The organism is Methylobacterium sp. ap11 (genome assembly GCF_900110515.1).
Lineage (GTDB): Bacteria > Pseudomonadota > Alphaproteobacteria > Rhizobiales > Beijerinckiaceae > Methylobacterium > Methylobacterium ajmalii.
In genome coordinates this window covers 1-55,103 of sequence record NZ_FOEB01000031.1, presented here as the reverse complement: position 1 = coordinate 55,103, position 55,103 = coordinate 1, and the positions used below count along the sequence as shown (strand labels likewise).

Sequence of the window (55,103 nt, the reverse complement as noted above, 5' to 3'; positions counted from 1 at the left end):
GGTGCGTGTCCTCGTCGGGACCGGCCTCGTTCGGGTGGGCCGGTTCCCGGAATCGGTCAGATCAGGCCGAGCGCCTCCAGGATCACCTCCGGCGTCACCGGCTGGCGGGAGACCCTGGCCGTGAAGGGGCGGAGCGCGTCGTTGATGGCGTTGACGATCGCCGCCGGGGCGCCGGCGGTGCCGGCCTCGCCCGCGCCCTTGGCGCCGATCTCGGAGGAGGCCGTCGCCGAGACGACGTGGGCGACCTCGATGTCGGGCATCTCGCCAGCCATCGGCACGAGGTAGTCGGCCATCGAGCCGTTCAGGAGCTGACCTTCCGCATCGTAGAGGCAGTGCTCGAACAGCGCCCCGCCGATCCCTTGGACGATGCCGCCGCGAATCTGCTCGTCCACAAGGAGCGGGTTGAGGACCGTGCCGCAATCCTCCACGCACCAGTGCTTGAGGAGCTTCACGAAGCCCGTCTCGGTATCGACCTCGACGTAGGAGGCCTGCACCCCGTTGGTGAAGGCGAAGGGGTAGTCCTTCGGAACGTAGTGGCGGGTCGCCACGAATTCCGGCTGCACCCCCGGCGGGAGCGTGTCGGGCCGGAAGTAGACGATGCGGCCGAGCTCGGAGAGCGCCATGCGCTCGGTGCCGGCGTCCCTGTCGACCACGGCTCCGTCGCGGATGTCGAGGCTTTCCGGATCGGCCTGGAGGATGGCGCCCGCCACGGCGAGGACGTTGGCGCGCAGCGCCTTGCCCGCCTGCCACGCCGCCTCGCCTCCGATGCCGGCCCCGCGGGAGGCCCAGGTGCCGCCGCCATAGGGCGTCGCCTGGGTGTCGCCCGAGATGACGCGGACCTTCTCCATCGGCACGCCCGTGGCGGTCGCCACGATCTGGGCGATGATGCCCTCCGTGCCCTGACCCTGCTCGGTGACGCTCACCGAGGCGACGACCCCGCCCTGGGGGTCGAGGCGGATCGTGCAGCCGTCCTGCGAGGAGATGCGCGCTCCGCCGACCCCGTAGAAGGCCGCCGAGGGATTGGTGATCTCGATGAAGGCTGCGAGCCCGATGCCCCGGTGGATCCCCTTCCCGCGGAGCTTCGCCTGCTCGGCCCGCAGGCCGTCGTAGTCCATCATCGCCTTGAGCTTGGCGAGCGCCGCCTGATGCGAGAGCTTCTCCAGCTTGATCCCGGAGACGCCCGCGCACGGGTAGGCATCGTCCGGGATGACGTTGCGCTCCCGGATCGCCAGCGGATCGAGCCCGAGTTTCGCCGCGCCGAGATCGACGAGCCCCTCGGCGACCATGGTGGCGATCGGGTGGCCCACCGCCCGGTACTGGCAGGTCGGCGCCTTGTTCTGGAGCACGACGCGGGCGCGGGCGCGGTAATGCTGATGGCGGTAGGGGCCGCCCGTGAGGTTCACGACCTGGTTCGCCTCGACCGCGCTGGTGCGCGGATAGACCGAGTAGGGGCCGATCCCCGTGAGGTCGTCCATGTCGAGGGCGAGGATGTCGCCCTCGGCCGAGAAGGCCATCCGGGCCGTGACCCGGTGGTCGCGGGCATGGATGTCGCTCTGGAAGCTCTCCAGCCGGTCGGCGACGAACTTCACCGGGCGCTTCAGCATCAGCGCCAGCGCGCAGGTCGCCATCTCGTCGGGGTAGATGTGGACCTTGATCCCGAAGGAGCCGCCGACATCCTTGCAGATCACCCGCACCGCACCCTCGGGGAGCGAGAGGTGCTTGCACAGGATGTCCTGCATCATGTGCGGCGCCTGGAAGGAATGGTGGACGGTGAGCATCCCGTCCGCCGCCGCCCAGTCCGCCATGATCGCCCGGGGCTCCAGGCAGACGCCGGTGTGCCGGCCGAACCGGTAGGTCTCCTCGACCACCACGGCCGCCTCGCGGAAGGCCGCTTCGACCTCGCCCACGTCGAGGACGCGCTCGAAGGCGAGGTTGTCGCCGAGCTCGGCGTGGATCGGCGGGGTCTCGGGGTCCAGCGCCGTCTCCATGTCGACCACGGCCGGCAGGGGTTCGAACTCGACCAGGATGGCAGCCAGCGCATCCTCCGCCTCGGCCCGGCTGCGGGCGACGACCGCGCAGAAGGGCTCGCCGACCCAGGTCACCCGGTCGATCGCCAGAGCGTGCTGGGGCGCCGAGCGCAGGCCCTTGAAGTGGCCGAGCACCCCGATCCACGGCGTGCAGACCTCCGCGAGTTCGCGGCCCGACACGACCGCGATCACGCCGGGCATCGTCTTCGCGTCGCCGGTCTCCAGCGAGACGAGGCGGGCATGGGCGTGGGGGCTGCGCAGGAAGGCGACGTGGCCGATGCGAGAGGCCGCCACGTCGTCCACGTAGACGCCGCGGCCCTCCAGCAGGCGCCTCGCGTTCGGGCGGGGGACCGAGCGGCCGATATAGCTGTTCGGCCGGTCGAGGAAGGTGAGGCCGGGGGCGTCGCGGCTCATTTGGCGGTCTCCCGGCGGGCCTCGGCCGTCGCCGCGATGGCATCGACGATGGCGTGATAGCCGGTGCAGCGGCAGTAATTGCCCGAGATCGCCGCGCGGATGTCGTCCCGCGAGGAGCACGCCACCTCGTCCGCCAGCAATTCGGCGGCGGTCACCAGCATGCCGGGGGTACAATATCCGCATTGCAGGGCGTTGCGGGTGTGGAAGGCGTCCTGCAGGTCCTTGATGCGCCCGCTCTCCGTCAGCCCCTCGACGGTCTCGACGGTGGCGCCGTCGGCCTGCACCCCGAGGATCAGGCAGGAGCGCACCGCGCGCCCGTCCACCAGGATGGTGCAAGCGCCGCAGACGCCGTGCTCGCAGCCGAGATGGACCCCCGTCAGCCCGAAGGAGCCCCGCAGCAGGTCGCCGAGATGCATCCGCGACGGGACCCGGGTGCGTACCGCCTCGCCGTTCAGGGTGAACGCGACCGCGTGCTCGCGGTCCGGGCTCTCAGATGCCATGGTGGCTCTCCTCCGAGACGGAGCCGTCGCGCATCCGCGCCGTCACGCGGCCGAGGACGACGCGGGCGAGGTGAAGCCGCGTCGCGGCCTTGGTGACCGGATCGTCCGGCGGGTCGAGTTCGTCGCCGAGCGCGGCCTGTGCGCCGGCGACGTCGCCCGCCTCGATGGCGGCGGCGGCCTTCACCGCCAGGACCGGCCGGTCGGCCACGCCGAAGAAGGCGAGGCGAAGCGCCGTGAGGCCGGAATCGCCGCGCTTGGCCGTCGCAGCGAGGCCGACGAGGGCGTAGTCGCCGTGGCGGCGGGACAATTCCTCGAAGCCCCACACGGCGTCGGGGCCTGGCACTGGAAACTCGATCGCCGTGACAATCTCGCCGGGCCCCAGCGCCGTCGTGTAGAGGCCAAGGAAGAAATCGTCTGCCGCGATCCGCCGCTCGGCCTTCGGGCCCTGCACCAGGATGGTGGCCCCCGCCGCCAGGCAGCAGGCAGGCCACTCGGTGGCAGGGTCGGCGAGCGCGACGGAACCGCCGATCGTGCCGCGGTTGCGGATCGCCGGATGGGCGATGTGCGGCAGGGCGGCGGCCAGCAGCGGCAGGCGCTCCCGGACGAGGGCGGTGCCGACGTCCCGGTGGCGGGTCATGGCGCCGATCCGCACCACGCCGTCCGCTTCCGAGACGCCCGCGAGGCCGGGGATCGCGTTCAGGTCGACCAGCAGGCCCGGGGCGGCGAGCCGCATGTTGAGGGTGGTGACGAGACTCTGGCCGCCGGCGAGCGGCACGGCGTCCGTCCCGTGCTCGGCGAGCAGGGCCAGCGCAGCGTCGAGGGACGCTGGGCGCGCATAGGCGAAATCAGGCGCCTTCAAGCGCTCGCCTCCTCCCGATGGGCTTGCTCCCGACCGTCCCGTGAGACAGGCTGGATGCCCTTATTGATCGTTCGCTCAATAGAAGGCGAAAACGGGATGGCGTCAAGGCGGTCGGCGGGTGGGGACGAGTGCATGCCGACCGGCCGGCGGCTCAGCCCGGAGGCGCGGGAGCGCCAGATCGTCGAGGGGGCGGTCGCCTATTTCGCCGAGGTCGGTCTCGACGGGCACACCCGCGAACTGGCCCGCCGGCTCGGCATCACGCAGCCGCTGCTCTTCCGCTACTTCCCGACCAAGGCGGCGCTGATCGAGCGCATCTACGAGGAGGTCTATCTCAAACGCTGGGATGCCGGCTGGGAGCGAATGGTGCGCGACACCGCCCTCCCCTGCCTCGAACGCTTCCGGCTGTTCGAGATCGATTACCAGCGCCGGATCGACGACTATTCGTGGCTGCGGATCTTCGTCTCGGCGGGGCTGAAGGGGTTCGACCTGCCGAGCCGCTACCTGGGACTGGTCCGCGAGCGCATCTTCGCGCCGCTGCTCGAAGGGATGCGGGTCGAATCGGGCTTGCCGAGCCCCGAGGCGCAGCCGCTCTCGACGGACGAGTTCGAGCTCCTCTTCGGAATCCACGGCGCCCTGGTCTATGTCGGCCTGCGCTCGCGGGTCTACGGCATCGACGGCACGGCCGACCGGGACGCCGTGCGTGCCGCGATGCTCGACGCCGCCCTGCCGGGACTGCTCGCCACCCATCGCCGGGTGGTCGCGGCAGCCGCCTCCGGGACGGAGCGGCGGTGACGTCCCGGCGGCCTGCGCTCGAGCATTTCTCGACGAAGCGGATACAGGTTCGCCGCAAGAAATGCGGCAAGACCAAAGACCTAGAGCAGCGCCCGATTGCAACGCGATCGGGCGCTGCTCTAGTCTTCAGGCCAGGAGGATCGCGCCATGGCTCAGGAAACCGTACCGGCGGGGGCGTCGCTGCCGCCGCACCTCGCACAGGAATTCACCGAGGCCCGCACGAATGGCTGCGTCGGCACAAGGCTTCTCTCGGAGGATGCCCGTTGCCGGGTCTGGACCATCGTCCTGCCTCCCGGCGCCCGTATCAGCTTCCATACCCATGTCCTCGACTATTTCTGGACGGCCGTGACCGCAGGCCGGGCCCGCTCGCATTACGGGGACGGCCGGGTCGCGGAGGTCGATTACGAGGCGGGCGACATCCAGCACTTATCCTTCGCCGCGGGCGAGTCGATGACCCACGACCTCGCCAATGTCGGGAACACCGAGCTGATCTTCACGACCGTCGAGTTTCTCGACAGCGCGAATCCGCCCCTCGATCTCCCGGCCGCGACACGCGCCGAGGCGACCCCCAAGGCGGCCTGAGCAGGGCGGCCTGAAACCGTGTGCAGCGGGGCGCCTGCCGGTCCCCGTTTCGGCCGGCATCGCCTCACGCGAGGGCGACATCCGGTGGGACCGCAGTCCCGGCAACGATCTCCTCGAGACTGCGGAACCGTTCCGCCGCCAGCCGCTCCGCCGCCCCGTGCTGCTGCGCCTGGAGATAGGCGCCGAGGTCCCGCCCCCGCGCCACGATCGCCGCGCCGTAGGCGCGTCGGCGGCGATCGAAGGCCGCGAGCGCCGCCCCGACGTCGCCGGCTTCCGCGTCGAGGGCGTCCACCAGAGCGGCCGCGTCCTCCATCGCCTTGGTCACGCCCATCCCGACATGAGGACGGGCGACGAAGGCGGCATCACCGATCAGGGCGACGCCGCGGGCTGGAACCATGGTTGGGGTCTCGATGTCCAGGATGGCCTGGAGGAACGGGTGGGCGGCGTGCAACATGACCTCGGTGAACGGCGGCGCGAGGATCCGCTCCGCGTCGGCGCGCATGCCGGCCAGCACCTCGGCCTTGATCCGGCCCGGCGGGATCGAGAGTGCGTGGCGGACCCCGCCGGTATCGGTCAGCAGCGCGTTGAGCGCCGTCTCCGGGGTCGGCCTGTACCAGACTGCGTTGAAACTGCGCTTGGCCTCGATCCCTTCCTCCCGCCCCGAGACGGGATAACCGAGGATCTGCTCGCCGGGAGGCAGACAGAACGCGAAATGGCCGCAGATCGCCTCGCGGGTTGTCGGCGAGAGCGCCGCTTCGTCCACGACCGCGCGCCATGCCACGTAGCCCGCATAGGCCGGCGCCACAGTCGGCAGGAACTGGCACCGCACCATCGAGAACTGTCCGTCGGCACCGACGAGGAGATCCGCTGGGACGCGGCAGCCATTGGCGAGACATGCGACGACCTGATCCCCCTGGTGCGCGACGCTCGAAAGCGCCGTGTCGTAGGAGATACTGCCCGGCGGTAGCGCATCGAGCAGCAAGCGGTAGAGGCGCCCCCAGCCCGCGAGGATCTGCGGCAGGCTCCGCTCGGCGATCACTCGCCCGTCCCGGTCGAGGACTCTGCGGCCCTCGACGGTCACGCCGAGATCCGCCGCGCCCGCCGGGCTGCCGCAGCGCGCCAGCACCGATCGGAGACCCGGATGCGTGACGATCCCCGCGCCTCGGCCCGTAAGCGGGCCCGCCGAGCGCTCGAACACACGGACGCCATGTCCGCTCCGCGCGAGCAGGCACGCCGCGGTGAGTCCGGCGATCGAGCCGCCGATGATGGCGATGTTGAGTGGCCTCATGCACACCTCGAACCCGGACAACGGCCCGGACCGCGATCAGCATGCCTCAAGCCCCCTCCACGGCCAAGGCACATGCGAATCAGCCCTACTCTGTCCTCCAGGTCCGTTCACGAGTTCAGCGGACGGGAAGGCAGCATGCGAAGCTACGCAGCCGCCGATCGGCTCTGTCCGATCATCGACTCATTAATCTTGCACGAGTTCGCTGAATGAACGTGAAGCGCCTTACATTCTGTCTGCAGCGGCTATCCCAGCGGGCATGTGGGCCGCCATCGACAAAGATCGCAATGGTATGATCAGCATACATGCGGCTTGTTCAGCAATGCGCCAGGGACGACGCCGGTTGGGTGCTGCACCTTCTCGACCTCGCTCTCGACCATGGGCTGGTCGAGCGCGATCACGGCGCCAGAGACCCCGCTCAGACGAAAGCATCGCCCGGTCGCTTCGTGACTGCCGTGGCCCCCGACGCCTCGGCTTTCGCGAGCCCCGTCGCGAGCGGCGCGGGACTGCTTCTCGCCCGAGACGAAGAGGGCCGCAGGGCCGAGACCTGTTGCCAGCGAGGCCCAGTGGATGCCCTCCACGCATGGCGTGGGCGAAAGCCGATCGCCGAGGCGATGCCGGCATGGTGGCGTCGATCGCGGGCTCCCGGGAGGGGGCTCGGACGAGGCGTTGCCCGCCATCCGCAAGCGCGGCTTTTCCAAGCAGCCACTTGCGGCACAGCGGAAGCGGCGGACGCCGACCTCGATGACGGCCCGCATGCCGGCGACGGGCAAGTCCGCCAGGGTTCGCGTGTAGCGGCTGTGGACGCTGGAGGAGGGCTGATCGCAGCCAGGACAGCGGGCCGACGCGGCCACGGGCTGCGCGATGATGGTGACGCGGTCGGCAAGATCCAAGCGATCGACCAGGAGGCCGGGCGGGGCAATCACATCGGGGGGTAGGCTGCGAGCCAGAGCAGGATCTCCAACGGCTAAAGCCGAGATCCATCAACCCACATGCACCGAGAGTGCGTCAGACCCGAAGCGGGCCCCCACATGGCGGGGCCCTCCCGGTCAGCGGATCACGTCGACCGACAAACCCGGGATCCTCAAGCTCGCCCAGGCACGATCCGTCGTCATCACCGGCACGCCTAGCTTCATCGCCAGAGCCATGCAGGTGCGGTCGCCGAGCCCGCTGCCATGCTGGCGCGTGGCCTCGGTCAGGAAGGCGGCAGCAAAGGCTGCGTCGCGATCATGGGCGCGAAGGTCGAGGCGCAGCTCCAGCACCATGTCCTCGATCACAGGGGGCGTCAGGCCACGCAGGAGCAGCGCCTTCACCAATTCCTGGAGGTTGACGGTCGACATGGCCGCATGCCCGACCCGGTTGGCCACCACATCCGCCCCAGGCTCACCGCGCAGCAGGGCGATCACCGCCGAGGTATCGAAGACGACACTGCTCATGCCTTGCCGTCCTGGCCGGCGCAGTCATCGGCTTTCCGCTCGTCGAGGAAGGCGGCTGAATCCGCATCCTGCGTGGCATGCTCGCGATAAAGCGCTTGCAGCTTCGAGACCACATTCTTGATCGGGGAGAGTCGTACGTCGGTGCCATCAACGGTGACGATGATACGCGTCTCGCCCGTGATGCCCATGGCATCGCGTACGGCCTGTGGCAGAAGCATGCGGCCATTGGCTGCCAGCTTCACGTCGGTAACGATGGTCATGGGATGTCAGTACCGCTCCGTTGCATAGCGGGCAGCATATCAAGGAGGTTGGCTGATGTCATTTTGGTTCATGTGCCATTCGGTGGTCGCCGTCTCGCCGATGGCGGCCGACCTCGCGATCGAAGCCTTCGAGCGCTTCGGAGCAGGGAATCACCCTGCGCGGCTGACCCTCGCCGACTGCCTGGCCTACGCCGGCGCCCGCACGTATCGCGTGCCGCTGCTGTTCAAAGGTGAAGAATTTGCGTTGACGGATATCAAGGCGGTTTGAAAAATATGATTTTTACTGTCATCATTATTTAAATAATTTTCATGGCATAGCATTTTCTGGTAATAATGTAGAATTACGACAAAATATGCACCATGAAATCCGCTAGGATCGCGGATCGAGCTAACGATCGCCATAGCAATTGTTTACGTATCTCGCAATTTCATGCCGAGATCGGATATCGACGATCTGATCGCGGCCATTGATCGCGGCTTGAGGTCGATCGAGCAGAGAGCCGCGACGGCCGACCCTGCATTCCGCAAGGCGACGCCCGCCCAGATCCGCAGATCCATTACCCCGAACGGGCTCGTGTCCTTCGTCGGCGGCAAGAAATACCGGACCCTGCGGCGCCACCTTCGGAGCCACGGTCTGAGCTTCGACGAGTACCGGCTCCGGTACGGCCTGCCGCCCAACTACCCGGTTGCCTGTGAAGCTTTGTCAGCTCTTAGCAGCCGGAGAGCCAGCGACACGGACCTCGGCCGGGCCGTCGGGCGAAACGCCTACCCGAAGGCGTGGTCAGGCAATAAGCCCGTGAACACCGCCCGCGATCTGCAAAGGCAGGGTTGAGGGTCGGAGCCGGGCGCCGGGGACGGCTCTCGGCGAAGGCCGCACGTTCGAACGATCACCGGGCTCATCCAGACGCCACGTCGTGCCCGGCCGAGGTAGCGGAGGCGGCAGGCCCCGTCGGCATGGGGCCGGCCTACCGCTCACGCCCGGCATCATCGAGCGTCGATGCAACGGGTATCCCTGAAGCCGACCGCGGCGGGCGGCGTGGTGCTGGGGGCCGGACGGCCAGGACCCGTTCCGTGCGCCCGTGCCGGGCCGCAGCCCAGTGGCCTCGGTGATGAGCGGTTTTCTATCCGGGGCGACCGGGACCACCGCAACGACGGGAACCGGCTTTCTTCCCCGCCGCCAAGGCGGCTCCTCGCGCACCAAGAAACCCGCTTCCCGCCGTCCTCCGCTCCGCTGCGGCCTGCAAAGCAGGTGCCGCGCCGGTCGCCTCCGGCTCGACGACCGCCATCGAGGCCGCAAGGGCGCGGCCAAGAGCAACGGACGAGGATCACGATCATGGCGACTATCGGCACCTTCACCCAGACCGACACCGGCTTTATCGGCGACATCACCACCCTGACGATCAACGCCAAGAAGGTCTCGATCGTGACGGTGGACGACGGGACCCACGAGAACGCTCCCACCCACCGCGTCTACCTCGGCAAGGCCGAGATCGGAGCCGGATGGGCCAAGGTCTCGACGGAGAAGCGGGAATACCTCTCGGTCAAGATCGACGACCCGAGCCTGCCGGCGGCACTCTACGCCCGCCTCTTCGCCGACGAGGCCGGCAAGACCCACTTGCTGATCTGGACCCGCACCGAGGACCGTCGCCCGAACCGCTCCGAGGGCGCCCGCACCGGCCGGCGCCGCCAGGACTGAGCCCGGGCCCCTCGCCGCCCCGCCCGACCGGGCGGGGCCGGACCATGCGACATACGGAGACACGGGATCATGGCTTACGCCTTCGACACGCTCGGATACTCTAAGACCCTGCGCGAGGCCGGCATCGCTCAGGACCATGCCGAGGCTCACGCCGCAGCGGCCCGGGAGTTCATCATGGTCGACCTCGTGACCAAGGAGGATCTGCGCGCGACCAAGGACGAGCTCCGCTCCGCCATGGAGCTGGAGACGCTCCGATTGACCATTCGACTCGGCGGCCTGATCGCAGCCGGTTTCGTGGCGATGTTCGGGGCGCTCGCAGCCCTGATCAAGCTGACCTGACGGTTGGTGCGGCCTGCGCCCCGGCGCGGGCCTGTGGCTGCGGGCACGGCCCGCCCCACTGCGCAGTGGGCTCGCGAGCCGGAGCCCGCTCGAGGTCGATCTCGGATCGCTTGGCAAAGCCCTTCGGCACGTAGCCGAGTTCGTCCACCAGGTCGTTGAGATCCTGGAACCGCTCACGGTGCTCGAGGAGAATGGCGCCTCGGTCACCATCGCTCAGGTCGATCGCGAGGTGCCCGGCGGCTTCCAGCGCCTCCGGCGTTTCCAGCGCCTCGGCCCGCATCAGGGCCGCGAGATAGAGGCGGTGGGCCGCGATGGTGCGCTGCTCCAGCGACGGCTCGGCCTCGGTCGGGTGTCGCACGGGCGTGCTCCTCGAACTGCTGCCCCGCGGTGCGCGTCTTGCCAGGGACCTCGACCGGTCGCGGAATCCGGCCGCTCGGAGACGGGGGCGGTGTACGCACCTGCCGCTGCGGTACAATCATTAAGCGACGACGCTCCCCATACCAGCTACCTGAGATTGATTTTGAGGGATCCTGTCGTGAACCTTAGGTCTGATCCGTCGGCCCCCTTCGCTCGCGAGGTGGCCTTCGCCCGTGGAGTGTCACCGGCCTGCGGCAGCGCCAAGGAGAGATCGACATGGGCGAATTCGTCATGACCACCGTGACCATCGGCGGCCCCCTCGCGGACGCAGAGGCGGTCGCCGGCCTCGCTGCCGCCGTCGGCCGGTATTTCGGCGAGGCCGACCGCCTGGTGGACGAGGCCCTGGCCGAGGGCACGCGCCTGATCCTTGAGGACCTCCAGGATCACGGGATGACGCACGACCTCGACGCCTACTGCCAGGCGCACGGGCTGATCTACAAGCGGGCGTGGTGCGCCCGCAGCGGCGTGTTCGAGGCCGGCCTGCGCCACTGGCGCCCGGGGCTGGCCTACGTGGCGGACGAGGCGGCCGACGACGCCGGGGAGCCGATGATCACCCTGGCGGCCCTGCGCAACGCCCAGAAGGCCGGGAAGACCCTCTCCGACCTCCTGGCGCGGCTCGACGAGGCGGCGAGCTCCGTCGTCCCGCCGCTGCGGCTGCTCGGCGCCGGCGGCGATACCGGCACGGCCGCCTGATCCGTCCCCAAGTGCACTTCATGCGCAACGTCCTGGCCCATGCGGGTCGCTCAGGTCGGCGCGTGGTCTCGACCTTCATCGCCACCGCCTTCGCCCAGGAGGACGCCGAGACGGCCCGCCAGCAATGGCGGCGGATGGCCGATCAGCTCCGGCCCAAAGTGCCCAAGCTGGCTGCCCTCATGGACGCAGCCGAGACTGACGTCCTGGCCTACATGGGCTTCCCGGCAGCCCATGGTGCCAAGCTGCACTCGACCAACCCGCTCGAGCGCCTCAACGGCGAGATCAAGCGGCGCACCGAGGTCGTCGGCATCTTCCCCGACGAGCCTTCGATCCGCCGGCTGGTTGGGGCAATCCTGCTCGAACAGAACGACGAGTGGGCGGTGCAACGCTGCCGCACCATGACCCTGGAAAGCATCGCCCCAATCGGCGGTGATCCCCTTGTCAGCCTGCCAACCTTGACCGTCTGATCAGTCCGGCCCGGCCGGTCAGCGTGGTGGACCACACACAGCTACACCACGCTACGGGACACGATCTTCCGGCCGACTTCACCAATCGGGTTTTTGACGATCCGGCATGGCCGGCCGACGCGCCCGAGGTCATCGGTCCGCGCCACACCTACGGGACCTAACGGCAGGTATTCCAGATGGCGGATGCCTCCCCTGACCTCGCCGAGCAGGTTTCCAAGGTCTGCCGCTCCAACGAGGAGACACCGCAGTTCGTGGCCGAGCAGCGCAAGCTATTGGCCGAAGCTGCCGAGCTAGAACGGGATCGCGACCTCGCCCCCTGGAAGATCGTGACTCTCAGCGTCGCGGGGACCGTAGCGATAATCGGCGGCACCGCAGCGATGGTGAAGATTTTCGCCCCTTGACGACTGATCGCTTCGCGAATGCCCCACGCTATCTAGCAGGTCAGCGCCAGCACCTCGGCAACGGTGTCGGTGGAGTGAGGCGGCTTGCCGGGCGGACGGGTCTTGTCGCGCAAGAGGCCTTCGACGTCTTCCTCCGCGTAGCGCTGTTGCCAGCGCCAGACGGCTGGCCCCCGCCTGCTGGGCGACATCGAGGACGCAAAGGCGTCCGGCCGAGAGCAGGATACCACGTTTTCGCTCATTCTATCGATCAGACAGGGTTTGACGCGTAACCTTCGCAGCCAAGCTTCCTATGTGGTGCTGCCGGCGTCTTACTACCCGCGCGACCCTGTCGGAAAACACATGTTCTCCGTACACAGGCAGGATACGCCGAATAACCGCTGGGGGCGGTTTGCGGACCCTTATCACCGTGCCACGATCAGCATCTCAGCCAGTCTTACTCGTCACGTGCGCAACCGCCAATGCCGCCAATCCCGCTGCCCGAAACCCTGCCACCGAACGCGGGGGCGCTGCTCGGGCTGATCGCTAAGATGCTGATCCCGGATGATCTGCGCCGCGTCGCCGAGGCCGACTACGGGCAGCGGGCGGACGAGCACCTCGCGGCTCTGCGCGAGATCGTGAGCGGCGGCGCCCTCGATCTCGGGCAACAGGTGCCGGGCGAGGTCTTAGAACTCGCGCGTTGGGACCAGCCGCCGACCGAGTCCAGCCAGGAACAACGGCATTGGCGGCGGGCCTTCGCCTGCACGGCGCTCCTAAGCGCCTACGGCAGGGCGGAAAACGAGGGGCACGTCCACGGGCTTAACCAAACACTCGTCGGCCTCATCGACAGCCTGTACGCCCTCGAACGCATCTTGCCGACCCGAGAGCGGTGGCGGGTGACGGCAGGCATCGACGCCGCGGGACGGCGCTGCTGGCGTGGCTTACCCCGCGTTTGTCCTACGGGCCCTTCGCGGAAGCCGCTTTCTTCGGGCTCGGGCTTCTGTGGTTTGCCCTCGCCTGCGAGGTTGAGGATCCCGCACTGGTCGCGCTGGCCGAGTGGATCATGGCGGCCGAGGACGCCGCGGCGGCGACTCTGCGCGATGAGCTTGGCGCACCGCTGCCCGGCGACTGGCTCCTAGGCACGACCGTGTTCAACCTGAACCATGATCTCTGGTGCCTGCTCGGCGCCCGGCTGCCCGACCGGCTGTCCCCGCGGCACGGCCCTCAGGTGGTGGAGGCGGTCCGCCTGATCTCGGCGATGATCGTTCATCCCCCTGGGACTGAGATGCCGAGCATGACCGATCGGCCACTGTAGGTCGCCCGCAGACCCAAGAAGCGCTCGTCAGCGTCAGGCATCAGTTAACATACCCGGCTGGCCATCTTAGTGCACCTCACAAAACTCCCGCCGCCATGTCGCCACCATAGCAAGCCGAGGCGGTGATCGGGATTTTTGTGAGAGACACTTAGATGTCGGAAAACACCCGTTTTCTGCACGGCCGAACCAGAGATGTGGAACGACCGCATGAGGCAGGAACCAGCGACCTTTACAGTATGTGTGGGAGCGGGCTCGTCTACGGGAGAGGACAGGAAAGCCACGGCGCCAGCCACGAAGGCACGACGGGTCGGCAGGACGGTGAGGAGGGCGAGCGTCAACATTACTATCACCGGAACTCCGGGGATCAATGTTTCAGGGTTTGCGGGTTTGACGATTGCCGGGCTTCGGGATCAGTCCGGGATGTGGTAGATCGCGCCATGCCTCTCTGCTGGATCCGCCTTGTCTGATATGCGGCAATGCCGTATATAAAGAGTCATGCACGCGGTCCTGACCACCCCCACCTTTGAGGCCGACGCGGCAGATGCCGGTCTCAGTGACGACGAGGTCCAGGCTATGTCGGCTTGGCTATCGGAGAACCCGCAGGCTGGGGACGTGATGTCCGGCACAGGTGGCGCTCGTAAGGTACGGTTCGCTGGGAAGGGCAAAGGCAAGAGTGGCGGGTATCGCACGATCCACTACTATGGTGGGAACGAAGTTCCGCTCTTTCTTTTGGCTCTCATCGACAAGGGCGACCGCGCCAATCTGACCAAGGCGGAGCGGAATGCTCTCGCCACTGAACTTTCCTGCCTAGCCGATGACTATCGTGCGGGCGTAGCGGCGCGGCTGACGACACTGAAGCGGAGGATCTAATGACGAAGCTCGGCGAACGTCTTCTCAAGAGCGCCCAGGAAGCGAGGGCGATTGCGCGCGGCGAGATGGAGCCGGGCCGGGTCTTCACGCCTCCGTCTGTCGATGTGGCCGAGATCCGCAGGAAGACCGGCCTCTCTCAGGAGCGGTTTGCCCAGCGGTTCGGGTTCTCTCCGGCGGCTGTCCGCGATTGGGAGCAGAAGCGCCGTACCCCCGACGCCGCAGCCAGGACGCTCCTGATCGTCATCGACAGGGAGCCTGCTGCCGTCGAGCGGGCGCTGTCGAGCGAGGCCGCATGACCTTCGGCACGGTGAGGATGGTCACTTGACGCTGTCCCGCACCTGTCCCGGGTTCGGGGCCGCCGCCGACTGGTCGGGGTACGTTCCCCTTCACGCCATCGACGAAGAGCCGGCGGCGACCCATCCCGCCTTCCAGGCTTCGGCGAACCCGGGATCGATGACGTAGACGGAGCCAGCGGCCTCCTTCCGGTACCAGCCACCCGCCTTCGGCACGCTGCCCCCGCCGTGAACCGCTGTCGTGACGTGGCCGAGGATGGTCCCGACGAAGTCGGCCGATCCGTGCTGCTGCATCTGGGCCGACGTGACCGTCCCGTGCTCGGCGAAGAAGTTGATCAGCTCGAGGGACTGCGCCTCCGAGAACGTGCGCTTGCGTGCCCCGAGGTGGTGGCGTGCTCTGTGGGCCGCGGCTGTCCATTCCATCCTCAATCCTCCTCTGCGTCCTCAGTCCCGCGCTTGCCCACGCGCCGCTCCACGATTGGAGGTTTCTGGTACTTCAAGAGTACGTCGTTCAGCGCCTCGACCATCAGCGCCTCAAGGACGGTTTCGTTGTCCTCCGCCAACTGCTCCAGATCGACATCGACCACTTCAAGTCGATCAACGATCGCTTCGGCCACGACATCGGCGACCAGGTGATCCGCCGCGTGGCGCAGATCCTGCGCGAGATCGGCGCGGCCACGGCGACCGCCGGCCGCCTCGGAGGCGAGGAATTCGCCGTGCTGATGCCCGGCCACGGCATCGCCGGCGCCGCGGTGGCGGCCCACCGCATCCGCGGCCAGTGCGCGGCGGACACGGTCCCGGGACTGCCGGACCTGCGCTTCACCGCCAGCATCGGCCTGAGCGAGTGGGTGCCCGGCGACACCGTCGACAGCCTGCTCAAGCGCGCCGACGTCGCCCTGTACGCGGCCAAGCGCGGCGGGCGGGACCGGGTGGCGGTGGCCGGTCCCGACATGGAGCCGGCGATGGTCGGCTGAAAGCTGACGCCCGGGACGTCTCGATCTTCGCCGGCGGCATGGCCTCCATCGCCGATGCCCAACGGGGCGATCGAGGCCGCCACCCGGCACGTCCGGGACCTCTCCCGGTCCGTCGGATGAGGCCGGGCGGGCCTCGCCCGGATCGACGCCGCAGGCTGGCCGCCCGCTGGATCGCGGAACGTCGCCGGCTTAGCCTGCCTTCCGTGATCCAGGCGATCACCGTGCACGTTACCGGGGTGGGGTGGGATGAACGACAACGGCCTTGGCCCCGATCGTGCCCTCAGGACCCAGCTCGTCTGGGAGAGGTTCCAGGGGTTCGGCCGCAAGTACCGGCGCCCCTCACGGACGGAGAATGCGCTCTCGTTCGGGTTCGCACTCCTCCTGATGGGACTCCCGATCCTGCTCGGTCTGCACTGGGCCGGGCGGATCTAGGAGGCCGGATAGGCCCCCAGGAACAGGTCGCCCAACGCCCGCCGCCGCAGGTATGTTAGGCGACGCCGCCGCAGATGCTCGGGACGGTCGTGGATCAGGTGGCAGCGCTGGCACCAGGCTGCCAGATCCCGGTCGGTGTTGCGGCTGGTGTCGTGCTCGCGGTGGCAGGCCGCCAGGATCGGCACCGTCAGCCGCGCGGTGGCCAGCGCCGCGAGCCTGGGCTCGCGGCTCAGGAGCCGCCCGCGGCCGGATCGCCAGCCTCCGGCCTCGCGATCGTACCAGGTGCCCCCGTCGAGGCAGACGATCAGCTCGCCATGCGGGCGCTTGCACGCCTCGCAGCGCCCTTCGGCGCGGCCGAAGTGGATCACGGCCGAGAGCTGCGGCCAGTCGATCGGGTAGAAGTGGCGATGTTCAGGGCGGATCGGCACGATGCGGCCACGCTAGCACAGCCGGGTTAAGGGCGAATCCCCCTTTCACCAAACGCTCCGGGATGAAAATCAGCGCCCTGCGCTTGCGCTGAAGCCTGATCTACGTGCCTTGCGCGATTTGATGTCGGAGACTGATGGGGCTGTCATTGGGTAGTTGATCGGCAGCCCCCACTTGTCGGGATAAGCTTGAGGCGTAAGCCCGCGCTTCCTAAGGTGAAGACGCAGCATCTTGTGCGACTTCCCGTCCTCGAAACTGATGAGGCCGTCGTATAAAATCGATCGGTTGATTTCCGCCGCCGTCGGCATGGGCCGACGTAGATTTTTTACGGCGAGTGGCGGTGGGGGTGGCGGGATCGGTGTTAGGCCCTTGTCGATTTCACTGATCAACGTCTGCATAAGATTATGTGCAACTGTATGATTGGTCAGGTAGGCGAGCGTGACGTTAGCGACCCACCTTGCGCGATCAATGCCCTTAATCACAGTTACTCACTCGCAGAGCCGCCGAGTGTAGAGCTCGGCTTGGTGGCAAGGTCCATCGACACACTTATATGCCTTTGCAAAATTTGAGATTAGGCCCGATCGTGCCGCAAAGGTATCAAAATTGATCCGTGCCGAGTCGGCTTGCGTAAGAGGCATGCGCTGACAAATGACATCGGAGCGTGCGTGAAGAGCCAGAGAAGCGCCGGGGGATCGCGACGGGAGAAAGACTGGAGAGAGGCTCCGGCACTCGTCGCGGATGCACGCCATGACCCGCCTCCTCATTCTCGCCTGTTCCGCCACCAAGCGCCCCGACCCCGGCTACATCCCGGCGATCGACCGCTATGACGGCCCGCTCTGGCGCACGCTGCGCACGGCCGACCCGGCCGGCGCCCGGGCCAAGGTCGCGGTCCTCTCGGCCCTGCACGGATTTCGCGCCGCCTCGACGCCGATCGACCTCTACAACGTGCGGCTGACCCGCGACCTCGCCGACCGGATGATCGCCGGCGGGGTGACCACGCGCTGGCCCCGGCCGGGCTCCGCCTCCGACCCTGATACCTGCGGGATACACGCCGGCGCCGAGATCGCCGGGCTGACCCGCTACGGTGATGTGCCGGTCACCGACCTCGCCCTCGTGGGCGGCGCCCTCTACGTCGAGGTGATGCACGCGCTCGTGCGCGGCTTCGTCGAGATGGGGTGCGTGCACCGCCGCGCCCGCGTCAGCGTCATCACAACGCCCCGATCGGCCGGATGCGCCAGGAGCTGCGCTCCTGGCTCCTCGCGGCCGACGTCGCGCCCGGAGCCCGGTCGTGACCGCGCGCCTCGGGCACAATGGCGGACCGGCGCTCATCGAGCCGGCCGACGCCCGGCCGGGCCGGTGCAAGCATTGCCGGCACTGGAAGCCACCCGCCGACGGCGAGCAGCAGGCCTACGACGCCTTTCGGTACGGCTTGTCGCGGCGCCGGGTCAAACGCCCGACCGGCTCCTGTGACCGCGTCCTGCTCGGCAACAATCCGCGACCCGCCTTCTCGGCTACGGCCGCGGAGTTCGGGTGCGCGAACTACGAGGCGGCACCGCCGGCGCCGATACCTAAGGGCGGCGGCTACGTCACGATCTGGAAGGACGGCCGCATCCTCTGGGAGGGGAACGAGGAGGCGATCCCGGCCCGCTTCCTCCAGGAGGATCTCGACCTGTGAGGCGCCGCGGCCGCCACGCGGCCCGAACGGCATGGCATATCGCTATGATATCGATGTCATGTCGATGTCGGGCACGGACGGCGGCGGACGACCCCGCTCTCTCGCCGCAACCCCGTAGTCCGTCGCGTCCTTCCACGATCAACCCGCAAGGGGTCCGCTCCGCGAAGCGGGCGGCCGCGCTCGGCTGACGCCTCCCGCGGTGATCGCGGCCGCTCCCGGCCTCTTGGGGCCGCTGTCGAGCGGGGATCGCCCCCGCTCCCTCAGGAGCACGACCCCATGGCGACCGACCTCACCCACGCGAACAGCTACGCCCACAGCCTCGCGCAGTCCCTGATGGTCCCGGTCACGGTGTTCCGGTCCGAGGCCGGCTTCGGGGTCATGCCCTCCGACGAGTTCGACGGCGACCCGGCGCAGGTCGTCACCGAATTCGACCCCTTCGAGGAGGCGTGAGCCTCCCGACCCCTTCGCGCCCGGCGGGCTTGTCCCGCCTTCACGCTCGGATATCCTATGCAGGATATCCGCTATAGCACGTTTGGGATATATATGGCCCTCTCCGTCAAGGGCCCGGAGGTCGAGGCGCTCGCCAACGAGCTGGCGACGCTCAAGCGCTCGACCAAGACGGAAGCCGTCCGCCAAGCCTTACGCAACGAAATCGACCGTGAAAAGAGCCGGCTCGACCTCGTTGCTCAATCGCTCGCCTTCGCCCGCGCCCTGCGCGAGCGGGCCGGGCCGAACCCGCAGCCGGCTGGCCGCGCGTTTCGCGATGAATTGTACGGCGGTCGCTGATGTTCGTCGACGCCTCCGCCCTGATCGCGATCCTCGCCGGCGAGCCCGACGCCGCCGCCCTCGTCGCGCGCCTCCAGCAGGCCCGCCAGCGCCTCACCTCCCCGATCGCCGTCGGCGAGACCACGCTGGCGCTGGCCCGTATCCTCGACCTGCCGCTATCCGACGCCCGGCAGGCCGTGCGGGACTACCTCGCCCTCGCGGCGATCCAGGTGGTCGCCGTCTCGCCGAAGGCGGCCGATCTGGCGACCGAAGCCTTCGAGCGCTTCGGAGAAGGGAATCACCCTGCGCGACTGACCCTCGCCGACTGCCTCGCCTACGCCGGCGCCCGAACGTATCGAATGCCGCTGCTGTTCAAGGGTGAGGGATTTGCGTTGACAGATATCGACGTGACTTGAAAAATATGATTTCCATTGTCGTGATTACGCAACCGGGTGTTTATGGTATAATGGTTGCTGGAAACAGTTTGGAACGATCGCAAAATATGCATCGAATGATCGATCAAGATCGCGGATCGAGCTAATCGGCGCGATTGCAGTCGCTTACGTCTCTCACAATTTTATACCAAGATCGGATATCGATACTCTGATCGTCGCCATTGATCGCGGCTTGAGATCGATCGATGAGGATGGCGCTACGGCCGACCCTGTATTCCGCAGGGCGACGCCGGCCCAGATCCGCAATTCCATTACCCCTGACGGGCTCGTGTCCTTCGTCGACGGCAAGAAATACCGGACCCTGCGGCGCCACCTTCGGAGCCACGGTCTGAGCTTCGACGAGTACCGGCTCCGGTACGGCCTGTCGCCCAACTACCCGGTGGCCTGTGCTGATCTGTCAGCTCTGCGCAGCCAGAGAGCCACCGACAGAGACTTCGGCCGATCCTTCGGGCGTGGCGCTGACCCGGCGGCGTGATCGGGCAGCGATCCCATGACCACCGCCCGCGATCTGCAAAGGCAGGGTTGAGGGTCGGAGCCGGGCGCCGGGGACGGCTCTGGGCGAAGGCCGCACGTTCGAACGATCACCGGGCCCATCCAGACGCCACGTCGTGCCCGGCCGAGGTAGCGGAGGCGGCAGGCCCAGTCGGCATGGGGCCGGCCTACCGCTCACGCCCGGCATCATCGAGCGTCGATGCAACGGGTATCCCTGAAGCCGACCGCGGCGAGCGGCGTGGTAATGGAGGCCGGACGGCCAGGACCCGTTCGGTGCGCCCGTGCCGGGCCGCAGCCCAGTGGCCTCGGTGATGGGCGGTTTTCTATCCGGGGCGACCGGGACCACCGCAACGGCGGGCCCCGGGTTTCTTCCCCGCCGCCAAGGCGGCTCCTCGCGCACCAAGAAACCCGCTTCCCGCCGTCCTCCGCTCCGCTGCGGCCTGCAAAGCAGGTGCGGCGCCGGTCGCCTCCGGCTCGACGACCGCCATCGAGGCCGCAAGGGCGCGGCCAAGAGCAGCGGACGAGGATCACGATCATGGCGACCATCGGCACCTTCACCCAGACCGACACCGGCTTTATCGGCGACATCACCACCCTGACGATCAACGCCAAGAAGGTCTCGATCGTGACGGTGGACGACGGGACCCACGAGAACGCTCCCACCCACCGCGTCTACCTCGGCAAGGCCGAGATCGGAGCCGGATGGGCCAAGGTCTCGACGGAGAAGCGGGAATACCTCTCGGTCAAGATCGACGACCCGAGCCTGCCGGCGGCACTCTACGCCCGCCTCTTCGCCGACGAGGGCGGCAAGACCCACTCGCTGATCTGGACCCGCACCGAGGACCGTCGCCCGAACCGCTCCGAGGGCGCTCGCACCGGCCGGCGCCGCCAGGACTGAGCCCTGGCCCCTCGCCGCCCCGCCCCACCGGGCGGGGCCGGACCATGCGACATACGGAGACACGGGATCATGGCTTACGCCTTCGACACGCTCGGATACTCTAAGACCCTGCGCGAGGCCGGCATCGCTCAGGACCATGCCGAGGCTCACGCCGCAGCGGCCCGGGAGTTCATCATGGTCGACCTCGTGACCAAGGAGGATCTGCGCGCGACCAAGGACGAGCTCCGCTCCGCCATGGAGCTGGAGACGCTCCGATTGACCATTCGACTCGGCAGCATGATCGTGGGCGGCCTCGTGACGACCTTCGGCGCCCTCGCCGCACTGATCAAGCTGACCTGACGGTCGGTGCGGCCCGCGCCCCGGCGCGGGCCTGTGGCTGCGGGCACGGCCCGCCCCACTGCGCAGTGGGCTCGCGAGCCGGAGCCCGCTCGAGGTCGATCTCGGATCGCTTGGCAAAGCCCTTCGGCACGTAGCCGAGTTCGTCCACCAGGTCGTTGAGATCCTGGAACCGCTCACGGTGCTCGAGGAGAATGGCGCCTCGGTCACCATCGCTCAGGTCGATCGCGATGTGCCCGGCGGCCTCCAGCGCCTCCAGCGCTTCCAGCGCCTCGGCCCGCATCAGGGCCGCGAGATAGAGGCGGTGGGCCGCGATGGTGCGCTGCTCCAGCGACGGCTCGGCCTCGGTCGGGTGTCGCACGGGCGTGCTCCTCGAACTGCTGCCCCGCGGTGCGCGTCTTGCCAGGGACCTCGACCGGTCGCGGAATCCGGCCGCTCGGAGACGGGGGCGGTGTACGCACCTGCCGCTGCGGTACAATCATTAAGCGACGACGCTCCCCATACCAGCTACCTGAGATTGATTTTGAGGGATCCTGTCGTGAACCTTAGGTCAACCCCGATGCCCGTCTGCCATCGGACCAGAGGCAGAGAGGGGCTTTCGCCGGGATGACGGGAGATCAGGTCGGAGAGAGGCTCCGGCGCCCGTCGCGAAAGCGCCGCCATGGCCCGCCGCCCCACCTCGTCCCGGAACCCCGTTGCCGCCCGCGCCGAGGCCGCTCCAGGCCCACGCGTCGACCTCTACCAGCGCATCACCGACACGATCATCGCCCAGCTCGAGGCGGGCCGGGTGCCGTGGGTGCAGCCGTGGGGCGATCTGCCGGGCGCCGCGGCGGTCGGGATGCCGCGCAACGCGCAGACCGGCCGGGCGTATTCCGGGATCAACGTGCTGCTTCTGTGGTCGGCCGGCATGGAGGCGGGGTACCCGTCCCAGCGCTGGCTCACCTTCCGCCAGGCCCTCGAGCTCGGGGGGAACGTGCGCCGCGGCGAGAAGGGCACGCCGGTCGTCTACGCCAACCGCTTCACCCCGGACCGGGAGCGCGAGCGGGCCAGCCAGACGGGCGAGGAGGCGCGCTCGATCCCGTTCCTGAAGCAGTACACGGTCTTCAGCGTCGCGCAGTGCGACGGCCTGCCCGAGGACCTGTACGCCCCCCCGCCGCCGCCGCGCGAGGACCTGATCGAGCCGTGCTTCCGCGCGCTGATGCAGGCGAGCGGCGTGAGCATCCATCTCGGCGGCCAGCGGGCGTTCTACCGCCCGGCCGACGACGCGATCGTGCTGCCGCCGCCGCAATCCTTCCACGAGCCGATCAACTTCCACCGGACCGCGGCTCACGAACTGTCGCACGCGACGGGCGCGACCCACCGTCTCGCCCGCGACCTCACCGGCCGCTTCGGCAGCGAGGGCTACGCGCGCGAGGAGCTGGTGGCCGAGATCTCGGCCGCCTACCTCTGCGCCAGCCTCGGCATCGTGCCGACGGTGCGCCACGCCGACTACATCGCGTCGTGGCTCGAGGTGCTGCGCGGCGATCCCCGCGCCATCGTGGCGGCTGCCGGCCTGGCCAGCCGCTCGTCCGAATGGCTGCTCGCCCGCCTGCCGGCGGAATACGGCTTCGCCCCGGAGACGCCCGAGGCCGACGGGGCGGGGAACGGCGACGGTGAGGCCGCGGCGGCGGCGGCGGCGCTGCCCGAACGGGAAGCCGCGTGATGCGGTTCAAGCCCTGGCCCCGGCCGACCCCCTACGAGGACACGTCGCGCAAGCGCGCGGCGTACCGGCGAAAGCGGCAGCGCGAGCAGGAGGCCCTGCCCCTGTTCGCCGAGGCCATCGCCGAGCGACAGCTCTGCGTCGCGGAAGAGATGATCCGGCGCACGGGGGATTGGGAGCGCCGGCAGCGGGAGAGCCGCCGGCAGCGGTCCGAGGCCTGGCGGAGCGTCCGCGCCCGCCTGGCGGGCCTCGACCCCGATCGGCGGCGGGCGATCCGGGCCCTGTGGCGGGTCTGCCCGTATCCGGCCGACCCGAGCTATCTCGGCACCCTGCTGCACGAGATCGCGACCGGCCGGGTCGATCCGGAGCGGCCGCCCTGGGGCGGCCGCCACACGCTCACCCCGCGGACGACGCCGAACCCGGGCAGCTTCGCGGAGGCCTTCCGGCAGATCGGCCAGCGCACGATCGGCGGGGGGCCGAAGACCGCCGGCGCCGACGAGCGCCTGTTCTGCGGCAATCTCGGCTCGGGCCTCCTGTTCCTGACCTCGCGCGTGCGGCCGATCGAGCCAAACGAGAGCTTTTATACCTCCTCGAGCCACCGCCTGCGGGACAGCCACGTCGGCCGGAGCGGGCACTGGGTCGACCTCCAGGTGCGGGGCTCGTGCTCCCCGGACGAGCTCGCCCTGATCGCACGCCTGGCACAGGCCGCCGACACGCGCCGGGTCGCCGTCAGACTGGCCGGTCCGCCGTGAGAGTCAGAGGAGCCGCTTCGCGCCTTCGAGGGATCGACAAGTCGAGAGAGGGTCTCGGCCCCTCGATCACCAGCGAGGCACGCATGACCCAGAGCATCCACGATATGACCTTCGAATGCACGGTGCAGGACGGCGAGAGGGTCCTGGCCGCCGCCCAGGGCGAGCTCGTGCGCAAGGGCCGGTTCGACACGCCCGCCGCCGCGGCGGCGCACCTCGCCGGCGACGTCTCCAAGGCCCTGGTGGTGCTCGTCGACCTCAGCGCCCTGGCGTCGTCCGGCGCCGAGGTCCTGCACATCGCCTGCGCGCCGAGGCGGTGATCCCGGCGCGCGGGGCTTGAACCCGCCCCGCCCCTGATTTGTCGGCCCCCTTCGCTCGCGAGGGGGGCCTTCGCCCGTGGAGCGTCACCGGCCTGCGGCGGCGCCAAGGAGAGATCGACATGGGCGAATTCGTCATGACCACCGTGACCATCGGCGGCCCCCTCGTGGACGGAGAGGCGGTCGCCGGCCTCGCCGCCGCCGTCGGCCGCTATTTCGGCGAGGCCGACCGCCTGGTGGACGAGGCCCTGGTCGGGGGCACGCGCCTGATCCTCGAGGACCTCCAGGATCACGGGATGACGCCCGACCTCGACGCCTACTGCCAGGCGCACGGGCTGACCTACAAGCGGGCGTGGTGCGCCCGCAGCGGCGTGTTCGAGGCCGGCCTGCGCCACTGGCGCCCGGGGCTGGCCTACGTGGCGAACGAGGCGGCCGACGACGCCGGGGAGCCGATGATCACCCTGGCGGCCCTGCGCAACGCCCACGAGGCCGGGAAGACCCTCTCCGACCTCCTGGCGCGGCTCGACGAGGCGGCGAGCTCCGCCGTCCCGCCGCTGCGGCTGCTCGGCGCCGGCGGCGATACCGGCACGGCCGCCTGATCCGTCCCCCATCGCGTCCAGCGGCCCCCTTCTGGAGTCAGAGGGGGGCTTCGCCTGCGTGAGGGTTTCGAGGTCGACAGAGAGCCGACCGCCCGACGCTGGGATGACGAGCCATGATCAAGACCAAGCCCGCAGCCAAGATCACCGCCAAGCCTGCCGCCCGCAGCAGCACCCGCCCCGCCGGCAAGATCGTGCTGACCGAAGCGGTCGGGATTCCCTTCGACAAGCTCAGCCTGTCCCAGGCGAACGTGCGGCGGATCGCCGAGGGCATGAGCATCGAGGACCTCGCCGCCGACATCGCCCACCGTGGCCTGCTCCAGAGCTTGAGCGTGCGCCCGATCCTCGACGAGGCGGGCCAGGAGACCGGCCGCTACGAGGTCCCGGCCGGCGGGCGCCGCTTCCGGGCGCTCGAGCACCTTGTCGCGTCCGGCCGCATGGCCAAGACCGTCAAGGTCCCGTGCATCGTGCGTGCGGCCGACAGCGCGATCAGCGCGACCGAGGACTCGATCGCCGAGAACGCGATGCGCGAGGCCCTGCACCCGCTCGACCAGTACCGGGCGTTCAAGGCGCTCGCCGACGCCGGCATGGGCCACGCCGACATCGCCGCCCGCTTCTTCGTCTCGGAGAAGGTCGTGGGCCAGCGCCTGCGGCTCGCCGGGATCAGCCCGGACCTGCTCGAGGCCTACGGCGCCGGCGCGATGACGCTCGAATGCCTGATGGCCTTCTCGGTGAGCGAGGACCATGCCCGCCAGGTGCAGGTCTGGGAGGCGCTGAAGAAGCGGGGCGTGGTGAGCAACTGGAGCATCCGCCAGACCCTCACCGAGCGCACGGTGAGCGTGGGCGACCCCCGCACCCTCTTCGTCGGCGAGGAGGCCTACGAGGCCGCCGGCGGCACGGTCATGAAGGACCTGTTCACGGAGCGCGGCGAGGGCTGGTTCGAGGACGCGGCGCTGCTCGACCGGCTCGCGGAGGCCAAGCTCGCCGAGTTCGGCGAGGAGGTGGCGAAGGAAGGCTGGAAGTGGATCGAGGTGTCGCTGGCGATGATGTCGAGCCGCGTCTACGGCCTGCGCGTCCTGCCGACCCGCTCCGATCTCACCGAGGCCGAGCAGGTCGCCTACGAGGCCGCCCTCGCCGAGCGCGAGCAGCTCGACGAAGACCACGGCTACAGCACCGAGGAGTGGCCTGCCGACGTCGCGCATCGGATGGCTGAGCTCGAGCGGGACATCGCGGCGTTCGAGGTCCGCGCCAGCATCTACGACCCGGCCGACATCGCGATCGCCGGCGCCTTCGTCACCCTCGACTACACCGGCACGCCGAAGGTGCGCCGCGGCTACGTCCGGCCGGAGGACGAGCCCCGGGCGGAAGCCGAGGCCGCGGGGGAGCAGGATGTCGGCGCATCGGTGCAGCTCGCGGCGATCGGTGAGCCGGCCGCTTCGCCCGCGGGCAGCGTCGCCGCCCCGGCGCCGGCGGTGATGCGCACGGTCATCACGATCGGCGGTGGCGCAGCCCCGGTCGCGCCCGCGGCCGAGCCGGAGGAGGCCGAGCGCCCGCTCACCGAGCAGCACCGGACCGAGCTGACCACCTACCGCACGATGGCGCTGCGTGAGGCGCTGGCCGACGATCCGGGCGCCGCCTTCATCGCGGTCCTGCACGCCATGGTGATCCGGGTCATCGTCTCCGGCTACCGCGCCGCGTCCTGCCTCGAGATCTCGACCAGCTCCGCGAGACCCGACCACTCGGTCCAGGGCCTCGACACCTTCCGGCCGGCCGGCAGCCTCGATACCCGGCGCGAGGCGTGGGCCCGGCGCCTGCCCGCCGACCACCAGGCGATCTGGGACTTCCTGGTCGACCTGGCTCTCGACAGCCGCACCGAGCTGTTCGCGCTCTGCGCCGGCTTGAGCGTCAACGCGATGCACGTCCAGTACGACCGTCGCACCCCCGAGGCCTTGGCGCACGGCGACAAGCTCGCCGCCCTCGTCGGGCTCGACATGACCCGCGACTGGACGCCGACGGCGGCCAACTACTTCGGCCGGGTCACGAAGGGGAAGATCCTGGCGGCGGTGCGCGAGGCCAAGGGCGAGGACACCGCGCGGCTGCTCGAGGGCTTGAAGAAGGGCGACATGGCGCGCGAGGCCGAGCGCCTGATCGCCGCCACCGGCTGGCTGCCCGAGATCATGCGGACCACCGGGATCAGCACCGAGGTCGCCCGGGACGCCGGCGACCCCGCCGCGGCCGGCGAGCCGATGGCGGCCGAGGAGGTCGGGCTGCCGGAGTTCCTCAGCGGGCCGGCGGCGGAGGATGAGGTCGAGGCTCTTCCGGCCTTCCTCGGCGGCGAGGACGGCCCGGCCGATGGCGATTACGACATGGGCTACGCCATCGCCGCGGAATGATAGCCCCGGAACGGACACGAGCCGAAGCTTCGTGTCCGTTCCCTCTCGTTTCGGTGGCTCAGGGTGAGCATCGTGGAGATGAGCGATGAGTGACACCAGGCCGGTTCCTGCAAACAACCTTGCCCAGGCCCTGGAACACGTCGAGAAGGGCGGGCGCCTCGTCATCCGCACCTGTATGAAGGTCACCGTGATCGATCGCAGGGTGCTGCGGCGCTTCGAGCGTGCGGGCGCCTGGCTCCTGCAGGAAGAGGGTGAGGGCTACCGCCTGCGCCAGGGTCAAGGTTCGGTCTACCTGCTCCCGGGGCTGCTCGAGTACGTGATCGAGTGAAACGCCCCCGTGGATAGGTGAACCGGATGTTGGAGGCCGGGCATGGGGTCCTTGCGCCGGTTTACGTCATCGCTATCGCCGGCCCGATCATGAGCATCGGGCCCTTGCCGACACCAGTCTTGTTCCGCATATTGCGGAGACAGCCGTGGGTCATCCCCGGCTCGACCAAAGGGATTCCCTGATGGCCTCCGCTGCCTCTCCCACCGCTCTGGTAATCGAGGAGCAGGTCGCCCGCATCCGCCGCGCTCAAGTCGAAACCGAGAAGTTTGTCGCGGAACAGAAAAAGCTCATGGCCGAGGCCGCGAAGCTGGAGCGTGACCGCACCCTTGCTCCTTGGCAGATCGTAGCAACTACCGTAGCGGCAACGGCGGCGCTGATCGGCGGTACCGCAGCCGTCGTCAAGATCTTCTTCCCTTGAGCCCCGGCCGGCTGCACGAGGTGCTGGCCCTGCTGCGCTGGTCACAGCGGGGCCTCGCCAATGCCTTGGATTGCGACGACCGCATGGTCCGCTGGTGGGGCGCCGGTCACGGCGAGATCCCGGCCGATGTCGCATCGTGGCTCGAAACGCTCGCCCGCGCCCACGAGGACGCACCGCCGCCAACGACGTGGCGTCGCAGGCGACGCCCGGTACCGGCAGCGGAGTAGCAGTTGGCTGCCAAAATCGAAATAAATAACAATTTTCGTAAAAATTCTAAGAGCTATGGAGTCGGAGCCGTTGCCCTTTCAAGCTCCGTGCCAAGCCCGTTTGTAAGTGCCTCGCACCACAGGTTTCGGATCGGTGCCCGTATCGACTGTCATCGTCATTTCGAGGTGATCACCTTCTCGACGGAAGCTGATCGTGAACGGCTTCCCCGACACCCATGTCCGTCCACGATCGTCCCAGCGGCCTGTCCCGACGATACCGTGCTCGTCTGAACCCCGTAGGGATGCCGCCCAGCCATTGTTGGCGGTGACGGACAGGCCAGAGCTTCCAGCCTGGAACTCGATGTTGCATGTTTGACAGGCGCCAGCGTTCGTCGCGACCTGCTCCCAAAGGCCTAGGATTTCGATCGCTTCGGACGGCTGAGCAGGAACTGCGTGTAGGATGGTGGCCACCAGAAACCCCCACCCGACAGATCGATTAATCTGGTGTCTTAATTTTAAGGCCAAGGTAATTCTCGTTTGTTGTGGAGCGGAGCTATCGCTTCTGGGCGCGTCCCTTGGGGACCGCGTCCTACTCGCTTCGCTCACCGAACCCCGTACCGGGTTTCGGCCCTGCGGGTGACGGCCGCATCGCGCGGCCCTCGGAACCGTCGAGGGCCTGCCATGGACGTGTCGGCGTGAAACGAGGGGCAGCCCGAACCCTCAGGGGGGCGGCCGCGATCAGGAGAGCGCCTTCGGTGCTCTTTGTCGCCCCGGGGCTGCCAGCGCGCTGCGGGCTCTGCGCCTTCGGCTTGGCCGGGCCGTCGCCGGCCTGGACCTTGGACTTGATGACATAGGGCCCCCGCGGCTTCGAATTGCTGCGATCGTACTTGCCGAGCTTCCGCTCGACAGCGAGCCTGGAGCGATGGTCGCGGTCGGCGGCCGCCAGCATCGGATAGTCGTCCGGCAAGCCCCACTTCTTGCGATAGTCATCCGGCGTCAGCCCGTATAGCCGCAGATGGCGGCTCAGTATCCGATAATGCTTGCCGTCCTCGAAGCAAACCAGGTAGGTCTCCTGGATCGAGGCGGCGATCTCCGCTTGCGTGAGCGCGCGTGCCGGAGCCTGCGCCCGGAGGTAACCCGTCTCGATGACGGCCGGCTTCATCGGGTAGTCGTCCGGCAGGCCCCACTTCTTGCGATAGTCGTCCGGGGTCAGCCCGAGCCGCCGCAGATGCTGCTTCAGCCTCCGACACCGTTTGCCGTCCTCGAAGCAGACCAGGAACGTCTCCTGGATCGAGGCGGCGATCTCCGCTGGTGTGCGCCGGCGTCCCGGGTCCCAGTTCCGAAAATAGTTCAGGGCGACGAAGCCAAGGTCCGTGGCAACGGGGACGATCGGGGTCCCTGGTTCGACCGTGTCGGTATCGCGGTCGGCAGAACGTCTGAGAGCCATGGACACCGAATTGATGAGTGCGTGGAGATCAGCCGGGCGGATCTTGTTGCCGCTTATGTGCGACTCCAAGACCCGAGCCGCGCAACTGGCGGACAGGTCATTGTCTAACGTGTGCGGCCGATCGCACCGACGAATCCCTCCGCTGTGATGTAGTCATTCCATGACAGCGCAAGACTCGGCAACAGGTCAATATCATTGTCCATTCCGCACGGGAACGAAGGTGTGGAAGGGCGATCCGCCGTGTCCATCAACCTCCAGTATGAGAAAAAAAGCCTCGGGGCCAGAGAGGAAGAGGAGCCCTGTCGGGATCGAGCCGAGGCGAGGTCGAGAGAGAGACCCGCGGTTCGGCGTGATCCGACAGGAGCTTACGACTGTGAACTTCTCCATCAGCGCCCAGCACTTCCAGACCGGCACCGCCCTCGCCCCGGCCCCGTCGCCGTCGCCGGCCGCGATCCTGGAGGCCGGCACCGGCCTCGCCGAGCACCTCGCGAAGGGCCGGCCCGTCGATGCCGGCATCCTCCGGGCGGCCATGGAGGCGGCTTGCGGCGGCAGCGACGCCGAGGGCTTCTGGCTGTGGAAGGACGCCTACGAGGCCGGCGAGGTCGCCCAGGTGCTCTTCCTGCGCCGGTTCTGGCCGGCGATCCGCGCCAGGACCGCGGTCGCGCCCGAGCGGCTCGCCATGGTCGCCCGGATCGCCGGGCTGCTCCCGACCCAGACCCAGCGCTCCGAGGAGAGCGAGGCGTTCCAGCAATTCTCGACCCCCCTCCCCCTCGGCTACGTCGCCGCCTACGCCGCCATGGTGCGCCCGGGTGAGCGGGTGCTGGAGCCCTCGGCGGGGACCGGCCTCCTGGCGATCCACGCCGAGCTCGCCGGCGCGCGCCTCCACCTCAACGAACTCGCCGCGACCCGGGCCGGCCTGCTCTCGGCGCTGTATCCGGCCGGCGGCGTGACGCAGCTCGACGCCGCGCAGATCCACGATCGCCTCGACGCGGGCATCGCCGCGGACGTGGTGCTGATGAACCCGCCGTTCTCGGTCGCGGCCGCGGTCGAGGGCCGCTACCGCGATGCCACGGCCACGCACCTGCGCTCGGCGCTGTCGCGGCTCGCCCCCGGCGGGCGGCTCGTGGCGATCACCGGCGAGAGCTTCCGGCCGGACCGTCCCGGAAGTGCCGACGCCTTCAGGGCGCTGGCCGAGCGCGGCGGGCAGCTCGTGTTCTCCGCCGGCCTTGCGGGCCGGGCCTACGCCCGGCACGGGACGACGGTCGACGTGCGCGTGTCGGTCTTCGACCGGATGCCGGCCGGCGCGGCCGGGGCTTCTGCGGCACCGCTCGGGATCTGCGACGACACCACCGCGCTGCTCGAAGCCGTCATGGCCGGCGTCCCGTCCCGTCTCCCCCTGGTGATGCCCGCGCCCGTGAGCGCCGCGCGCAGCGCCATCCCGGGCGTTGCCCGGCGTGCCCCCGCTCGCCCGGCACAGGCCGCCACTGCCACTGCCGCCGCGGCGGCGGCCGCTGCGGCGCCGGCCGGGCCCCTCGCCTACGAGGTCATCGAGGAGCTGCCCGCCATCCTGCACGCGGATGCCGCGCTCTACGAGGACTATGCCCTGGAGACCCTGCGGATCGAGGGCGCCCACCCGCACCCGACCAGCCTCGTGCAGTCGACCGCCATGGCCTCGGTGCGGCTGCCCCGGCCGGCCTACGCCCCGCACCTGCCGGCGGCGGTCGTGTCCGGCGGCCTGCTCTCGGATTGCCAGCTCGAGACCGTGATCTATGCCGGCGCGGCCCATGCCCGCCACCTCCCGGGCTGGTGGACGCTCGACGAGACCGGAACCGTGCTCTCCGCCGCGGCCGAAGGCGCCGAGGGCGCCGTGCGCTTCCGCCAGGGCTTCTTCCTCGGTGACGGCACCGGGGCGGGCAAGGGCCGCCAGGTCGCCGGCATCATCCTCGATAGCTGGATGCAGGGGCGCCGGAAGGCGCTCTGGATCTCGAAGAACGAGGCGCTCCTCGAGGACGCCCAGCGGGATTGGCGCCACCTCGGCCAGGAGCCGCTCCAGATCGTGCCGCTGTCGCGCTTCGCGCCGGGCAAGCCGATCGTCCTGCCGGAGGGCATCCTGTTTGCGACCTTCGGCACCCTGCGCGGGGCCGGGCGCAACGGGTCCGGCTCGCGCCTCGACCAGATCATCGACTGGCTCGGGGCGGACTTCGACGGGCCGATCGCGATCGACGAGGCGCACTCGCTCGCCAACGCCGCCAGCGGCTTGGGCGAGCGCGGCGTGGTCGAGGCCTCGCAGCAGGGGCGCGCCGGCCTCAGCCTCCAGTACCGCCTGCCCGACGCCCGGGTGCTCTACGTCTCGGCCACCGGCGCGGTGACGGTCGAGAAGCTCGCCTACGCCCACCGGCTCGGCCTGTGGGGCGGCGGCAGCTTCCCGTTCCCGACCCGGACCGACTTCGTCACCGCCATGCAGCAGGGCGGACTGGCGGCGATGGAGGTGCTCGCCCGCGACCTCAAGGCGCTCGGCCTCTACACCGCCCGCTCGCTGTCCTATGCCGGCGTCACAGTCGAGATGCTCGAGCACGCGCTGACCCCTGAGCAGACGGCGATCTACGACGCCTACGCCGATGCCTTCCAGATCATCCACACCCACCTCGACGCCGCGCTGAAGGCGTCCGGGGTCACCGGCGAGAGCGGCACGCTGAACCGGGCGGCCAAGTCGGCGGCACGCTCGGCGTTCGAGTCGAGCAAGCAGCGCTTCTTCAACCACCTGCTCACGGCGATGAAGTGCCCCTCGCTGATCGCGTCGATCGAGGCGGGGATCGCGGCCGGCCACGCCGCGGTCGTCCAGGTCGTCTCGACCGGGGAGGCGCTGATGGAGCGCCGGCTCGCCGAGATCCCGTCCGAGGAGTGGGGCGACCTCCAGGTCGACGTCACCCCGCGCGAGTACGTGATCGACTATCTCAAGCACGCCTTCCCGACCCAGCTCTACGAGCCCTACAGCGATGCCGACGGCATCGTACAGTCCCGGCCGGCGCTCGACGCCGACGGCCAGCCGATCCAGTGCCGCGAGGCGGTCGAGGCCCGCGACGGCCTGATCGAGCACCTGTGCGGCTTGAGCCCCGTGCAGTCGGCCCTCGACCAGATCCTCCACCACTTCGGGACCGGCGCCGTCGCCGAGATCACCGGCCGCTCGCGCCGGATCGTGCGCCAGGCGGGCCCGGACGGGGTCGACCGGCTCGTGCTCCAGAACCGGCCGGCGGGGGCCAACCTGTCCGAGACCCAGGCCTTCCAGGACGACGTGAAGCGGATCCTGGTGTTCTCGGATGCCGGCGGCACCGGGCGCAGCTACCATGCCGACCGCGGCGCGAAGAACCAGCGCCTGCGCGTCCACTACCTGCTCGAGGCCGGCTGGAAGGCCGACGCGGCCGTGCAGGGCCTGGGCCGGACCAACCGCACCAACCAGGCGCAGGCCCCGCTGTTTCGCCCGGTGACGACCAACGTGAAGGGCGAGAAGCGCTTCCTCTCGACCATCGCGCGCCGCCTCGACACCCTCGGGGCCATCACGCGAGGCCAGCGCCAGACCGGCGGCCAGGGCCTGTTCCGCCCCGAGGACAACCTCGAGGGCCCCTACGCCGCGACCGCGCTGCGCCAGCTCTACTGGGCGATCGTGCGGGGCGAGATCGCGGGATGCTCGCTCCAGGAGTTCGAGGCGTCGACCGGCCTCTCGCTGACCTCCGACACCGGGGCGGTGCACGAGGAGCTGCCGCCGATCGGCCGCTTCCTCAACCGCGTGCTCGCGCTGCGCATCGCGATGCAGAACCGCCTGTTCGAGGCGTTCGAGGAACGGCTGGCCCAGGTGATCGAGGGCGCGATCTCGGCCGGGGTCTATGACGTCGGGGTCGAGGTCCTGACGGCGGAATCCTTCAAGGTCACCGCCCGCGAGGTCGCCTACACCCACCCGGCGAGCGGCGCGCATACCCGCCTCCTGACCATCACCGAGCGGCGCCGGCTCCAGCCGCTCGATCGCGCCGGCGCCCTCGACCTGATCGCGGCCGGCTTCCGGCCGGTCGTGAACGGCAAGAACGGCCGGCCGGGGCTGATGGGGAAGGCGGCGAGCGAGACGCGCGAGGACGGCTCGGTGGTGGAGCGGGTGCGGCTGGTGCGCCCGCTCAAGCGCCAGCTCTTCGACCGGGACCAGTACGCGCGGTCCTCGTTCGAGGAGGTGCCGGCCGAGGCCTTCCTGGCCGCCTGGGAGGCGGAGCTGGCGGCCCTGCCGGAATTCGACGAGCGAACCCTCTACGTTATCACCGGCCTGCTCCTGCCGATCTGGGACCGCCTGCCCGGCATCGACATGCGGGTGTTCCGCTTGGTGACCGACGACGGCGAGCGGATCGTCGGGCGCGTGGTCGACCCCCACGACCTGCACGTCATCCGCGAGAGGCTCAACCTCCGCGCCGGGCCGGCCATGGACCCGGCCGAGGCCTACGCGGCGGTGCATGGCGGGCGCACGAGCCTCCAGCTCTCCGGCGGGCTCCAGGTGAAGAGAGTGAGAGTGATGGGCGAGCACCGCATCGAGTTGATCGGGGCGAGCGAGAGTGCGCGGGCCGGCTTGAAGACGATCGGGCTGTTCTCCGAGGCGATCCAATGGCGCACCCGCCTGTTCATCCCCGTCGGGGAGCGCGGGCCCTCGATCCTGGCGGCAGTGATGGAGCGACATGCGCTCTTACGTTGCGTCGCCGCCGCCACTCACGCTTAATGATCGAATTCGTCGGAGGCCGACCATGCCGACCCATCCCACCCCCGCAGACCTCTCCCGCCAGCTCGCCGACCGCGCCGAGGCGTTCTGCCGGCGCTATCTCTCGAACGGCTACCGCTCCGGCCGGTTCTGGTGCGTCGGCGACGCCTTCAACTCCGAGGGGGCATCGATGTATGTCCGCCTCACCGGGCCGAGCACCGGCAAGGGCGCCTGCGGCAAGTGGACCGATGCCGCGACCGGCGAGCACGGCGACCTCCTCGACGTGATCGTGCTTCAGACCGGCAACCGCTGGAAGGAGGCCCTGGCGGAGGCGAGGGCGTTCCTCAGCCTGCCCGAGCCACTGGTGACCGAGCCGGCCCGCAGCGTCTCGCCTGCCTCCGATACGACCGAGTCCGCCCGGCGGCTGTGGGGCTACGGCCGCTCGCTCGCCGGCACCCCGGCGGCGGCCTACCTGCGCTCGCGAGGCCTCGAGCATGCCGTCGGCGAGCCCTCCTTGCGCTTCCACCCACGCTGCCTGTACCGGCCGTCCCAGAAGGAGCCGGGCCCCGACACCTGGCACCCGGCCCTGATCGCCGGCATCACCGACCTGTCGGGCGCCGTCATGGGCGTGAGCCGGACCTGGCTCGCTCCGGACGGGCGTGGCAAGGCCGCGCTGCGCGACCCGCGGCGGGGGCTCGGCCAGCAGCTCGGCCACGGCGTGCGCTTTCCCGGCACGGTCCCGGACCTGATGGTGGCCGGCGAGGGTGTCGAGACGGTGCTGTCGCTCAAGCTCCTCCTGCCGGCGGTGCCGCACGTCGCCGGTCTCTCTGGGGGACACCTCGGCGCCCTCATCCTCCCTCCCGGCCTGCGCCAGCTCTACATCGCCCGCGACGCCGATCCAGCCGGCGAGCGCGGTGCGGCGATCCTGCGCGCGCGCGCCGAGGCCGCGGGCGTGCTGGTGAGCTACCTCGACCCCCGCGAGGACGACCATAACCGCGACCTGTGCCACCTCGGCCCGCGTGATCTCGCCCTGCATCTCGCGCCCCAGCTCGATCCGAACCACGCGGTGTCCCATCTCCGGTTCGAGGAGGGGGACGCGGTTGCAGCCTGAGACCGGGTGTCCCGGTGGGGACCGATCCATGGGCTGGCCCGGGGCCGGGAGAGGGCCTGGCGTCCACGGCCTTCGAGAGGGCGACTGGTGCCGGCCCGGGGGACCTTGGGCGCAACTGCCCTCGTCCGACGATTTTCCGCCGCCGCCCGTAGGGCGGCTTTGCATCGCGAAACAAAATCGCCGGCCGAGAGCCGTCCTCCGCTCCGCTCCGGCCCGCGCCGCCGCATCGCCAGGATGCGATGCGGACGCCCGCGCGGGTGCGCCAGGCCCCCAGCCCGGCCTTGGGTCGCCACGAAGGCCACGATGGACGCTGGCCGACCGGACCCGAGGAGCTCAGCGATGCTCGACCACCTGTCTCACGACCTCGACGACGACATGCAGCCCGATCCGACCCTGCTCGAGGAGCTCGCGGTCACCGGCTACCGCCCGTTCGAGGAGCACGACGATCCCCGGCCGCTGCCCGGCGCTTTCCAGATGGACGGAGCCCTCAATGTCGCGATGTCCGCCCTCGAGCAAGCCTTCGGCGGCACCCGCCTGGAGGACGACCTCGAAGACGTGCTGTGGGGGCTCGTGAACGTCTTCCACCGCCGGGTCGAGACGATCGAGCGCAAGCTCGACGAAAACGAGCAGGCGCAGCGCCAGAGCCAGCGTGAGCAGGACGGCAGCGAGGTGCTCTCGGTCGAGCTGGAGCGGCTGATCGCCCTCGGGCAGACGCTCTCGGAGCGCCGCAACGCCTTCGAGTACGCCCGCGACGCCGCCGCCCACCGGTTCACCCGGATCACCAAGTCGCTCTGGCGCCCGCGATCGGGCTCCAAGGTCAACCGGGCCACCATGACCGCGGCGATGATCGACTCGCGCGACTTCATCAGCGCCCGGCGCCGGGCTGAGACCGAGATCCACCTGCCGCCGGGCACCCGGATCGCCTTCACGGGGGGCAAGCAGTACCAGGACGTCACGGTCATCTGGGATACGCTCGACCGGGTCCGGACCAAGTACCCCGACATGGTGCTGATGCACGGAGGCGGCGAGGGCGCCGAGCTGATCGCCGCGAAATGGGCCGAGAACCGGAGGGTCGCCCAGGTGGTGTTCAAGCCCGACTGGAAGCGCCACAGCAAGGCCGCGCCGTTCCGGCGCAACGATCAGATCCTGGAGCAGATGCCGATGGGGCTGGTGCACTTCCCCGGGGGCGGGATCAGCGACAACTTCGCCGACAAGGCGACGGCCAAGGGGATCCCCGTCATGCGGGGCGTGAAGGTAGCGGCGTGAGCCGCTACCCCGGGGCGACCATCCAGGCCGCCGCCCGCGTGGCGGCGGCCTTTTATCTGGAAGCTGCCTCGAGAGCGGCCAGAACGGCCGGCATGCGGGATCGTCGTCAGGGTCAAAACCCGATCAGCTTGAGCGTGCGCGCGTCAGCTTTCGACCCCACTCGGACATTCTGGTGTTGCTCGCGCAATCCACGCTGTTGACCCATACGCGACGTTCGGAAGGTCTGCTTTCGGCTCGTCGATGCCGATTGCTGCGATGTTTGCTCATTGGATTTGCCGGCGCAGTTCGGGAATGAAGCGCGACGGCCGTTATCCGAGTTCGGCTTCAAACTTCTCGAGCAGCGCGGTCGCCAGTTCGGGCCCCTCCAGATATAAACCGAGTTCGTCGAGCGGATTGTCTTCAAGCCCCGACTGCGAACCCCAGTTCAAACTGCTGACGACGACGTGATCCCGGTCCCAAGCCAGGAACTTCGCATGCAACTGCGGCTCTGCCGCACCGATGAGTTCCACCGAGCCGTGGAGCCGTTGCCGATGCTTCGTCACGTGGCTGCGCTTAACCGGGCCGGAACGGCGCGAATAGTAGATCCGGACATCGCTGATCCTGCGGCCCGCGACCTCTGCCGGATCGAACAGGGCTGGTACCATGTTCGCACCAACCTTGTTTGTGCAGCAGACGAAGCATTGCTGCGCTTCGTGAGCTGCGAGACGGAGCAGACGCTCGTGATCGGCGGCTAGCAGGATCGTCAGCGTGACGGCCGGGACCTATGCGCCGTCGGGTGTCGACAACACTTTGCGCGAGCGCCGCAGTTCGGAGGCCATGAACTGCAGAGTTTCCACGGACCGGCTGGCGCTGGAGAGGTTGGAAATGATCTGCCGTAGCAAGTCTAACCCCTCTGCGACCGCATTGGTCTCAGTGAGCTCAGCCGAGACCTCGACGGCCGAGAACGGAGAGTGGAGCCAGTTGCACGATCCCATCAACACGACAGCGCTGTCGCGACCATCGTCGGCGACCAAAAATTTCGCATGGCTGCCGACGGGATCCCTCTGTACCAGCAAGTAGCCTCGCGCATGCCGCGCCGCTGATAACCGGAGATGCAGCTCCTGCATGGCAGTGGCGTGCTTGGCGCGATCGAGCGAAGTGCCGAAGAAGAGATGGCATCTGACGCCCCGCCTGCACGCATCTTCCAGGGCTCGCACGATACGCTCCCGGCTATCTCTGCCTCGCTCGTCAGATTGTGCGGCAACAAAAGTAGACAGGATGAATACGTCCGATTTGGCAGCCTTGACGATCTGCTCGAAGCGCTGCAGGTGTTGCTCGGCACCGACAATAAGTTGATCGGCCTCGAGGCGCGTCGCAATGGATATACGGTGCTGCGGCTGCGCCAGCGCCGTCTTCGGCAGTACGCCGGTTCTGATCGTCGCGAGAAGAGCCTCGACGAGCCTGCTGCTCGCGCCCTGAGGGAACACACCGGCTCCGATCTCGTAGAGGTCGAGGACCAGAAATCGCGCCTCGAGAAAGGAGCTCGTAGCCTGAACGCCGCGCAGCCATTCACCCGGCCTGAGCATGACGATCATAAACTCGTTCACACGCTGCATCATCGAATAGTGCGTCTCAGGTGGTTCACCTTCCGGAAATCTGACGATCAGGCCCTTTGCGGGAAGTTTTGCGACCGAGATTGTATTGACGTCCTTGGTCCTGAAAACTGATTGTCCGACTTTCTCATAAACGACGCTGATGCCGATCTCGCGATCGGCGGTTCGTTCCGGGAGCGCCTGACCGGAGCGTATGAAGTCTCGGCCAATGGCGCTGGTGGTCAAGACCGGCTGTGGCGATAGTCGCACCTCGACGAGCCCAAATTGCATCAGCCGAGCCACGGTGGAGCTGACGACTTGGCGGGGGATTTCCAGCGCCTCGGATACGCTATGAATCGTTCCTGGGCTCCGATCGAGCGAGATGAGGATCATCTCCTCGATCGGGCTCCAGCCCCATGTCCGCTGGACGATGCCGGGCGCCCGGTAGTGCCATGCCGGGATGTAGATATTGTTCACCCGTGCAGCCTTCCCTGCTCATCGACAGGTATGATCGAGACAGCCTTTCCGACAGCTGGAAATTCGATCCCTGATAAGCGAATCAGTTCGTCGAGCAAGACGCGCAGAAAGCTAAGCTCGTCGTCGACTGCGTCGGGGTCAATACCATCGACTGCATTCCGGACGAATTGACGGCTGGTTGCAAGGATGAGTTTGTGTTTGGCTCGACTGAGTAGAACGTTCAAGCGCTGAGGGTTCTACATAAAGCCGAGCGCTCTCGAGCCGACGAGAACGTTATTGCGAACGAGGCTGGCTACGACGAGATCGGCCTCGCCGCCTTGGAAGCTGTCGCTGGTGTATACGAACTTCCCATCACCCCGCGGGCTGGCGAAGCCAAACAGCGTGCCCGTGGATACAGTGAGCTCAGGCTTAAGCAGCCGCTCGAGATAGTTGACCTGTGCCAGATATGGCGACAAGACCACGGGCGTCGGGACCCGCTCGCCCTCTTGGATGACTGGCCGTATCTTCTTGAGGGCGGCCAGCAACGCCCTTGCCTCGACCTCGTTGCGGATTGAGCGCTTGACCGGTTGCTCGAATGCCCGCCTCTTGACGGTGCTCAACGAGGGTAAGTCCAGAATGATTAAGGGAGAACTAGGAAACCCGTCAGCACATGAGACGGCTTGGCGGCGCGCTTTCACACGTTCTGAGGACAACAATCGTCGCTCGTAGAACGTATTGGAAACCAATTCGCATATGGCCGGATGCATGCGGCTCTGCTCGCGCAACGTGGTGGCGATCGCGCTGGTTTTGCGGGTGTCCGAGGTTCTGGTCTCCTCCCGTTCGGCGATGGATCTGAACGGCTCTTCGAGGCGGGACGCAATGGCAAGAACGTCGTTGAGCAGAAACGGGTCGGCCTTCAGCGCATCTAGGGCGATCTCCACCTCGCCCGGCAAGTCAGGGATCGCGGACAGCTTTTCCTTGGCATCGTGAAGGAGCGCGCTGGCTCTACTGGCTTCGTAAAACTTCCGGCGATCGGACGCATCGAAGGGTGACAGCTGGTTATGATCGCCGATCATCACGCGGCGATTGCCGAGGAGCAGCGCTCCGATCAGTTCCGCCCCGTTGGCCCGCGCAGCTTCCTCCATGAAAACCCAATCGAACTGCTCACCATCCGTTATCATCTCCTCTAGAATGTGTGACGAGGTTGTCGCCAGTGTCACGTCCGACGAGCGTAGCATCAGATTGTCGGTATCGCGAAGGGCACGGTCGGCGAGCGACTGCTCAGAAGTATCGACAGGCTTGAGCGCCTGTACAATCTGATGAAGCTGATTGGTCATGACCGCCGCACTCGCCGGATCTGGCTTCGCTACCGAGCGGAGTAAGGAGGTCGAGCTGCGTCTCAGCGTGCTCTCTTTCTCACTGGAACGCGATCGTTCGACACGGACGACGATGGTTGCAGCTACCGGGAGAAACTTGCGGAGCTCCTCCTCCATATGAACGAGCGTCTCATGGTTCTGAGATGATACTAGAATGCGGGCGTCGGGAGTCTCGTGCAGTATGCTCTTGATGAGGTGCGAAATCAAAAATGTCTTGCCGACACCGGGGGGCCCGACGACGACATTGATAGATCTACCGGAAACGATCGCATCCCACGCCTCAATCTTGGACCGCTCTAGGTCGGCGTCGCTCGGTGGCAGGCCCGGTGCTGCGATGTCGCGCAACGCCTCATACATGGCGACTTGGGCTGGGTCATCCAACGCCCTGAGCAGCTCGACATTTGATCGTGCGGCGACAATATTTCGAAGCCGACGGCGGACAGCCCGCTCGGTCCCAGTATCCCTGCGGGGACGAAGATAAAGGCGCTGCCCGACGGGGATCGCCTGATCGGTTCCGAAGGCGAGCGCTGCGACCCCTTCTACGAGGCCGCTGCCCTCGTAGCTGAGTTCGGGCGCGCGATCACGGTCCATCGCGAGGCTTGCCGACTGCGACAGCGTCCAGTTCGCCTTGCCGTCATCGTGACTCAGCTCTCGCCGCAGCGCGTCGGCACCCTTGCGCAGTCCCATCGTCTCGCGATGGGCTTCGCGCTCAGCGACATCTCTGGGCGCTAGCCAGACGATAGACGCATCGGCATTGGCTGACGCAAGCACATCGACGGGATAGAGGCGAAACTGCTCCCTCAGAAGGGTGAAGGCTTCCAACAAAATGAGGGAGAACCAAACTGGAATATCGATCGTGCCGTCGGCAGACCGCGCAGGCTCGAGAAGCTCGCGCCACCGCTTGGCTCCCGGCCCGAGATTCTGGACCCGCTCTTCGGCACTTGCTCGATTTCGAGAGAGGTGCAGCCGATGCACGATATCGACGGCACCGTGCATCCATTCATTCGAACGACGCTTGTGCGCCCCTTCGACCATCCCAACCGCATCACTCATGATCCGTATATTGTAGACCGCCAGGTCGGTCATGAGACGTGCCGTGTCCTGTCCGACCGGGACTAGGCGGACATCGGCCGAGAGCAGATCGTCGGCGACAAACTGCGTGATCAAGGCGCTTTCGGATGCGGATATGGTCCCCGAAGCGAGCGCCGGCAGATCGCTCTGAACGGCGCCTCGTGAAGGGTAGAGAACGAGCTCACCGTCCGAACTCGAACCCACCCGATCGAGTTCGGCAACGACGTTTTGCAGTTCGTTGAGAACAACAGTGCCATCGAAGAGCTGAAACTGCGGTGGACTGGTCAGCCTCTCGATAATTCGGCGTTCGACGGAGAGAAGTTGGGGCGGGGTGTCCCCCTCGAGGTCCAGGATCGTTCGCGCAACGGCAGCCAAATCCATCCAATCCTACCGGAATGAAATCGCGGCAGAGCCTCGAAGCAAATGCTCAGATGCCTTGAGGTTGCTGTCGGAAATGTGGACGCAAGCTTCGACGCCACCGAGTCGGTAGTCGGCGCTGCCGTCTCGATGCGAGAAGATCGAATTGATGCCGACCCCCCCGTGCACGATGCCTGCGTCATGACAAAGCGTGAGCGCTTCGGCGACGCGGAGCATGTTTCGCCAGAAGATGCCGCGGCTCGCGCTCGTTAGAAATCTGCCCTCCCTCGTCCTGCGGCGGTGCGACGCCCCAGAGACTGGACTCCCAGGCTCCACCATGAGGATGGCAAGTTCTAGGTGGTCTTCCGCGACTTCAACCACCTCCACCAAAACGTCTCGGGCGTGAAGTGACGAAAGCACTCGCCGTATCCGTCTCTGTCCGCGAGTGACGATTGCACGGAGATCATCATCGAGCGCGGTACCCGTCTTTTTGAATATGCGTAGAAGATATGGCTCACCGTCCGCGACGCCTACCGCACTGTGAAGGTGAGAGGCCCAGCCCCCTGCTAGCTGACCAGAAGAGTCTTCTGCGAACCTGAAACGCGATGCTAGCGTCGAGTTGCCCTTATCCCTAGCAGCAGCCATCTTGTTCGACACCATGGATGGATTTACGATCTTGCCGTTATACGGCCCGCTGTCCATCCGGGCTGTCGACAGGCGGGGATCAAGTTGGAATGTGGACGTCGAGTTCCGCATTGGACCATTCAGAGCCGCCACAACTGATCCACGCCGTCTGTGTAGAGTCAATACCAGATAGCTGGCTTTGCGCGGCTGAACGTCTGCTGTTGGGCGTCGAGCTAACTTCCGCTCATGGCGTATCCTGCCGTTCGGCATTTGCCGCCTGAACCGCCGCTACTCACCCACAGCAGCCCTTCGCACGGTCAAGCTGATCGAACTTTGACCCTAGTGGCTTGAGCCGCTACCCCGGGGCGTACATCCAGGCCGCCGCCCGCGTGGCGGCCGCCTTTTCCATGGAAGCCGCCTCGACCGCGGCTCGAACGGCCGGATCCGCAATGAGCGAGGCAACCATGCCGGCGATCCGATCGTAGACGGCGCGGGGCATGCGGACCTCGCGGTAGGCGGTCCGGTAGAGGACCTCGCCACCGTCGATCTGGACCACCGTGAGATGGGGCGCGACGCACGAGACGGTCTCCCCAGCCGCCAAGCTGAAGGCCTCGATCAGCTCACCCACGTCGTCGACGCCGACCGCCGTGATGACCCACTCACCCGACCCGATCAGAAACCGAAGGTCGGCCGTTCCGGCCACGTCGAGATGGACGATCGTGCCGCCGTCGTAGACAGCCTTGAGCGGCGTCCAGACCGGCGGGGCCGCGCGTTTGGCAGCCAGGGCCTCAACGAGGTCGAGCACCTGCTGGCAGTCGGCCGGGTTGGTGATCGTCGACCAATCCCGCAGAAGGGTGGCGGTCTCGCGATGGGCCTTGAGCGGGGCTTCCTGGTCGGCAAAGGCGGCCGGTGGAACGCCGAGTTGCGCGGCGATCCGGTGGAGCGCCGCACCACACGCCGGAAGCCCGATCGGTCGTGACGATACGTCGGAAGCCATGGCTGCCCTAGGGTTGTTGTACTGCCGTAACGGTAGCACAGGCGGAGCCGGATGAAGAGGCGGCGGCAACGCTGTCGCAGTGCCGCCCCTCACCGATTGCCGGACCGGCAAGCGGTGAGGGAGGATCCCGCGCCGGGCTGGAATGGCCCTGCCCACGCGAGGGAGCCCCAGGTGGCGAGGGCGGTGCCAGCGGCGGCCCGCCCGGGGCGCCATCGCGAGCGGCGGCGGTGCGTTGGAGGGCGCCCTCCCGCGCCAGTCTGGAGCCGCGGCGAGCCTGGGAAACGGCCAGCCCGCTTGCGTCCTGCCCGCGTCGTGGCCAGTCGACGCGACCAAGCGGAACCGGCGGTGAAGCGCGGCAGCGAGGTCGCCACAGCGACGGACCGTCCCAACACGATGGCGACAAGGGAACAGACGGCGTCTCCGCCCGCAACCGTCCGGCCAGGCGATTTTCCCCTGGCGCTGCGCGCCATTCCTCGCGGGACAAAATCGCCAGTCCGGCCGGTCCTCCGCTGCGCTCCGGCCCTTCGGGTGCGGGCGGAGCCACCGCCTGTTTGGGGGGTCGCATCGCGCAGGGACGGTCCCGAGCGCCTCAGGAAACCCCGACGATGCCGCGCCCCACCTCGACCCTCTCCGACACCGCCCGCTTCGCCCTCGTCACCCACATCGAGGAACTGAAGGCCGAGCTGACCTCCCTCTCCTGCCCGCACGAGCGGCGCGAGACCCAGGCCCAGCTGAAGGCCGCCCAGGCCGCGATCGGCCTGCACGCCACGGAGGTCTGAACCCCTCCTCCAGGGCCGCCTTCGGGCGGCCTTCGTTCCCGACCGGAGGGAGGTCCGACGCTGGTTCGTACCATGCGGCGTGCTCGATCGGGGAGGCTTTTAAAAGATCGTTCGTCCCCGTCGCCGCCCGCCCATTCGGGCGGACGTCGAGCCCGTCCGACAGACGGGTTTCGCCGCGCCCAGGGCCGCGGCGAGCGGCCATCAGGCCGCATGCTGCTGCTGCTGTTGGGCCCGGTTGAACTCGGCCAGGTAGTCCTCCGCTTCCTGCGCTTCGCGCAGGAAGAAACGGTTCTCACCAACGAGCTTCTTCATGTCGTCGCGCCGGAAATAGATCGCCCGCCCGCACCGGATCGGCTCGATCCCGGGCACGCACAGGATCTGCTCGTCGCGTCGCATCGTGTTGATGATCTCGTCGGGCATGATGAGGGCGCGTTTATGGAGAGCCGTTGAGACCGAAACGCTCACACCACCCGAGCCTTTGCCCGTGCGCGCCTGCTGGCTGTATGTGACGATCTCCTGCGTGAAATACCCGCAACGCTCCGACAGCATCTTGGCGGTTTCGCCGTCGGTGACGGCGGAAAAGCTCTGCCACGAGGTCGACTCGAACCACGCCGAGACGGCGTCCTTGTCGCCCCATTGCTGGCGAAGCTGGCCCAGCGCCTGGTACACCATGACGAGCACGATGCCGTATTTGCGGCCGGCGTCGCGGGCGACCTCGAGCAGGCTCATGTTGCCGAGCCGCGCCGCCTCGTCGAGGATGAAGGCGACGCGGTCCTTGACCTCGCCATTGGCGTGATAGAGGGCGTTCATCAGCCCGCCGATGATCACCCGTGCCAGGCCCGGATAGTCCTGGAGCGTCTGGAGGTCGAGCGCCACGAACACGTCGATGTCGTCATCGATGAGGTCAAGGCTAGAGAACTTTCCGCCCGACACGATCGCGGCATATTCCTTGAACGACAGCCAGTTGGTCAGGTCGGCCGCGGTGGCGTAGACGCCCGAGAACGTCTGGGGCGTCATCGACTTGAATGGCCCAAGCGCGAGGGACGCAAACGAGTCTTTTTCCTCGCACCGCAGGATATAACTCAGCCGCTCGAGGAAGTCTGGTTCGGGCTCGGATATGATCTCGCGCAGGGTGCGTAGCGTGCGTGGCCGGGTCGCGTCGAAGCCCGCGTTGAGGACGATATGGGCGAGCACTCCGCGGATGAGCTGGAGCGCCGAGTTGCGGAAGAAGTCGTTGGGATCGGCGCGCTTGACCTGGCCGGTGGCGATCCAGCCGACCACGGCCGCGATGTCCTTCTCGGCCGAGTTCTCCCCCCGCCCGATCCAGTCGAGCACGTTGAACCCGCTCTTCGGATCCTTCGGTGTGATGCAGAACACGCGACGGCGGTTGCTCGAGCCACGCATTTTGCGCCGGTAGTCCGCGAGCATCGGATACAGCTCGGTCGAGGGATCGAGCACGACGCAGTTCCATGGGCACGACAGCAGCATCGGGATCACGGCCGCCGTAGTTTTGAACCCGCCCGATCCGGAGAAGATCAGGCCGTGCCCGGAGCCGAGATCGGCGTTGAACCCCATCAGGGGTTTGCGCCCACCCGAGCCCCAGGTCTTGCGATCCTTCGGATCGAAGATCCGCGACTGGCTCTTCGGGTCGAGGTCAGGCCGGTACAGCTCGCCGAGCACGAGGGCGCCATCCTCTGGAAACAGCTCGCCGGCGACCTGCATCGTTGCCCACTCGGCATCGCCGTGGGCGGCCGATTTCGAGCGGATCGGCTTGTTGTAGCCGCGGGTCGTTTTCCGCACCCGGACCAGCGAGACGACAGGTGCGACGAAGGCAACGAAGCCTGCAAAGCACACCGCGCAGAACAGCGGAATGTCGGTCTGGCGCAGGAGCGCACGGGTGTCGCCGCCCGGGTTCAACGTGGTCAGTCGGTCGATTTCCTGGCGCACGGTCCAGACGCATAAGCCGATTAGGAACAGCGAGGAGAGCGCCGCGACCACACGGCCGCTGTCCCCGGTCCGGGCGAGCCCGCAGATGGCAAACAGTAGGAGCGCAGGAAACGCCACGCTGGCCACTCGCATGGCCTGAACCATCATCGAATGGCCAGGCTCGACGACGTAGAATGCCCCGACCAGAGGTGCGAGGACCAGCGTGAACGCGAGGTGCAAAGCGAGGCCGATCGCGACGGCGATGGCACCGTTGATCCACTTCATGTCTTGAACTCCTTGTCCCCGAGGCGAGCGAGCCGTTCGAACTCGCCAGGGTCGCGAATGCGATCACGCCCCTCGACCAGGAGCCCGAGAAGGACGCTGGTCGGGATGTCGGCGAGCCCCGCTTTCACGATCAGGCCGCCGAGCTTGATCTTCCGGTGAGCGTCTTGGCTCCGCTCCTCACTCCGCTTGGCCATCAGCTCCCGCTTGAGCCGGTCCAGCGCTTCGACGTCCTTTTGTCTTTGGCTCCGCCACCGCCGGGTATTCCGCTTGAAATCGGGCCGCCAGTTCCTCGAGCGCCCTGACCAGCACCTCCTCGGGAATGCTGATCGAAGCGAGGCCGGCCTTCAGCGCCAGATTGCCGATCCGCTCGGCCTCGGCCTTGTCGTAAGCCTTGAGCCGCTTGGTCGCTTCCTCGATCTCGAGGAGGAGGGTTGCGCGCGTTTTCACCCTGGCCATGGATGCCGATTTCCCTTTCCGTTGGAGATCGTTCATTAACATCGGTGACGAGATTGGGAAACGCTGCGTCATGATATAACATAAAAGGGATAGGTCGGATTTGCATTCCGTTGTCCCAGCGTCACACTCGAACGTCGACATTCCATCGTGTGCCGACCAGCGCTCCAGGCGCGCAACGGATGCGGTCGACAGCCGGCGGTGCCGCCCCGACCGAGCCCATCATTCACTCCTATGGCCTCGCTTCAGGCACCCCCGGATGCGGCCAAGCTCATCCTCCCGGCGGCGCCGACCCGGCCGCGGGGATCCGGCCACTTCGACCATGGCGCTCCCGTCCATGGGCCCGCCCGACCTCCCGGCCGTTGCGTCCGATTGCCCGCCGCGCTGGCCGGCCCTGCCGGATCGATCCTTCGGCCCCGAAGGGGCCTCTCCTAAGCGGAGCTACGGCCAAGCTCCTCCTCTTGGCGGCCCCGACCTGGCCGCGGGGATCCGGCCACTTCGACCATGGCGCTCCCGTCCATGGTCCCGCCCGACCTCCCGGCCGTTGCGTCCGATTGCCCGCCGCGCTGGCCGGCCCTGCCGGATCGATCCTTCGGCCCCGGTGGGGCCTCTCCTAAGCGGAGCTACGGCGCGCAGCGCCTCCGCAAAGTCGCCTGAGTTTCACGAAGGGGCGCACTTAATGGGAAACTGGCATTTCCCTGCGTCAGATTCGCTGATACAAGCCAAGCTCGGGAGCCCTCGCTTGGCCATCTACCATCTCTCCGCACAGGTGATCAGTGCGGGCGCCGGCAAGAGCGCCGTCGCCTCTGCCGCCTATCGCCGTGCGGCCACCATGTCGCGCCATGCCGACGGAAAAATCATCTCCTACGAGGGCAAGCAGCACGTCGCCCACACCGAGCTGAGCCTGCCGGCCAACGTCCCGGCCTGGTTTCGCAAGGGCATCGACGGCCGCAGCGAAAACGGCGCTTCGGCCTACCTCTGGAACGCCGTCGAGAAGAAGGAGGGCCTGAAGGGCACCGGCTTCGCGATGGAGATGAACATCGCCCTGCCGGTCGAGCTGACCCTCGACGAGAACGTTGCGCTCGCCCGCGAATGGGTCGCGGGAGCGATCACCGCCAAGGGGCTGGTCGCGGATTGGGCCCTGCACGATGTCGAGGGAAACCCGCACATCCACGTCATGGTCCCGTTGCGGGCGATGACCGAGGAGGGCTTCGCGCGGAAGTACGAGGTGGCCCGCGACCGCGACGGCAACGTCGTCTACCGGCCGGACGGCAAGCCGCGCTACGAGGCGCTGGCCGGGCCGATGAAGCACCTGGTCGAGTGGCGGCGCTCGTGGGCCGAAGTCACGAACGCCCACCTCGCCGCGGCCGGCCTCGACCTGCGCATCGACCATCGCTCCCACATCGAGGCCGGCATCCGCATCGAGCCGACCGAGCATATCGGCGTCCACGCGGTCAACATGGCGGCGCTCGGCAAGGTCTCCGATCGGGTCGAGGCCGAGAAGCAGAAGCGGCTCCGGAACGCGCAGGCGATCATCGACGATCCCTCGACCCTGCTGCCGATCCTCTCGCGCGAGAAGTCCGTGTTCGATGAACGCGACATCGCGCGCGTCGTCTTCCGCTACATCGACGATCCGGCCGCGTTCGAGGCGGTGCGGCTCAGGCTCGGCCTGTCGCCCGACCTCGTCGCCGTCGCCGAGGAGGTCTTCGACCCCGAGAGCGGGCGCGTCACGTCGCCGGCGCGCTGGACGACCCGGGCGCTGCTGCGGGCCGAGGTCGCGATGCAGGCCGACGTCGGCCGGCTCTACGCGGATATCAGCCATCGGGTGCCCGATCGCGTTCTCGACCGGGCCTTTGCCGCCCGGCCGGGGCTGTCGGAGGAACAGCGCGAAGCGGTTCGCCACGTCACCGCGCCCGAGCGGATCGCGGCGGTCGTCGGGTTCGCCGGTGCCGGCAAGTCGACCATGCTCGGTGTCGCTCGGGCCGCGTGGGTCGGAGCCGGCCATCAGGTCGTCGGCGGCGCCCTCGCCGGCAAGGCCGCGGAGGGATTGCAGCGGAGCGCTGGCATCGCCAGCCGCACGCTGGCTTCGTGGGAGCTGGCCTGGAAGAGCGAGCGCGACCTCCTGAAATCCGGCGACGTCTTCGTGCTCGACGAGGCCGGCATGGTCGCCTCCGAGCAGCTCTCGCGCATCGTCCAGGAGGTGGAGCGGCGAGGCGCCAAGCTGGTGCTGGTCGGCGACGCCATGCAGCTCCAGCCGATCGAGGCCGGCGCCGGCTTTCGCGCGATCGTCGAGACGATCGGCTACGCCGAATTGTCGGAGATCTGGCGCCAGGTCGATCCGGCGATGCGGCGCGCAAGCGTGGCCTTTGCCCGGGGCGAGGCCGCCGCCGCGCTCGGGGTCTACCGCGAGGCCGGCATGGTGCGGTTCTCGCCCGATCGCCAGGCCGCCCGGGACGCGCTGATCGCGGCATGGAAGCCGGACTTTCTCGGCCTCAAGCCCGACGGCCGGGCGAGCGAGACGCTGATCCTCGCCCAGACCAACGTCGACGTCCTGGCGCTCAACGCCATGGCCCGTTCCGCCCTCAAGGCCGACGGCAGCCTGGAGAACGAGGCTCGCTTCGTCACCGCCCGCGGCGAGCGGATGTTCGCTCGGGGGGACCGAGTGCTGTTCCTCGAAAACGATCGCCAGCTCGGCGTGAAGAACGGCATGCTCGCGACCGTCGAGGCTGCCTCGAGCGGCCGGCTGACGGTCAGGCTCGACCGGGACGGGCGCGGCGACGGCGAGCGGATCGAGGTGCATGCGGAACTCTACCACAACCTCGATCACGGCTACGCCGCGACGGTCCACAAGAGCCAGGGCGCGACCCTGGATCGGGTCCATGTCCTGGCAACGCCCGGCATGGATCGCCACCTCGCCTACGTGGCGATGACGCGCCATCGTCACGCCGTCGTCCTCCACGGTGCGCACGCGGACTTCATCCCGGAATGGCGCAAGGCCAAGCTCGGTCCCGAGCCCACGCGGGACGCGCTCGACAAGGCCGCGCTCGACGGATTGTCGCGCCGGCTGTCGCGGGACGGCTCGAAATCCTCGACCCTCGATTACGCCGACGAGGCCGCGTTTCGCGAGGCGGCGGTGGCGTTGACGCGGGCGCCCGAGGTGGTCGACCAAGCGGCCGGGTCGGCGAGCCAAAACCCGGTTCCGCTGCTCGACGCGGCGCGCGTCGCCGCGGGGCTCGGTGCCCTCGCCGGCCGGCTCGAAACGAGCGGCACGGTGTCGGGATTGGCCGAGCCCGAGCCCGGCTCGATTGCCGGTCGCCACGACTGGAATGCGCACCTCGCCCATACCTCGGCCTCGCCGGCTCTCCTCGCCCTGGAGAAGGTCCTCGACCGCCTCGAGCACGCCGAGCAGGACACCGCCGACCGCGTGCGGCCGCAGGACCTGCGGGCGCTTGCTTCGGCCTTCGCGGAGCGCCGCGGACTGAACGGCCATGCCGTTCTCATGCCGGCGCTCGTGAAGCGGGCGCGCACGATGATCGTCACCGCGCAGACGCGCTGGCGCCGCCTCCACGGGGTCGCTGCCAGGCTCGCCGCGGCCTGGCAGGCCGTGGCCGCGACTCGTCCCGTCGCCGTTGCGACCGCGGCTCCTGCGGAACCGCTCAAGCCGTTCCTCGCCGCCGTTCCCTACGACCAGGCAGCGATCGATGCGAGCCTCAGCAGTCGGGTCGATCCAGAGCGGGATCTCAAGCAAGAACTCGACATGTTGGGCTACGAGACACGCCTGGCGGTCAACGACCCCAGCACCCTCTTCAACGCGGTCTACGCCCAGCTCCGCACCCCCGGAAAGGGCTACACCTCGCGGATCAGCGCCCTGCTGGCCGATCCCGGGGCTTATGGCGGCCTGCGGGGTCGCACGGGCTGGTTCGTCCCGAAGGCGGCGAAGGAGGAACGCGAGAAAGCGGAACGCGCCTATGATGGCATCAAGAGGACTGCCATCGACCTCAAGAACCTGTTCTCGCGCGCCGCCGACGAAGCTCGACCGGGGGAGGAGCGCTACCGCCGTCGTATCGCGATCGAGGTGCCGGGCCTGTCCCCGGCCGCCGCCGCGGCGCTGCTCACCATAGCCAGGACTCCGGGCACGGATCCGCGAGCGTTCGATGCCGTGGTTGCGAAGGCGGTCGCGACCTCCGAGCAGCGGGCGGAGATCGAGGCCTTCGCCGAGGCCGTGGCGCGCCGGTTCAGCGCCAGTGGGGCGATCGGGCGAACGGTGGACAAGGGCCTTGGACCGTCGCAGTGGCTCACGAACGAAGAGCGGGAGATCCTGTCCGGCGGCGGGTTCGTCGCCTCCTATCTCAAGGAGGGGAGCCTTGATCATCTGATCGCCAAGGTCCTGCGCCGCGAGCTCGACCAGCGCCTCGACGTGAAGCCCCAGCAGGCCGCGGACGAGCGTCAGGAACTCGACCGTGGGCGCGATCCCGGGCCGACGCTGTAACGGCACCCGCCTTTGGACCATCGGGGCTGATAATCGCCTCAAGCACAATCACCGGGTGACGCTGTGACACCCAGGACACGCGGTCCGTATTGGCGCCGCGGCGACGATGGGTAAGGGTAGGAGAGAGAGGACAACCGAGAGTTTTTACCGTCTTGATGACGGATCGAGAGACGCTGCCTGCGAGCCGCCGGACCGGCCAGGCCGAACCGAGGAACGTGACCCATGAGCTATAGCGATCTGCCGCCGCTGGTGACCCGGCGCGAGGATGCCCTCACCCTGCTCAATGCTGTCGCCTCGGGCGTCGACGAGGGCGAGTTCGCGCCTTTCGTCCGCGCGCTCACTACCCCCGAGGATGAGCAGGCGGTCGCGATCATGCGCGGCTCGGCCAACGAGATGAGCCCACCAGTCATTCTCGGCGCCCTCCTCGCCGCGGCCGGCCTCGTGACCAACGACGAGGTGTTCCAGGCCCTCGACGCGCGCCGGGCCCGCGCCAAGGGAGCGGAGGCGTGAGCGGCGATCCCTACGTCTACGAGGGCACCGACACCCTCCGGAACACCGCCGGCATCCGCGACCCCGAGGCGCTGGCCGAGCGCGAGCAGATCGTCTCGTTCCAGGCCCTGCGCCAGATGCTCAAGGAGCCGGTGCTCGGGAACTTCGATCAGGCGCATTTCGCGGCGATCCACAAGCGCTTGTTCGGCGAGATCTACCCGTGGGCGGGCGAGACCCGCACGGTCGAGCTGTGGAAGCCCGAGATCGTTCTGAACGGCCGCAGCGTCGCCTACACGCCGCCGGCGCAGATCGACGACCAGGTGCGAACCGCCTTGTCGAAACTGGGGCGCGAGGAGCTGGGGAACCTCAAGGAGAACCGGCCGGCGATGCGTCTCGCCAACACCATGGCGACGCTGTTCCAGGCCCATCCTTACCGGGAGGGCAACACCCGCACCCTGCTGGCGTTCATGGAGCAGTATGCCCGCCACCATAAGCAGCCGCTCGACCAGGCGCTCATCAACCGGATCCCGAGCGAGACCCGCGACAAGCTGGTGCTCGCCACCCGCGGCCAGATCCAGCCCCTGACCCAGATGGTCCGGACCGCCCGGTACTCGGAGGAGCAGCGCGCCCATCCGGTCGTCGGCCGCCTCTCGGCCGAGGCCTTCGAGGCGGTGCGGCTGATGGGGGCGCCGCGCATCGTCCTGCCCGAGCCCGGAACCCAGATCCGCGGCCAGGTGGTCGCGACGAACTACGACCATGCCCTGGTGCGTCAGGACCGCGAGATCGCGGCAGTGCCGCTCAGCAGCTTCCGCGTGATGCCGGAGAACAACGCGCGCGTCGACGTGCGGGTGCTGCGCAACGACGAGAGCCTGGACCGGACCCAGCCCCGCGCGGAGGCCGCGCGCAGCCAGGTGGTCGGGAGCGTACTGATCCCGGCGACCTACGGGCTTCTCGCCGGACAGCGACCGGACGACGCCCTGCGCAACCGCATCGAGATCCCAGGCCCGAGCCCGGAACTCGCGGACGCGCTGAAGACCCGGTCGGCTCGTGAAATCGTGGCCGATCCCGCTTTGGTTGCCGAGGTGCGCCAGATCGACAAGACCCTGATCGAGCGCTTCGGCCGTGAGGCGTCTACAGTGCTGGTAACGGGCAGTCCCGAGCAGGCCAGAAACCTCCTGCCGAAGGGCCAGGACCTCGACGAGGTACGTGCCGTCCTCAAGCCGCTGATGCAGGCCGTCGTCGCCGACGACCGTCAGCAAACGCTCGCGCAAGCGCAGACGCTCTCTCCGAACGAACCCCAACTCGGTCCGACGCGATGACGACCCTGCATGATAAGCCGATCGAGTCCGTCTCGCCCGCCAGGATCGTCGGCCTCGGCGTCGTCGCGTTCACGACGCTGGCCGTGCTCAGCCTCCTGTGGTGGACGTTCTCGCCGATCCTCGGGCGGGCCTATGCCGCCCTGCGGCTGATCGAGACCGCTACCTTGTGGCGGTTCACGGGCTGGGGCCGGTACTTCACCGGGATGCCGGCCGGCAGGCCGTTCGCGTTCGTGTCGATCTACCAGTCGAGCGCCGGCTTCGGCCTCGTGGCGGCCCTGCTGACGGCGCTCATCGGCTATCTCGCCTGGCGCAAGCGCGGCCGCCACCACATCGACGCACTCATCACTCTGCCGGACGGTGGCTTTGCGCAACCGGCGATCGGCCGCCAGTTCATGCCGGCCGGCCGGTTGGTGCAGCTACCCGGCGAAGACGAGGGCGTGAATTCCGATCCGGCCGATTGCCCGAATCGGTTTGGGGAGATCCGCGATCTCCTCAATGTTCCGGTCGTGGAGACGGTGCTCGAGGACATTCCCTGGCACCTCGCCGCCGCCCTGTTCCTGACGATCGACGCGCTGGCACCGATCACCGATCGCAAGGCGCGCGAGACCGTCCTGAAGGCCGCCAGGACGGCCGCAGACCGGCAGATCGCCGATCCGCAAGCGGAGCTGCCCGCCACCCTGCGGCCGACCCTGTACGGCCACCTGCTCCTCGCGATCACCGAAAGCACCGGACGGGTGCCCGCCGTGCTCAAACAGGTCCACGAGGTGCTCAAGGACAAGCCGGATCTCGCCTCAGCCGTCTCGGCGCTCGCTTCCGCCGCTCTGACGGAGGACCGTCTTCACTTTCCCGATTACGCCTGGCTTCGCCACATCGATCCGAAGCTGCAATCAGCGATCACGACGTACTGACGCAAGTCGGATGCTGGCCGGCTCGGTCGCCCCGCGATGGAGCCCCGATGCGGACCGGACGTGAGCCAAGTCGAGGATCTGCGCAAGGCGGCTGAGGCGATTGCAGCGGCTGCCGCCGGCGATGAGGCTGGCGGTCTAATTCAAGAGGCTGCGCCGTCCGAACCGGGGTCAAAGCCGCAAGGGCCTTGACCCCGGCCCGATCGCCTGGCGCTGGGCTGCTGGCGGCTTCGACGCCCCGGAGGGCATCTACGCCGCCTCTCTGGATCCTGCTCGCCCTCGCATAAGGGGGGCGTATGGAACCTACTCGCATCGCTTTGCGATCAGCCGGATCAATACCGCCCCTTCCTAGTGCATTGACACCGACGAACGTATCATGCAACCACCTGCAATCACAAAACAATTTGGCGAGCGCGGTGTACCTTTTGAAGGCGTCAGTGCATTAGCTACAGCTGATACTCGTAAAAATTGCTCCTCCACGATCGTCGTTTCGCCATTGACCAGTTGATGATCCAGGTTGGTCGTTGACATACTTGACAGACCGCTGGAAGACGCCCGTAAATGTATCTGTCCAATCGATCGCAGTCGATCTTCCTTGATTAGCACAAAACGCATCAGCGATATGCTGTTGCGCTGATTTGGTGCATTGTGTGCCGGTATTTTCAGAAAATCTATTTGATTTTATGCAAGCATCAATGGTTCTATTTTGAATTTGTGGGTTATAATATTTTGCCACTCCTCCGCCCACCGAAGGCCTCGATATCGTCTGCGGTTGGAACGCCCGCACAGAATTGTAAACTTCTTCTGCCTTCTTATTAGCTTCATTTTCCAAATCAATGTAATCGTGGACATTAAAGCTGCGGCGTTCAGCTATCTTGCCAATCGATTTAGCAATGTATTCGGCCAAAAAAGGATCGGGTCCTCCACGCCTCTGGTACTGAACCACGTGCTGAAGTTCATGGAGCATGAGCCTCTTACCATCAGGTTGACCAAGGTCCATGTTTGAAGGTATAAATATTTCATCTCCGATAGTTATAGCTTGACCATGAATAGTATAAATGTTTTCTGCATATCTTACATTGTCGAGATTGACGTTGAGATAATATGATTTGACAGCATCTATGAAGTCTTTCGGCAATGATTTCCACTTTCCGTTCGCTTGGGCTGATAGATGGGCGCGATAACTATCAACAATTGGCCTCACTGCTTCATAAGACAATTGCGCCACTACAGCGGACGGGCAGCTAGTGATGTTTTCCGCGCAGGTCTTAAGGACTCTCAAAGGGACTGGACCACCGCTTGCAGCAATTCCTCCTGGACCGAATGGAGATCCGGGAGTGTCAACTAACTGTGGTATAATCTGGCACGTCTTTTTTCTCGCCTCGCAAATCGGATCGTTTCCTTCTTTTATGCAGTTTCCAAATGCCGATATAAGGCATCGGCGGCAATTTTCATTTGGGTCGCATGCAAGGACCGTCGACGGAAGGATTGCCATGCTGAATAGCAGCAGATTTCGGCGTATCATGGATCCGCTCCTATATCGATCGATGCAGATATCATAACAGCAATTTTTGATTGTGTCGAAGAGCTAGTGTCCTGCGTCTGAAGTTCGTTGCAAAGGTGTTGTCTCTGGCTCAGCTTCGAGTGCACGCAGGCAGAAGCGTTTGACGCT

Annotated in this window: 56 protein-coding genes and 4 pseudogenes; 37 read left to right on the top strand and 23 right to left on the bottom strand. The window is 67.6% G+C overall.

Translation table 11 applies throughout. The annotated features are described in order from the left end of the window. Nucleotides 1-56 precede the first annotated feature (56 nt). The 3 genes from BMX97_RS28955 to BMX97_RS28945 are packed head-to-tail and all read right to left on the bottom strand — an operon-like array spanning nt 57 to nt 3,800. On the bottom strand, nt 57-2,441 hold the full coding sequence (locus BMX97_RS28955) for a xanthine dehydrogenase family protein molybdopterin-binding subunit (protein WP_091754617.1): 2,385 nt from the start codon (nt 2,439-2,441) through the stop codon (nt 57-59). Then, entirely contained in the window at nt 2,438-2,941 is a 504-nt protein-coding gene (locus tag BMX97_RS28950; RefSeq protein ID WP_091754616.1) for a (2Fe-2S)-binding protein, read from the bottom strand. The genes BMX97_RS28955 and BMX97_RS28950 overlap by 4 nt, the downstream gene beginning before the upstream one ends. Continuing rightward, nucleotides 2,931-3,800 carry an FAD binding domain-containing protein gene (locus tag BMX97_RS28945; protein WP_091754615.1) on the bottom strand — a complete coding sequence of 290 codons (870 nt, stop codon included), beginning with the start codon at nt 3,798-3,800 and terminating at the stop codon, nt 2,931-2,933. Before BMX97_RS28945 ends, BMX97_RS28950 begins: the two co-directional genes overlap by 11 nt. A 132-nt stretch (nt 3,801-3,932) precedes the next feature. On the opposite strand from BMX97_RS28945, the gene BMX97_RS28940 reads away from it, so the two are divergent. Beyond that, nucleotides 3,933-4,592, top strand: coding sequence for a helix-turn-helix domain-containing protein (locus tag BMX97_RS28940; protein WP_244538698.1), 660 nt, complete (start codon nt 3,933-3,935; stop codon nt 4,590-4,592). A gap of 147 nt (nt 4,593-4,739) precedes the next feature. Beyond that, the gene (locus BMX97_RS28935; RefSeq protein WP_091754613.1) at nt 4,740-5,174 is read left to right on the top strand and encodes a cupin domain-containing protein; all 435 of its coding nucleotides are present in this window, start codon (nt 4,740-4,742) and stop codon (nt 5,172-5,174) included. Nucleotides 5,175-5,238: 64 nt separating this feature from the next. Here the strand turns inward: BMX97_RS28935 and BMX97_RS28930 are convergent, their stop codons facing one another. The 4 genes and pseudogenes from BMX97_RS28930 to BMX97_RS28915 all read right to left on the bottom strand — a co-directional run bounded on the left by BMX97_RS28930 (nt 5,239) and on the right by BMX97_RS28915 (nt 8,155). Next, complete coding sequence (locus BMX97_RS28930) at nt 5,239-6,462, bottom strand: FAD binding domain-containing protein (RefSeq protein ID WP_091754612.1); 1,224 nt, start codon at nt 6,460-6,462, stop codon at nt 5,239-5,241. Between the two features lie 713 nt (nt 6,463-7,175). After that, nucleotides 7,176-7,409 (bottom strand): annotated as a pseudogene (locus BMX97_RS33995) (transposase family protein); the annotation flags it as partial. A 99-nt stretch (nt 7,410-7,508) separates the two neighbouring features. Next, on the bottom strand, nt 7,509-7,895 hold the full coding sequence (locus BMX97_RS28920) for a PIN domain-containing protein (RefSeq protein WP_091754610.1): 387 nt from the start codon (nt 7,893-7,895) through the stop codon (nt 7,509-7,511). Beyond that, complete coding sequence (locus BMX97_RS28915) at nt 7,892-8,155, bottom strand: AbrB/MazE/SpoVT family DNA-binding domain-containing protein (RefSeq protein WP_091754609.1); 264 nt, start codon at nt 8,153-8,155, stop codon at nt 7,892-7,894. The genes BMX97_RS28920 and BMX97_RS28915 overlap by 4 nt, the downstream gene beginning before the upstream one ends. A gap of 55 nt (nt 8,156-8,210) precedes the next feature. Here BMX97_RS28915 and BMX97_RS28910 point away from each other — a divergent pair, with 55 nt between their 5' ends. From BMX97_RS28910 to BMX97_RS28895, 4 genes are all read left to right on the top strand, one after another. Continuing rightward, nucleotides 8,211-8,423, top strand: a complete 213-nt coding sequence (locus tag BMX97_RS28910) for a type II toxin-antitoxin system VapC family toxin (RefSeq protein ID WP_177202390.1) — start codon at nt 8,211-8,213, stop codon at nt 8,421-8,423. A gap of 114 nt (nt 8,424-8,537) precedes the next feature. Further along, entirely contained in the window at nt 8,538-8,987 is a 450-nt protein-coding gene (locus tag BMX97_RS28905) for a MucR family transcriptional regulator (protein WP_091754608.1), read from the top strand. A 501-nt stretch (nt 8,988-9,488) separates the two neighbouring features. Further along, nucleotides 9,489-9,851, top strand: coding sequence for a DUF736 domain-containing protein (locus BMX97_RS28900; RefSeq protein ID WP_091754607.1), 363 nt, complete (start codon nt 9,489-9,491; stop codon nt 9,849-9,851). Nucleotides 9,852-9,920: 69 nt separating this feature from the next. Further along, entirely contained in the window at nt 9,921-10,190 is a 270-nt protein-coding gene (locus tag BMX97_RS28895; protein ID WP_091754606.1) for a hypothetical protein, read from the top strand. Here BMX97_RS28895 and BMX97_RS28890 read toward each other — a convergent pair. Continuing rightward, nucleotides 10,177-10,548, bottom strand: a complete 372-nt coding sequence (locus tag BMX97_RS28890) for a hypothetical protein (RefSeq protein ID WP_091754605.1) — start codon at nt 10,546-10,548, stop codon at nt 10,177-10,179. The two genes, BMX97_RS28895 and BMX97_RS28890, sit on opposite strands and share 14 nt — an antisense overlap. Nucleotides 10,549-10,823: 275 nt before the next feature. Here BMX97_RS28890 and BMX97_RS28885 point away from each other — a divergent pair, with 275 nt between their 5' ends. From BMX97_RS28885 to BMX97_RS28875, 3 genes and pseudogenes are all read left to right on the top strand, one after another. After that, complete coding sequence (locus BMX97_RS28885; RefSeq protein ID WP_091754604.1) at nt 10,824-11,300, top strand: hypothetical protein; 477 nt, start codon at nt 10,824-10,826, stop codon at nt 11,298-11,300. An 8-nt stretch (nt 11,301-11,308) separates the two neighbouring features. Further along, nucleotides 11,309-11,767: pseudogene (locus BMX97_RS28880) on the top strand (transposase); the annotation flags it as partial. A gap of 176 nt (nt 11,768-11,943) precedes the next feature. Next, nucleotides 11,944-12,168 (top strand): hypothetical protein, encoded by a 225-nt coding sequence (locus BMX97_RS28875; protein WP_091754603.1) that lies wholly within the window; start codon nt 11,944-11,946, stop codon nt 12,166-12,168. A 35-nt stretch (nt 12,169-12,203) separates the two neighbouring features. Here BMX97_RS28875 and BMX97_RS28870 read toward each other — a convergent pair. Further along, nucleotides 12,204-12,390, bottom strand: a pseudogene (locus tag BMX97_RS28870) (IS630 family transposase); the annotation flags it as partial. A 218-nt stretch (nt 12,391-12,608) separates the two neighbouring features. After that, nucleotides 12,609-12,812, bottom strand: coding sequence for a hypothetical protein (locus BMX97_RS28865; RefSeq protein WP_091754602.1), 204 nt, complete (start codon nt 12,810-12,812; stop codon nt 12,609-12,611). 221 nt (nt 12,813-13,033) lie between these two features. On the opposite strand from BMX97_RS28865, the gene BMX97_RS28860 reads away from it, so the two are divergent. The 3 genes from BMX97_RS28860 to BMX97_RS28850 all read left to right on the top strand — a co-directional run bounded on the left by BMX97_RS28860 (nt 13,034) and on the right by BMX97_RS28850 (nt 14,625). Next, nucleotides 13,034-13,459: a hypothetical protein gene (locus BMX97_RS28860; RefSeq protein ID WP_091754601.1), complete on the top strand. Its 426-nt coding sequence runs from the start codon at nt 13,034-13,036 to the stop codon at nt 13,457-13,459. A 495-nt stretch (nt 13,460-13,954) separates the two neighbouring features. After that, complete coding sequence (locus BMX97_RS28855) at nt 13,955-14,329, top strand: type II toxin-antitoxin system RelE/ParE family toxin (protein ID WP_091754600.1); 375 nt, start codon at nt 13,955-13,957, stop codon at nt 14,327-14,329. Next, nucleotides 14,329-14,625, top strand: a complete 297-nt coding sequence (locus BMX97_RS28850) for a helix-turn-helix domain-containing protein (RefSeq protein WP_091754599.1) — start codon at nt 14,329-14,331, stop codon at nt 14,623-14,625. The genes BMX97_RS28855 and BMX97_RS28850 overlap by 1 nt, the downstream gene beginning before the upstream one ends. A gap of 90 nt (nt 14,626-14,715) precedes the next feature. Here the strand turns inward: BMX97_RS28850 and BMX97_RS32470 are convergent, their stop codons facing one another. Further along, on the bottom strand, nt 14,716-15,045 hold the full coding sequence (locus tag BMX97_RS32470) for a hypothetical protein (RefSeq protein ID WP_143074740.1): 330 nt from the start codon (nt 15,043-15,045) through the stop codon (nt 14,716-14,718). A 2-nt stretch (nt 15,046-15,047) separates the two neighbouring features. Further along, a complete protein-coding gene (locus BMX97_RS33990; protein ID WP_244538702.1) occupies nt 15,048-15,356 on the bottom strand; it encodes a ribbon-helix-helix domain-containing protein in 309 nt (102 codons plus the stop codon). Here BMX97_RS33990 and BMX97_RS33985 point away from each other — a divergent pair. Continuing rightward, nucleotides 15,243-15,596, top strand: a complete 354-nt coding sequence (locus BMX97_RS33985) for a GGDEF domain-containing protein (protein ID WP_244538701.1) — start codon at nt 15,243-15,245, stop codon at nt 15,594-15,596. The genes BMX97_RS33990 and BMX97_RS33985 overlap by 114 nt on opposite strands. 246 nt (nt 15,597-15,842) lie before the next feature. Beyond that, nucleotides 15,843-16,028 (top strand): hypothetical protein, encoded by a 186-nt coding sequence (locus BMX97_RS28835; protein WP_091754597.1) that lies wholly within the window; start codon nt 15,843-15,845, stop codon nt 16,026-16,028. Here BMX97_RS28835 and BMX97_RS28830 read toward each other — a convergent pair. Both BMX97_RS28830 and BMX97_RS28825 read right to left on the bottom strand, forming a co-directional pair. Continuing rightward, nucleotides 16,025-16,456, bottom strand: coding sequence for a hypothetical protein (locus BMX97_RS28830; RefSeq protein WP_091754596.1), 432 nt, complete (start codon nt 16,454-16,456; stop codon nt 16,025-16,027). The genes BMX97_RS28835 and BMX97_RS28830 overlap by 4 nt on opposite strands. A 69-nt stretch (nt 16,457-16,525) precedes the next feature. Then, entirely contained in the window at nt 16,526-16,936 is a 411-nt protein-coding gene (locus tag BMX97_RS28825; RefSeq protein WP_091754595.1) for a MucR family transcriptional regulator, read from the bottom strand. Nucleotides 16,937-17,201: 265 nt separating this feature from the next. On the opposite strand from BMX97_RS28825, the gene BMX97_RS28820 reads away from it, so the two are divergent. The 8 genes from BMX97_RS28820 to BMX97_RS28790 all read left to right on the top strand — a co-directional run bounded on the left by BMX97_RS28820 (nt 17,202) and on the right by BMX97_RS28790 (nt 21,078). After that, the gene (locus tag BMX97_RS28820; RefSeq protein ID WP_244538696.1) at nt 17,202-17,924 is read left to right on the top strand and encodes a hypothetical protein; all 723 of its coding nucleotides are present in this window, start codon (nt 17,202-17,204) and stop codon (nt 17,922-17,924) included. After that, nucleotides 17,884-18,129, top strand: coding sequence for a hypothetical protein (locus BMX97_RS33980; protein ID WP_244538695.1), 246 nt, complete (start codon nt 17,884-17,886; stop codon nt 18,127-18,129). Before BMX97_RS28820 ends, BMX97_RS33980 begins: the two co-directional genes overlap by 41 nt. A gap of 276 nt (nt 18,130-18,405) precedes the next feature. Continuing rightward, entirely contained in the window at nt 18,406-18,579 is a 174-nt protein-coding gene (locus tag BMX97_RS33230) for a hypothetical protein (protein WP_177202389.1), read from the top strand. 57 nt (nt 18,580-18,636) lie between these two features. Continuing rightward, nucleotides 18,637-18,915, top strand: coding sequence for a type II toxin-antitoxin system VapB family antitoxin (locus BMX97_RS28810; RefSeq protein WP_348273141.1), 279 nt, complete (start codon nt 18,637-18,639; stop codon nt 18,913-18,915). Then, complete coding sequence (locus BMX97_RS28805) at nt 18,915-19,310, top strand: type II toxin-antitoxin system VapC family toxin (RefSeq protein WP_091754592.1); 396 nt, start codon at nt 18,915-18,917, stop codon at nt 19,308-19,310. Before BMX97_RS28810 ends, BMX97_RS28805 begins: the two co-directional genes overlap by 1 nt. 76 nt (nt 19,311-19,386) lie before the next feature. Further along, nucleotides 19,387-19,824 carry a MucR family transcriptional regulator gene (locus tag BMX97_RS28800; protein WP_091754591.1) on the top strand — a complete coding sequence of 146 codons (438 nt, stop codon included), beginning with the start codon at nt 19,387-19,389 and terminating at the stop codon, nt 19,822-19,824. Nucleotides 19,825-20,376: 552 nt separating this feature from the next. Next, on the top strand, nt 20,377-20,739 hold the full coding sequence (locus BMX97_RS28795) for a DUF736 domain-containing protein (RefSeq protein WP_091754590.1): 363 nt from the start codon (nt 20,377-20,379) through the stop codon (nt 20,737-20,739). Between the two features lie 69 nt (nt 20,740-20,808). Then, a complete protein-coding gene (locus tag BMX97_RS28790) occupies nt 20,809-21,078 on the top strand; it encodes a hypothetical protein (protein ID WP_091754589.1) in 270 nt (89 codons plus the stop codon). On the opposite strand, the gene BMX97_RS28785 is transcribed toward BMX97_RS28790, so the two are convergent. Further along, nucleotides 21,065-21,436, bottom strand: coding sequence for a hypothetical protein (locus tag BMX97_RS28785; RefSeq protein ID WP_091754588.1), 372 nt, complete (start codon nt 21,434-21,436; stop codon nt 21,065-21,067). The two genes, BMX97_RS28790 and BMX97_RS28785, sit on opposite strands and share 14 nt — an antisense overlap. Nucleotides 21,437-21,736: 300 nt before the next feature. Here BMX97_RS28785 and BMX97_RS28780 point away from each other — a divergent pair, with 300 nt between their 5' ends. The 7 genes from BMX97_RS28780 to BMX97_RS28750 all read left to right on the top strand — a co-directional run bounded on the left by BMX97_RS28780 (nt 21,737) and on the right by BMX97_RS28750 (nt 27,575). After that, nucleotides 21,737-22,777, top strand: coding sequence for an ArdC family protein (locus BMX97_RS28780; RefSeq protein ID WP_091754587.1), 1,041 nt, complete (start codon nt 21,737-21,739; stop codon nt 22,775-22,777). Next, nucleotides 22,777-23,526: a hypothetical protein gene (locus BMX97_RS28775; RefSeq protein WP_091754586.1), complete on the top strand. Its 750-nt coding sequence runs from the start codon at nt 22,777-22,779 to the stop codon at nt 23,524-23,526. Before BMX97_RS28780 ends, BMX97_RS28775 begins: the two co-directional genes overlap by 1 nt. An 83-nt stretch (nt 23,527-23,609) precedes the next feature. Further along, on the top strand, nt 23,610-23,843 hold the full coding sequence (locus BMX97_RS28770) for a hypothetical protein (RefSeq protein WP_091754585.1): 234 nt from the start codon (nt 23,610-23,612) through the stop codon (nt 23,841-23,843). A 119-nt stretch (nt 23,844-23,962) separates the two neighbouring features. Then, the gene (locus BMX97_RS28765) at nt 23,963-24,439 is read left to right on the top strand and encodes a hypothetical protein (protein WP_091754584.1); all 477 of its coding nucleotides are present in this window, start codon (nt 23,963-23,965) and stop codon (nt 24,437-24,439) included. A 113-nt stretch (nt 24,440-24,552) separates the two neighbouring features. Beyond that, nucleotides 24,553-26,829, top strand: coding sequence for a ParB/RepB/Spo0J family partition protein (locus BMX97_RS28760; protein ID WP_091754583.1), 2,277 nt, complete (start codon nt 24,553-24,555; stop codon nt 26,827-26,829). Between the two features lie 85 nt (nt 26,830-26,914). After that, entirely contained in the window at nt 26,915-27,157 is a 243-nt protein-coding gene (locus BMX97_RS28755; RefSeq protein WP_091754582.1) for a hypothetical protein, read from the top strand. 181 nt (nt 27,158-27,338) lie between these two features. After that, nucleotides 27,339-27,575, top strand: a complete 237-nt coding sequence (locus tag BMX97_RS28750; protein ID WP_091754581.1) for a hypothetical protein — start codon at nt 27,339-27,341, stop codon at nt 27,573-27,575. Nucleotides 27,576-28,370: 795 nt separating this feature from the next. Here BMX97_RS28750 and BMX97_RS28740 read toward each other — a convergent pair. Further along, entirely contained in the window at nt 28,371-29,324 is a 954-nt protein-coding gene (locus tag BMX97_RS28740) for a MucR family transcriptional regulator (RefSeq protein WP_280142824.1), read from the bottom strand. A gap of 277 nt (nt 29,325-29,601) precedes the next feature. On the opposite strand from BMX97_RS28740, the gene BMX97_RS28735 reads away from it, so the two are divergent. The 3 genes from BMX97_RS28735 (at nt 29,602) to BMX97_RS28725 (ending at nt 36,334) form a co-directional block, all read left to right on the top strand. Beyond that, the gene (locus BMX97_RS28735; protein WP_244538694.1) at nt 29,602-33,978 is read left to right on the top strand and encodes a strawberry notch-like NTP hydrolase domain-containing protein; all 4,377 of its coding nucleotides are present in this window, start codon (nt 29,602-29,604) and stop codon (nt 33,976-33,978) included. Nucleotides 33,979-34,003: 25 nt separating this feature from the next. After that, nucleotides 34,004-35,068: a DUF7146 domain-containing protein gene (locus BMX97_RS28730; protein ID WP_091754578.1), complete on the top strand. Its 1,065-nt coding sequence runs from the start codon at nt 34,004-34,006 to the stop codon at nt 35,066-35,068. 339 nt (nt 35,069-35,407) lie between these two features. After that, the gene (locus BMX97_RS28725; RefSeq protein WP_091754577.1) at nt 35,408-36,334 is read left to right on the top strand and encodes a DUF2493 domain-containing protein; all 927 of its coding nucleotides are present in this window, start codon (nt 35,408-35,410) and stop codon (nt 36,332-36,334) included. Between the two features lie 308 nt (nt 36,335-36,642). Here the strand turns inward: BMX97_RS28725 and BMX97_RS28720 are convergent. The 3 genes and pseudogenes from BMX97_RS28720 to BMX97_RS28710 all read right to left on the bottom strand — a co-directional run bounded on the left by BMX97_RS28720 (nt 36,643) and on the right by BMX97_RS28710 (nt 42,786). Further along, nucleotides 36,643-38,382 (bottom strand): annotated as a pseudogene (locus tag BMX97_RS28720) (phospholipase D-like domain-containing protein). Nucleotides 38,383-38,618: 236 nt separating this feature from the next. After that, nucleotides 38,619-41,189, bottom strand: coding sequence for an AAA domain-containing protein (locus BMX97_RS28715; protein WP_244538693.1), 2,571 nt, complete (start codon nt 41,187-41,189; stop codon nt 38,619-38,621). A 955-nt stretch (nt 41,190-42,144) separates the two neighbouring features. Then, nucleotides 42,145-42,786: a hypothetical protein gene (locus tag BMX97_RS28710; protein WP_091754576.1), complete on the bottom strand. Its 642-nt coding sequence runs from the start codon at nt 42,784-42,786 to the stop codon at nt 42,145-42,147. A 605-nt stretch (nt 42,787-43,391) separates the two neighbouring features. On the opposite strand from BMX97_RS28710, the gene BMX97_RS33225 reads away from it, so the two are divergent. Further along, nucleotides 43,392-43,565, top strand: coding sequence for a hypothetical protein (locus BMX97_RS33225; RefSeq protein WP_177202387.1), 174 nt, complete (start codon nt 43,392-43,394; stop codon nt 43,563-43,565). Nucleotides 43,566-43,766: 201 nt separating this feature from the next. Here BMX97_RS33225 and BMX97_RS28705 read toward each other — a convergent pair whose 3' ends face one another. The 3 genes from BMX97_RS28705 to BMX97_RS28695 are packed head-to-tail and all read right to left on the bottom strand — an operon-like array spanning nt 43,767 to nt 46,232. Further along, nucleotides 43,767-45,776, bottom strand: a complete 2,010-nt coding sequence (locus BMX97_RS28705; RefSeq protein ID WP_091754575.1) for a type IV secretory system conjugative DNA transfer family protein — start codon at nt 45,774-45,776, stop codon at nt 43,767-43,769. Continuing rightward, the gene (locus BMX97_RS28700) at nt 45,773-45,970 is read right to left on the bottom strand and encodes a conjugal transfer protein TraD (RefSeq protein WP_091754574.1); all 198 of its coding nucleotides are present in this window, start codon (nt 45,968-45,970) and stop codon (nt 45,773-45,775) included. Before BMX97_RS28700 ends, BMX97_RS28705 begins: the two co-directional genes overlap by 4 nt. After that, on the bottom strand, nt 45,954-46,232 hold the full coding sequence (locus BMX97_RS28695; protein WP_091754573.1) for a TraC family protein: 279 nt from the start codon (nt 46,230-46,232) through the stop codon (nt 45,954-45,956). Before BMX97_RS28695 ends, BMX97_RS28700 begins: the two co-directional genes overlap by 17 nt. 739 nt (nt 46,233-46,971) lie before the next feature. On the opposite strand from BMX97_RS28695, the gene traA reads away from it, so the two are divergent. The 4 genes from traA (at nt 46,972) to BMX97_RS28675 (ending at nt 53,434) form a co-directional block, all read left to right on the top strand. Continuing rightward, nucleotides 46,972-50,718 carry a Ti-type conjugative transfer relaxase TraA gene (traA, locus tag BMX97_RS28690; RefSeq protein WP_143074738.1) on the top strand — a complete coding sequence of 1,249 codons (3,747 nt, stop codon included), beginning with the start codon at nt 46,972-46,974 and terminating at the stop codon, nt 50,716-50,718. A gap of 222 nt (nt 50,719-50,940) precedes the next feature. After that, nucleotides 50,941-51,228, top strand: coding sequence for a hypothetical protein (locus BMX97_RS28685; RefSeq protein ID WP_091754571.1), 288 nt, complete (start codon nt 50,941-50,943; stop codon nt 51,226-51,228). Next, nucleotides 51,225-52,526 carry a Fic/DOC family protein gene (locus BMX97_RS28680; protein ID WP_091754570.1) on the top strand — a complete coding sequence of 434 codons (1,302 nt, stop codon included), beginning with the start codon at nt 51,225-51,227 and terminating at the stop codon, nt 52,524-52,526. The genes BMX97_RS28685 and BMX97_RS28680 overlap by 4 nt, the downstream gene beginning before the upstream one ends. Then, entirely contained in the window at nt 52,523-53,434 is a 912-nt protein-coding gene (locus BMX97_RS28675; RefSeq protein WP_091754569.1) for a hypothetical protein, read from the top strand. Before BMX97_RS28680 ends, BMX97_RS28675 begins: the two co-directional genes overlap by 4 nt. A gap of 439 nt (nt 53,435-53,873) precedes the next feature. Here the strand turns inward: BMX97_RS28675 and BMX97_RS28670 are convergent, their stop codons facing one another. Continuing rightward, nucleotides 53,874-54,956: an eCIS core domain-containing protein gene (locus BMX97_RS28670; protein WP_091754627.1), complete on the bottom strand. Its 1,083-nt coding sequence runs from the start codon at nt 54,954-54,956 to the stop codon at nt 53,874-53,876. Nucleotides 54,957-55,103: the final 147 nt, after the last annotated feature.

Bases quoted from the DNA above. Each gene is read 5' to 3' on its own strand.
- BMX97_RS28955 (WP_091754617.1), bottom strand. From the start codon at position 2,441: ATGAGCCGCGACGCCCCCGGCCTCACCTTCCTCGACCGGCCGAACAGC.
- BMX97_RS28950 (WP_091754616.1), bottom strand. From the start codon at position 2,941: ATGGCATCTGAGAGCCCGGACCGCGAGCACGCGGTCGCGTTCACCCTG.
- BMX97_RS28940 (WP_244538698.1), top strand. From the start codon at position 3,933: ATGCCGACCGGCCGGCGGCTCAGCCCGGAGGCGCGGGAGCGCCAGATC.
- BMX97_RS28935 (WP_091754613.1), top strand. From the start codon at position 4,740: ATGGCTCAGGAAACCGTACCGGCGGGGGCGTCGCTGCCGCCGCACCTC.
- BMX97_RS28930 (WP_091754612.1), bottom strand. From the start codon at position 6,462: ATGAGGCCACTCAACATCGCCATCATCGGCGGCTCGATCGCCGGACTC.
- BMX97_RS28920 (WP_091754610.1), bottom strand. From the start codon at position 7,895: ATGAGCAGTGTCGTCTTCGATACCTCGGCGGTGATCGCCCTGCTGCGC.
- BMX97_RS28915 (WP_091754609.1), bottom strand. From the start codon at position 8,155: ATGACCATCGTTACCGACGTGAAGCTGGCAGCCAATGGCCGCATGCTT.
- BMX97_RS28910 (WP_177202390.1), top strand. From the start codon at position 8,211: ATGTCATTTTGGTTCATGTGCCATTCGGTGGTCGCCGTCTCGCCGATG.
- BMX97_RS28900 (WP_091754607.1), top strand. From the start codon at position 9,489: ATGGCGACTATCGGCACCTTCACCCAGACCGACACCGGCTTTATCGGC.
- BMX97_RS28895 (WP_091754606.1), top strand. From the start codon at position 9,921: ATGGCTTACGCCTTCGACACGCTCGGATACTCTAAGACCCTGCGCGAG.
- BMX97_RS28885 (WP_091754604.1), top strand. From the start codon at position 10,824: ATGGGCGAATTCGTCATGACCACCGTGACCATCGGCGGCCCCCTCGCG.
- BMX97_RS28875 (WP_091754603.1), top strand. From the start codon at position 11,944: ATGGCGGATGCCTCCCCTGACCTCGCCGAGCAGGTTTCCAAGGTCTGC.
- BMX97_RS28855 (WP_091754600.1), top strand. From the start codon at position 13,955: ATGCACGCGGTCCTGACCACCCCCACCTTTGAGGCCGACGCGGCAGAT.
- BMX97_RS28850 (WP_091754599.1), top strand. From the start codon at position 14,329: ATGACGAAGCTCGGCGAACGTCTTCTCAAGAGCGCCCAGGAAGCGAGG.
- BMX97_RS32470 (WP_143074740.1), bottom strand. From the start codon at position 15,045: ATGGAATGGACAGCCGCGGCCCACAGAGCACGCCACCACCTCGGGGCA.
- BMX97_RS28835 (WP_091754597.1), top strand. From the start codon at position 15,843: ATGAACGACAACGGCCTTGGCCCCGATCGTGCCCTCAGGACCCAGCTC.
- BMX97_RS28820 (WP_244538696.1), top strand. From the start codon at position 17,202: ATGACCCGCCTCCTCATTCTCGCCTGTTCCGCCACCAAGCGCCCCGAC.
- BMX97_RS33230 (WP_177202389.1), top strand. From the start codon at position 18,406: ATGGCGACCGACCTCACCCACGCGAACAGCTACGCCCACAGCCTCGCG.
- BMX97_RS28810 (WP_348273141.1), top strand. From the start codon at position 18,637: ATGCAGGATATCCGCTATAGCACGTTTGGGATATATATGGCCCTCTCC.
- BMX97_RS28805 (WP_091754592.1), top strand. From the start codon at position 18,915: ATGTTCGTCGACGCCTCCGCCCTGATCGCGATCCTCGCCGGCGAGCCC.
- BMX97_RS28795 (WP_091754590.1), top strand. From the start codon at position 20,377: ATGGCGACCATCGGCACCTTCACCCAGACCGACACCGGCTTTATCGGC.
- BMX97_RS28790 (WP_091754589.1), top strand. From the start codon at position 20,809: ATGGCTTACGCCTTCGACACGCTCGGATACTCTAAGACCCTGCGCGAG.
- BMX97_RS28780 (WP_091754587.1), top strand. From the start codon at position 21,737: ATGGCCCGCCGCCCCACCTCGTCCCGGAACCCCGTTGCCGCCCGCGCC.
- BMX97_RS28775 (WP_091754586.1), top strand. From the start codon at position 22,777: ATGCGGTTCAAGCCCTGGCCCCGGCCGACCCCCTACGAGGACACGTCG.
- BMX97_RS28770 (WP_091754585.1), top strand. From the start codon at position 23,610: ATGACCCAGAGCATCCACGATATGACCTTCGAATGCACGGTGCAGGAC.
- BMX97_RS28765 (WP_091754584.1), top strand. From the start codon at position 23,963: ATGGGCGAATTCGTCATGACCACCGTGACCATCGGCGGCCCCCTCGTG.
- BMX97_RS28760 (WP_091754583.1), top strand. From the start codon at position 24,553: ATGATCAAGACCAAGCCCGCAGCCAAGATCACCGCCAAGCCTGCCGCC.
- BMX97_RS28755 (WP_091754582.1), top strand. From the start codon at position 26,915: ATGAGTGACACCAGGCCGGTTCCTGCAAACAACCTTGCCCAGGCCCTG.
- BMX97_RS28750 (WP_091754581.1), top strand. From the start codon at position 27,339: ATGGCCTCCGCTGCCTCTCCCACCGCTCTGGTAATCGAGGAGCAGGTC.
- BMX97_RS28730 (WP_091754578.1), top strand. From the start codon at position 34,004: ATGCCGACCCATCCCACCCCCGCAGACCTCTCCCGCCAGCTCGCCGAC.
- BMX97_RS28725 (WP_091754577.1), top strand. From the start codon at position 35,408: ATGCTCGACCACCTGTCTCACGACCTCGACGACGACATGCAGCCCGAT.
- BMX97_RS28715 (WP_244538693.1), bottom strand. From the start codon at position 41,189: ATGGATTTGGCTGCCGTTGCGCGAACGATCCTGGACCTCGAGGGGGAC.
- BMX97_RS28710 (WP_091754576.1), bottom strand. From the start codon at position 42,786: ATGGCTTCCGACGTATCGTCACGACCGATCGGGCTTCCGGCGTGTGGT.
- BMX97_RS33225 (WP_177202387.1), top strand. From the start codon at position 43,392: ATGCCGCGCCCCACCTCGACCCTCTCCGACACCGCCCGCTTCGCCCTC.
- BMX97_RS28705 (WP_091754575.1), bottom strand. From the start codon at position 45,776: ATGAAGTGGATCAACGGTGCCATCGCCGTCGCGATCGGCCTCGCTTTG.
- BMX97_RS28700 (WP_091754574.1), bottom strand. From the start codon at position 45,970: ATGGCCAAGCGGAGTGAGGAGCGGAGCCAAGACGCTCACCGGAAGATC.
- BMX97_RS28695 (WP_091754573.1), bottom strand. From the start codon at position 46,232: ATGGCCAGGGTGAAAACGCGCGCAACCCTCCTCCTCGAGATCGAGGAA.
- BMX97_RS28685 (WP_091754571.1), top strand. From the start codon at position 50,941: ATGAGCTATAGCGATCTGCCGCCGCTGGTGACCCGGCGCGAGGATGCC.
- BMX97_RS28675 (WP_091754569.1), top strand. From the start codon at position 52,523: ATGACGACCCTGCATGATAAGCCGATCGAGTCCGTCTCGCCCGCCAGG.
- BMX97_RS28670 (WP_091754627.1), bottom strand. From the start codon at position 54,956: ATGATACGCCGAAATCTGCTGCTATTCAGCATGGCAATCCTTCCGTCG.